General features: G+C 47.2%; 54 protein-coding genes and 2 pseudogenes. 28 read left to right on the forward strand and 28 right to left on the reverse strand.

The features are described 5' to 3' along the window. Positions 1-293 precede the first annotated feature (293 nt). Both ACEW9I_RS17935 and ACEW9I_RS17940 read right to left on the reverse strand, forming a co-directional pair. Positions 294-599 (reverse strand): WGxxGxxG family protein, encoded by a 306-nt coding sequence (locus ACEW9I_RS17935; RefSeq protein WP_373541696.1) that lies wholly within the window; start codon positions 597-599, stop codon positions 294-296. Positions 600-824: 225 nt separating this feature from the next. Continuing rightward, on the reverse strand, positions 825-1,133 hold the full coding sequence (locus tag ACEW9I_RS17940; RefSeq protein WP_373541697.1) for a DUF6439 family protein: 309 nt from the start codon (positions 1,131-1,133) through the stop codon (positions 825-827). 63 nt (positions 1,134-1,196) lie between these two features. On the opposite strand from ACEW9I_RS17940, the gene ACEW9I_RS17945 reads away from it, so the two are divergent. Continuing rightward, on the forward strand, positions 1,197-1,550 hold the full coding sequence (locus ACEW9I_RS17945) for a hypothetical protein (RefSeq protein WP_373541698.1): 354 nt from the start codon (positions 1,197-1,199) through the stop codon (positions 1,548-1,550). A 44-nt stretch (positions 1,551-1,594) separates the two neighbouring features. Here ACEW9I_RS17945 and lepB (ACEW9I_RS17950) read toward each other — a convergent pair whose 3' ends face one another. Continuing rightward, positions 1,595-2,389, reverse strand: coding sequence for a signal peptidase I (gene lepB / locus ACEW9I_RS17950; RefSeq protein ID WP_373541699.1), 795 nt, complete (start codon positions 2,387-2,389; stop codon positions 1,595-1,597). A gap of 73 nt (positions 2,390-2,462) precedes the next feature. Between lepB (ACEW9I_RS17950) and carA the strand changes: the two genes are divergently transcribed. The 6 genes from carA to ACEW9I_RS17980 all read left to right on the forward strand — a co-directional run bounded on the left by carA (position 2,463) and on the right by ACEW9I_RS17980 (position 7,147). Then, positions 2,463-3,644, forward strand: a complete 1,182-nt coding sequence (gene carA / locus ACEW9I_RS17955; RefSeq protein WP_373541700.1) for a glutamine-hydrolyzing carbamoyl-phosphate synthase small subunit — start codon at positions 2,463-2,465, stop codon at positions 3,642-3,644. 216 nt (positions 3,645-3,860) lie between these two features. Next, on the forward strand, positions 3,861-4,211 hold the full coding sequence (locus ACEW9I_RS17960) for an STAS domain-containing protein (RefSeq protein ID WP_373541701.1): 351 nt from the start codon (positions 3,861-3,863) through the stop codon (positions 4,209-4,211). Between the two features lie 219 nt (positions 4,212-4,430). Beyond that, positions 4,431-4,862 carry a Mini-ribonuclease 3 gene (locus tag ACEW9I_RS17965; protein ID WP_373541702.1) on the forward strand — a complete coding sequence of 144 codons (432 nt, stop codon included), beginning with the start codon at positions 4,431-4,433 and terminating at the stop codon, positions 4,860-4,862. A gap of 420 nt (positions 4,863-5,282) precedes the next feature. Then, positions 5,283-6,305, forward strand: a complete 1,023-nt coding sequence (gene rlmB, locus ACEW9I_RS17970) for a 23S rRNA (guanosine(2251)-2'-O)-methyltransferase RlmB (protein ID WP_373541748.1) — start codon at positions 5,283-5,285, stop codon at positions 6,303-6,305. 93 nt (positions 6,306-6,398) lie between these two features. After that, positions 6,399-6,695, forward strand: a complete 297-nt coding sequence (locus tag ACEW9I_RS17975; protein WP_373541703.1) for a DUF1816 domain-containing protein — start codon at positions 6,399-6,401, stop codon at positions 6,693-6,695. A 140-nt stretch (positions 6,696-6,835) separates the two neighbouring features. Then, positions 6,836-7,147: a hypothetical protein gene (locus tag ACEW9I_RS17980; RefSeq protein WP_373541704.1), complete on the forward strand. Its 312-nt coding sequence runs from the start codon at positions 6,836-6,838 to the stop codon at positions 7,145-7,147. Here the strand turns inward: ACEW9I_RS17980 and ACEW9I_RS17985 are convergent. Next, on the reverse strand, positions 7,135-7,563 hold the full coding sequence (locus ACEW9I_RS17985) for a Fur family transcriptional regulator (protein ID WP_373541705.1): 429 nt from the start codon (positions 7,561-7,563) through the stop codon (positions 7,135-7,137). The two genes, ACEW9I_RS17980 and ACEW9I_RS17985, sit on opposite strands and share 13 nt — an antisense overlap. Positions 7,564-7,803: 240 nt before the next feature. On the opposite strand from ACEW9I_RS17985, the gene ACEW9I_RS17990 reads away from it, so the two are divergent. The 3 genes from ACEW9I_RS17990 (at position 7,804) to uvrA (ending at position 13,014) form a co-directional block, all read left to right on the forward strand. Beyond that, positions 7,804-8,343: a peroxiredoxin gene (locus ACEW9I_RS17990; RefSeq protein ID WP_373541706.1), complete on the forward strand. Its 540-nt coding sequence runs from the start codon at positions 7,804-7,806 to the stop codon at positions 8,341-8,343. A gap of 313 nt (positions 8,344-8,656) precedes the next feature. Then, positions 8,657-10,006: a glutathione-disulfide reductase gene (gene gorA, locus ACEW9I_RS17995; RefSeq protein WP_373541707.1), complete on the forward strand. Its 1,350-nt coding sequence runs from the start codon at positions 8,657-8,659 to the stop codon at positions 10,004-10,006. Between the two features lie 155 nt (positions 10,007-10,161). Then, positions 10,162-13,014: an excinuclease ABC subunit UvrA gene (uvrA, locus tag ACEW9I_RS18000; RefSeq protein WP_373541708.1), complete on the forward strand. Its 2,853-nt coding sequence runs from the start codon at positions 10,162-10,164 to the stop codon at positions 13,012-13,014. A gap of 206 nt (positions 13,015-13,220) precedes the next feature. On the opposite strand, the pseudogene ACEW9I_RS18005 reads toward uvrA, so the two are convergent. The 5 genes and pseudogenes from ACEW9I_RS18005 to ACEW9I_RS18025 all read right to left on the reverse strand — a co-directional run. Then, positions 13,221-13,650: pseudogene (locus tag ACEW9I_RS18005) on the reverse strand (transposase); the annotation flags it as partial. 159 nt (positions 13,651-13,809) lie between these two features. Continuing rightward, entirely contained in the window at positions 13,810-15,006 is a 1,197-nt protein-coding gene (locus ACEW9I_RS18010; protein ID WP_373541709.1) for a hypothetical protein, read from the reverse strand. Positions 15,007-15,458: 452 nt separating this feature from the next. Then, entirely contained in the window at positions 15,459-15,959 is a 501-nt protein-coding gene (locus ACEW9I_RS18015; RefSeq protein WP_373541710.1) for a hypothetical protein, read from the reverse strand. Between the two features lie 77 nt (positions 15,960-16,036). Continuing rightward, positions 16,037-17,284: a PLAT/LH2 domain-containing protein gene (locus ACEW9I_RS18020; RefSeq protein ID WP_373541711.1), complete on the reverse strand. Its 1,248-nt coding sequence runs from the start codon at positions 17,282-17,284 to the stop codon at positions 16,037-16,039. A gap of 25 nt (positions 17,285-17,309) precedes the next feature. Beyond that, entirely contained in the window at positions 17,310-18,200 is an 891-nt protein-coding gene (locus ACEW9I_RS18025; protein ID WP_373541712.1) for a hypothetical protein, read from the reverse strand. A gap of 269 nt (positions 18,201-18,469) precedes the next feature. On the opposite strand from ACEW9I_RS18025, the gene ACEW9I_RS18030 reads away from it, so the two are divergent. The 3 genes from ACEW9I_RS18030 to ACEW9I_RS18040 all read left to right on the forward strand — a co-directional run bounded on the left by ACEW9I_RS18030 (position 18,470) and on the right by ACEW9I_RS18040 (position 20,442). Beyond that, positions 18,470-18,967 carry a hypothetical protein gene (locus ACEW9I_RS18030; RefSeq protein ID WP_373541713.1) on the forward strand — a complete coding sequence of 166 codons (498 nt, stop codon included), beginning with the start codon at positions 18,470-18,472 and terminating at the stop codon, positions 18,965-18,967. A gap of 114 nt (positions 18,968-19,081) precedes the next feature. Beyond that, positions 19,082-19,648, forward strand: a complete 567-nt coding sequence (locus tag ACEW9I_RS18035; RefSeq protein WP_373541714.1) for a sigma-70 family RNA polymerase sigma factor — start codon at positions 19,082-19,084, stop codon at positions 19,646-19,648. 11 nt (positions 19,649-19,659) lie between these two features. Then, on the forward strand, positions 19,660-20,442 hold the full coding sequence (locus ACEW9I_RS18040) for an anti-sigma factor domain-containing protein (RefSeq protein ID WP_373541715.1): 783 nt from the start codon (positions 19,660-19,662) through the stop codon (positions 20,440-20,442). Positions 20,443-20,636: 194 nt separating this feature from the next. Here ACEW9I_RS18040 and ACEW9I_RS18045 read toward each other — a convergent pair whose 3' ends face one another. From ACEW9I_RS18045 to mutS, 8 genes and pseudogenes are all read right to left on the reverse strand, one after another. Next, a complete protein-coding gene (locus ACEW9I_RS18045; protein WP_373541716.1) occupies positions 20,637-20,957 on the reverse strand; it encodes a hypothetical protein in 321 nt (106 codons plus the stop codon). Further along, positions 20,945-21,202: a hypothetical protein gene (locus tag ACEW9I_RS18050; RefSeq protein WP_373541717.1), complete on the reverse strand. Its 258-nt coding sequence runs from the start codon at positions 21,200-21,202 to the stop codon at positions 20,945-20,947. The genes ACEW9I_RS18045 and ACEW9I_RS18050 overlap by 13 nt, the downstream gene beginning before the upstream one ends. Then, the gene (locus ACEW9I_RS18055; protein WP_373541718.1) at positions 21,156-21,404 is read right to left on the reverse strand and encodes a hypothetical protein; all 249 of its coding nucleotides are present in this window, start codon (positions 21,402-21,404) and stop codon (positions 21,156-21,158) included. The genes ACEW9I_RS18050 and ACEW9I_RS18055 overlap by 47 nt, the downstream gene beginning before the upstream one ends. Positions 21,405-21,481: 77 nt before the next feature. Next, positions 21,482-22,201, reverse strand: a pseudogene (locus tag ACEW9I_RS18060) (IS110 family transposase); the annotation flags it as partial. Positions 22,202-22,652: 451 nt separating this feature from the next. Then, on the reverse strand, positions 22,653-22,994 hold the full coding sequence (locus tag ACEW9I_RS18065) for a hypothetical protein (RefSeq protein ID WP_373541719.1): 342 nt from the start codon (positions 22,992-22,994) through the stop codon (positions 22,653-22,655). Further along, complete coding sequence (locus ACEW9I_RS18070) at positions 22,967-23,146, reverse strand: hypothetical protein (RefSeq protein WP_373541720.1); 180 nt, start codon at positions 23,144-23,146, stop codon at positions 22,967-22,969. Before ACEW9I_RS18070 ends, ACEW9I_RS18065 begins: the two co-directional genes overlap by 28 nt. Then, positions 23,143-23,592, reverse strand: a complete 450-nt coding sequence (locus ACEW9I_RS18075; RefSeq protein WP_373541721.1) for a serine hydrolase domain-containing protein — start codon at positions 23,590-23,592, stop codon at positions 23,143-23,145. The genes ACEW9I_RS18070 and ACEW9I_RS18075 overlap by 4 nt, the downstream gene beginning before the upstream one ends. Positions 23,593-23,613: 21 nt before the next feature. Next, a complete protein-coding gene (gene mutS, locus ACEW9I_RS18080) occupies positions 23,614-26,211 on the reverse strand; it encodes a DNA mismatch repair protein MutS (RefSeq protein ID WP_373541722.1) in 2,598 nt (865 codons plus the stop codon). Positions 26,212-26,613: 402 nt separating this feature from the next. Here mutS and ACEW9I_RS18085 point away from each other — a divergent pair, with 402 nt between their 5' ends. The 3 genes from ACEW9I_RS18085 to ACEW9I_RS18095 all read left to right on the forward strand — a co-directional run bounded on the left by ACEW9I_RS18085 (position 26,614) and on the right by ACEW9I_RS18095 (position 30,942). Beyond that, positions 26,614-27,357, forward strand: coding sequence for a sterol desaturase family protein (locus ACEW9I_RS18085; RefSeq protein ID WP_373541723.1), 744 nt, complete (start codon positions 26,614-26,616; stop codon positions 27,355-27,357). Between the two features lie 73 nt (positions 27,358-27,430). Further along, positions 27,431-29,038, forward strand: a complete 1,608-nt coding sequence (locus tag ACEW9I_RS18090) for a trypsin-like peptidase domain-containing protein (protein ID WP_373541724.1) — start codon at positions 27,431-27,433, stop codon at positions 29,036-29,038. A gap of 74 nt (positions 29,039-29,112) precedes the next feature. Further along, a complete protein-coding gene (locus ACEW9I_RS18095) occupies positions 29,113-30,942 on the forward strand; it encodes a phosphodiester glycosidase family protein (RefSeq protein WP_373541725.1) in 1,830 nt (609 codons plus the stop codon). A gap of 379 nt (positions 30,943-31,321) precedes the next feature. On the opposite strand, the gene ACEW9I_RS18100 is transcribed toward ACEW9I_RS18095, so the two are convergent. After that, positions 31,322-32,593: an MFS transporter gene (locus tag ACEW9I_RS18100; protein WP_373541726.1), complete on the reverse strand. Its 1,272-nt coding sequence runs from the start codon at positions 32,591-32,593 to the stop codon at positions 31,322-31,324. Between the two features lie 169 nt (positions 32,594-32,762). Between ACEW9I_RS18100 and argS the strand changes: the two genes are divergently transcribed. Together argS and ACEW9I_RS18110 are read left to right on the forward strand one after the other, a co-directional pair. Then, positions 32,763-34,520: an arginine--tRNA ligase gene (gene argS / locus ACEW9I_RS18105; RefSeq protein WP_373541727.1), complete on the forward strand. Its 1,758-nt coding sequence runs from the start codon at positions 32,763-32,765 to the stop codon at positions 34,518-34,520. A 187-nt stretch (positions 34,521-34,707) separates the two neighbouring features. Next, the gene (locus ACEW9I_RS18110; RefSeq protein ID WP_373541728.1) at positions 34,708-35,277 is read left to right on the forward strand and encodes a Uma2 family endonuclease; all 570 of its coding nucleotides are present in this window, start codon (positions 34,708-34,710) and stop codon (positions 35,275-35,277) included. On the opposite strand, the gene ACEW9I_RS18115 is transcribed toward ACEW9I_RS18110, so the two are convergent. Then, a complete protein-coding gene (locus ACEW9I_RS18115; RefSeq protein WP_373541729.1) occupies positions 35,263-35,811 on the reverse strand; it encodes a PadR family transcriptional regulator in 549 nt (182 codons plus the stop codon). The two genes, ACEW9I_RS18110 and ACEW9I_RS18115, sit on opposite strands and share 15 nt — an antisense overlap. 124 nt (positions 35,812-35,935) lie before the next feature. On the opposite strand from ACEW9I_RS18115, the gene ACEW9I_RS18120 reads away from it, so the two are divergent. Further along, a complete protein-coding gene (locus ACEW9I_RS18120; protein ID WP_373541730.1) occupies positions 35,936-36,439 on the forward strand; it encodes a DUF4188 domain-containing protein in 504 nt (167 codons plus the stop codon). A 64-nt stretch (positions 36,440-36,503) separates the two neighbouring features. Further along, on the forward strand, positions 36,504-36,713 hold the full coding sequence (locus tag ACEW9I_RS18125; RefSeq protein ID WP_373541731.1) for a hypothetical protein: 210 nt from the start codon (positions 36,504-36,506) through the stop codon (positions 36,711-36,713). 10 nt (positions 36,714-36,723) lie between these two features. Here ACEW9I_RS18125 and ACEW9I_RS18130 read toward each other — a convergent pair whose 3' ends face one another. After that, positions 36,724-37,734 (reverse strand): Gfo/Idh/MocA family protein, encoded by a 1,011-nt coding sequence (locus ACEW9I_RS18130; protein WP_373541732.1) that lies wholly within the window; start codon positions 37,732-37,734, stop codon positions 36,724-36,726. A 387-nt stretch (positions 37,735-38,121) separates the two neighbouring features. Between ACEW9I_RS18130 and ACEW9I_RS18135 the strand changes: the two genes are divergently transcribed. Next, positions 38,122-38,421: a ferredoxin gene (locus ACEW9I_RS18135; protein ID WP_373541733.1), complete on the forward strand. Its 300-nt coding sequence runs from the start codon at positions 38,122-38,124 to the stop codon at positions 38,419-38,421. 421 nt (positions 38,422-38,842) lie between these two features. Here the strand turns inward: ACEW9I_RS18135 and ACEW9I_RS18140 are convergent, their stop codons facing one another. From ACEW9I_RS18140 to ACEW9I_RS18150, 3 genes are all read right to left on the reverse strand, one after another. Next, the gene (locus ACEW9I_RS18140) at positions 38,843-39,394 is read right to left on the reverse strand and encodes a hypothetical protein (RefSeq protein WP_373541734.1); all 552 of its coding nucleotides are present in this window, start codon (positions 39,392-39,394) and stop codon (positions 38,843-38,845) included. Beyond that, positions 39,391-39,990: a phycobiliprotein lyase gene (locus ACEW9I_RS18145; RefSeq protein ID WP_373541749.1), complete on the reverse strand. Its 600-nt coding sequence runs from the start codon at positions 39,988-39,990 to the stop codon at positions 39,391-39,393. Before ACEW9I_RS18145 ends, ACEW9I_RS18140 begins: the two co-directional genes overlap by 4 nt. A 150-nt stretch (positions 39,991-40,140) precedes the next feature. Then, positions 40,141-41,130, reverse strand: a complete 990-nt coding sequence (locus ACEW9I_RS18150) for an aldo/keto reductase (RefSeq protein WP_373541735.1) — start codon at positions 41,128-41,130, stop codon at positions 40,141-40,143. Positions 41,131-41,332: 202 nt separating this feature from the next. On the opposite strand from ACEW9I_RS18150, the gene ACEW9I_RS18155 reads away from it, so the two are divergent. Continuing rightward, positions 41,333-41,914: a Uma2 family endonuclease gene (locus ACEW9I_RS18155; RefSeq protein ID WP_373541736.1), complete on the forward strand. Its 582-nt coding sequence runs from the start codon at positions 41,333-41,335 to the stop codon at positions 41,912-41,914. Between the two features lie 25 nt (positions 41,915-41,939). Here ACEW9I_RS18155 and ACEW9I_RS18160 read toward each other — a convergent pair whose 3' ends face one another. The 4 genes from ACEW9I_RS18160 to ACEW9I_RS18175 form a co-directional block, all read right to left on the reverse strand. Then, positions 41,940-42,089, reverse strand: a complete 150-nt coding sequence (locus tag ACEW9I_RS18160) for a hypothetical protein (RefSeq protein WP_373541737.1) — start codon at positions 42,087-42,089, stop codon at positions 41,940-41,942. A gap of 61 nt (positions 42,090-42,150) precedes the next feature. After that, complete coding sequence (locus ACEW9I_RS18165; RefSeq protein ID WP_373541738.1) at positions 42,151-42,405, reverse strand: hypothetical protein; 255 nt, start codon at positions 42,403-42,405, stop codon at positions 42,151-42,153. A 130-nt stretch (positions 42,406-42,535) separates the two neighbouring features. Beyond that, positions 42,536-44,848 carry a 1,4-alpha-glucan branching enzyme gene (glgB, locus tag ACEW9I_RS18170; RefSeq protein WP_373541739.1) on the reverse strand — a complete coding sequence of 771 codons (2,313 nt, stop codon included), beginning with the start codon at positions 44,846-44,848 and terminating at the stop codon, positions 42,536-42,538. Positions 44,849-45,144: 296 nt separating this feature from the next. Beyond that, positions 45,145-45,738 carry an Npun_F5749 family FMN-dependent PPOX-type flavoprotein gene (locus ACEW9I_RS18175; RefSeq protein WP_373541740.1) on the reverse strand — a complete coding sequence of 198 codons (594 nt, stop codon included), beginning with the start codon at positions 45,736-45,738 and terminating at the stop codon, positions 45,145-45,147. A 262-nt stretch (positions 45,739-46,000) separates the two neighbouring features. Between ACEW9I_RS18175 and nrdJ the strand changes: the two genes are divergently transcribed. The 5 genes from nrdJ to lepB (ACEW9I_RS18200) all read left to right on the forward strand — a co-directional run bounded on the left by nrdJ (position 46,001) and on the right by lepB (ACEW9I_RS18200) (position 53,787). Beyond that, entirely contained in the window at positions 46,001-48,343 is a 2,343-nt protein-coding gene (nrdJ, locus tag ACEW9I_RS18180; protein WP_373541741.1) for a ribonucleoside-triphosphate reductase, adenosylcobalamin-dependent, read from the forward strand. A 297-nt stretch (positions 48,344-48,640) separates the two neighbouring features. Then, a complete protein-coding gene (locus ACEW9I_RS18185; RefSeq protein WP_373541742.1) occupies positions 48,641-48,862 on the forward strand; it encodes a hypothetical protein in 222 nt (73 codons plus the stop codon). Between the two features lie 230 nt (positions 48,863-49,092). Next, a complete protein-coding gene (locus ACEW9I_RS18190) occupies positions 49,093-49,575 on the forward strand; it encodes a DUF1499 domain-containing protein (protein ID WP_373541743.1) in 483 nt (160 codons plus the stop codon). A 57-nt stretch (positions 49,576-49,632) separates the two neighbouring features. Further along, positions 49,633-52,446: a M16 family metallopeptidase gene (locus ACEW9I_RS18195; protein ID WP_373541744.1), complete on the forward strand. Its 2,814-nt coding sequence runs from the start codon at positions 49,633-49,635 to the stop codon at positions 52,444-52,446. Positions 52,447-52,689: 243 nt separating this feature from the next. Further along, the gene (lepB, locus tag ACEW9I_RS18200; RefSeq protein ID WP_373541745.1) at positions 52,690-53,787 is read left to right on the forward strand and encodes a signal peptidase I; all 1,098 of its coding nucleotides are present in this window, start codon (positions 52,690-52,692) and stop codon (positions 53,785-53,787) included. A gap of 111 nt (positions 53,788-53,898) precedes the next feature. Here the strand turns inward: lepB (ACEW9I_RS18200) and ACEW9I_RS18205 are convergent, their stop codons facing one another. Then, positions 53,899-55,116 (reverse strand): protein-L-isoaspartate O-methyltransferase, encoded by a 1,218-nt coding sequence (locus ACEW9I_RS18205; protein ID WP_373541746.1) that lies wholly within the window; start codon positions 55,114-55,116, stop codon positions 53,899-53,901. 101 nt (positions 55,117-55,217) lie between these two features. On the opposite strand from ACEW9I_RS18205, the gene ACEW9I_RS18210 reads away from it, so the two are divergent. Then, positions 55,218-55,604, forward strand: coding sequence for an AAA family ATPase (locus ACEW9I_RS18210; RefSeq protein WP_373541747.1), 387 nt, complete (start codon positions 55,218-55,220; stop codon positions 55,602-55,604). Positions 55,605-55,733 lie beyond the last annotated feature (129 nt).

A 55,733-nucleotide genomic window follows, 5' to 3' on the forward strand; every position in this document is an offset into this window, starting at 1 on the left:
GATGCGCTGTCTTGACCCAAACACATGCGGAGGGAACCTCCGCGTGATTTGGGTCGCTAAACCCTCGGCAAAGCCTACGTATCGCGCATCGCTACGCGGACTGAGATCTAGAGTGTCTTAACCGATGTGGCGACTGCTATAGCATCTCAGCAATTAAAGATCGCCAAAGAGTGAGTACACATTTACACTCACTCGATCGATCGGATGGTTTCTTGCTGTGATATTCATCAGACAGAGATGGCTTTGCGCCAAGTTAATACAGATCCTGTCTTGACATGAATGAGTAGCTAGAATTAGCGGATGCTAGGATCGCGGTAGACAGGCGTGTCATCACGACGGGTAGTGCGGTCTTCTTCTTTCCGACGTCCTAAGAGTCCAAATAGACCCACTAAGCCACTGAGTCCCCATAGACCTGAATTGTCATCGTTAGTGCGTTCGGAAGTAGTTGTGGTACCTGTTGTATCTGTTGTACCTGTTGTACCTGTTGTACCTGTCCCAGGAGAAGTTACTTGAGCAGTAGCGGGTGTCATCGGCACAACTGAAACGATGGTAGCAAGAAGACCAGCACTGATGAGGGCGATCGAAGATGATTTTTTCACGGGTTTGAACTCCATTGATTACTAGGTATGGGATTTTTCGCTGACATCTGCGAAAAACTGAGTGAGACTGATTCAAATCACTCGCTTGATTGCTTACCAATTTACCCGAGCTAGTTGTTGAAGAACTCTGTCGTAAGTACTATGTTTGAAAAATTGAGGTATTCCTAAAGGTGGGGGGCAGCGATCCCATCGTCCCCGTCAATGGTGTCATCCCTCGCTCAGAACCTAAGTTTGAGCTATATCAAGGCTGGGGTGAGGAGCGGCGGTGGTGTTAATGTTGGCGCGATCGCCATGTGATGGGCAAGGTGGTGCCGAAATCGATTTGTCCAACCAGCCGACAGCCTGGGAAAATCGCGCCAATGCCTCATCGGAATTATGCTTGAGCAAAAATACCAGTGCAGCAGCCGCCTGTTCCTGGGCGCGGGCGGGACGATTGGACTTGAGCCTGTGCCAGTCCGTTTCGGCAATTCGCAGCCGCTCGGCGAGGGCTTGGGCTAGTTCGAGGGTGGTAAGATCGTCGAGAGTGGGAGACATGGGATTTATGACCTGAATTTAGGCATATTAATCATAACGCTATCCAAATTGTATCTTGCGACCATGACTCAGAATCCGACCCCAGTTGATGAGAAGATTGAATTCGATCGCGAAGTTGCCGAGTTAGAACAAACGCTGTCGGATCTCAAGCAACGTCAAGCCGAGATCGAGTTGGCTCAGCAGGAACAGATCGTCTTGGAGCGTCAGCGCAATGAATTGAAACATAAAGGTAGCAAGCGTCCCGAAGTCCGGCAGGAACTCGCCCAAATTCGATCGCGATTGGAGCAATTGGAACTGACGCTAGAATCTCGACTCCTGAACGAGTGGAAGTTGATGTGGGAGCCATTTTGGCAAGCTGTCCGATTTGGAGGATTGGGGATCGCGATCGGCTGGTTTATCTCGACCTGGGGACGGTAACAGTTGATAGCTTGCACCGAGCGTAGCGTAAATGTTGACATCGATTATTTAAGATCGATTTTCCCAATCATTTTGCCAACAATTAGAACGCGATTCACGAAGCCCCAATAGTGACTATCATAAGAATTATTGCGATTATCGCCTAGGACGAAATAGCTATTAGCAGGAACCATAATTAAGTCATGAGTATATCGAGGCGGTTCGAGCAGATATTTTTCTTTTAAGGGCTTGCCATTGATGTATACCTTGCCACTTTGAATCTTCACTGTTTCGCCAGGTAATCCAATAATTCTTTTGAGAAATTTGTCTTGGAATTTTTCGCGTCTGAGTCGATCTGTGGGACTGAAAATAATAACGTCACCACGGCTTGGCAAACGGACTTTATAAGCTGTTTTATCGATGATAATCCGATCGTTAATTTTCAGGGTCGGTAACATCGAACCTGATGACATATTGTAAGAAATTACAATTTCGTTACATCTAGCAAGTGGTGCCATCTGTGCTGCTGGAAAATCAGTTTTATTTAGCCGCTCTAAACTTTCTTCCAATATTTTTTTGTAAAAAGAAGTACATTGGGCTGCTGTTGGTAAAGCAGTATGAGGACTGGTTGGATAAAATTTGTCACGACACTGCTTTATCAGCCGTGAATTTTGTGCTGAAACTTGCCAATTTCCACCTCTTGCTCTCACAATCGATTCTGAAACTAATTCTTGGCATAGAGACTCCGATAGCATGGGGTTATCTGCTGGTACATCACTCCATGCAGGTCGCTCGATTATCGTGCCCAGCATCGCAAGTACGATCGCCCAGATTTGCAGGTATTTTTGAATAGGTAGCATTGGTGCTGAAAAAATTGGTTCAGGAGTGGTATAATGGCATCCGCTATAATAACCCGATTGTAAATACTATACTATGCCCATTTCTGCGGTATTGCCAGCATTATTGGTGTTAGCCGATGGCACAACTTATGAAGGTTGGTCATTTGGAGCGATGGGTACGACCATTGGTGAAGTTGTCTTCAATACGGGGATGACTGGCTATCAGGAAGTGCTGACCGATCCTAGCTATAGCGGTCAGATCGTAGCGTTCACCTATCCCGAATTGGGAAATACAGGTGTCAACCCCGACGATGAAGAATCCCACGCGCCGCACGTTCGGGGCGCGATCGCCCGCAATGTCTGCTATCGTCCGAGTAACTGGCGATCGACAGCATCTTTACCCAAATATCTCGAACACCACAATATCCCTGGGATCTACGGGATCGATACCCGCGCATTGACTCGCAGATTGCGATCGGTTGGAGCCATCAATGGTGGGATCTCTACGGAGATTCTCGATCCAGCGGAACTACTCAATTTGGTTAAATCTGCGCCCAGTATGAGCGGATTGAACCTCGTCAACAATGTCACCACCAAGGCAGTCTACGAGTGGTCGTCGCCGAGCGAACCGATGTGGGAATTTAAGCCTGCATCGAGCGACGACGGCGAGACATTGACTGTCGTTGCCCTCGATTTTGGGGTGAAGCGAAATATTCTCAAACGGTTGGCTAGCTATGGTTGTCGGGTAATTGTGGTTCCTGCCGATACTTCCGCTGCTGCCATCCTCCAGTACGAGCCTGACGGGATCTTCCTCTCCAATGGCCCAGGAGACCCCGCCGCCGTCACCGAAGGGATTGCGACAACGACAGAGTTATTGGGTGCTGACAAGCCGATTTTCGGCATCTGTATGGGTCATCAGATTCTGGGATTGTCCTTGGGCGCGGAAACCTTCAAACTCAAATTCGGACATCGGGGACTCAATCAACCAGCCGGACTCACCCAAACGGTAGAGATCACCAGCCAAAATCATGGCTTTGCGCTCGCGGCTGAGTCGCTGAGTGCAGAGATCGAAATCACTCATCTCAACCTGAACGATCGCACCATCGCCGGACTACAGCACAAGACCCTACCATGTTTCTCAGTGCAATATCACCCCGAAGCGAGTCCTGGCCCTCACGATGCCGACTATCTATTTGCCAAATTTGTCAAGCAGATGCGGGAAGTTAAACAGTTGACAGTTGCGGTACGGAAGCTCCCGCCCGATTTAAACCCTTGATTTTTGTTACGTCAGGAGATAGAGGGTAGAACCGGAGCAGAGTTGCTAAAATAGTGTCTTAAATCTGTAGTGTGCGCTGCACATCGCGATCGATCGTCAATAACTCACCGTAATTTGTCATGAATCCAGAGTATTGTTGAGAATCGATCGCCGATTAATCATTTACTTGAGTAAAAATATCAGGAGGCTATTATCGCTGAACCACTAAGTCTGACCGTGAGTCTTCGAGGCACTCGCGAAGTTAAAGATAACTATCAACTATTCCGCCTCACGGGATTGCTCGACGCATTCTCCGAACCGACTTTTAGAAAGGTGATGGACAAATGTATTGAAGAAGGTCCCAAAAATCTGATCTTGGATCTATCCAAAATCGATTTTGTCGATAGCTCTGGACTAGGTGCGCTAGTCCAACTGGTCAAAAAGTCTACTAGCGTCGAAGGCACCGTTCAACTCGTCACGAATGCACGGGTCACCCAAACTGTCAAACTCGTGAGGTTAGAGCAGTTCCTATCGCTCCAGACATCTGTCGATGCCGCACTCGCAAAGATTGCCGTCGGCGAAAAGTAGCTACTCCCCTAGTGTCAAATTTAGATATTGGGGTAGGGGTGAATGGTGGATGGCTGCCAGTGAGCGTATCCACCCACCATCCACCATCTAATTTGTCAAGATCGAGGTAGTAACCGCTGCTAAGTTTGATGTCAAAATGCCCAGATTTGCACCAGTTTTCGGAAACCTTGATAAAATAAGAAACGCAAGTCAAAATTTTCTAGCTGTCTAAAGATCGCTGTGGGTGAAACTGAGCTACCACCAAGCTGGCAACAGCTCAATACTGCCATCCACCCCAACCAAGTGCCGCAACTGTCACCAGCAGCTCTAGCATATTTGGGCGATGCTGTGTACGAACTCCACGTTCGCACTAGATTTTTGTTTCCACCCAAGCGTTCGCACGCTTATCATCAACAAGTTGTCGCGCAAGTACGTGCTGAAGCGCAGTCTAGTCATCTGCAACTGCTTCTACCTCATCTGACATCCGTGGAATTGGATGCAATCCGGCGCGGGCGGAATGCGGCGAATGGTCGTCCGCGTCGCCTCGATCCCGAAGTTTATCAGCAAGCTACCAGTTTTGAGACTTTAATCGGTTATCTTTACATCACAGATCCTCAACGGCTCTCGGAGTTACTTGGCTTGCTCCAGTTTGATTCGACTCCAGCCCTCTAGTTTTTAAGCTAACATCACATGGTATTTAAACCTCGTCGCTCCACTGGCGGCAAACCTTCCCTCCGTCAGGGAGATCGCGACGGTTCGGGAAGTGGGGATCGCGATTTTCGCCCCAGCCGTAGTTCGGATAGTAGACCCAATAGTGCCGACAGATATCGTCCCAATGGTGACGCACGTCGTAGCGAAGGCACCGACTCCGGTTATCGGAGCAAAAATGACGGTACAGATCGACGTCCTCGCAAGACTGACGGCGCAAATAACTTCGATCGCGATCGCAGCTACCGTCCCCGCCCTACTGAAGGCGGATCGAGTTTCGACAGGCCCAAGCCCAGCGGCTTCAATCGCCAGGACAAACCCCGCGAGGAGCGCAAGGATTGGGGCGTACCGCGTCCGAGCCAGTCGCGAGATTTTACCCCCCGTCTGGAAGGTTTTAAGCCCCGTCGGGATGACTCCACAGGCGATCGACGCAGTAGCAATAATGTAGAGCGCGGACGCAGCGATCGTCCTAGCTACAATCGGGACGATCGTCAGCCCAGCTCTGGAGATCGCCGCTTTGGCGACAATCGCAACGATTCATTTAGCAAACCCAAAGAGTGGCGCGATCGTCCAGCCAACAATCGCCACAATCGCGGTGGCTGGCAAGATCCCCCCGCCCCAGAGATCGCCGAAGAAGAGGTCACCGACTATCTGTACGGCAAGCACTCCGTCTTCACCGCGATCGAAAAAGAACGCCAAATCAATCGGATCTGGGTACTATCCAAACTCCGCCACCATCCCGCCTTCTTTACCCTCATCGACCAAGCCAAAGCCAATGGTACCGTCGTTGATGAAGTAGATGTGCAGCGATTGGGATACCTTGCCAATGGCGGCAACCATCAGGGGATCGTCGCTCAAGTGGCACCCCATGACTACCTGGAAATCGAAGAGTTGATTAGCCGTGCGCTAGCAACTTCCGACCATCCGATTATCGTCGTCGCTGATGGGATCGTCGATCCCCAAAATCTCGGCTCGATCCTGCGGACGGCTGAAGCAATGGGCGTTCAGGGTGTCATCATCCCCCAACGCCGCGCCGTGGGCATCACTTCCACCGTCTTGAAAGTAGCGGCGGGAGCCTTGGAGCATATCCCCGTCGCCCGCGTGGTCAATCTCAGCCGCGCCTTGGGTCAACTCAAGGAAGCTGGATTTTGGATCTATGGCACCACTGCTGATGCCGAGCAAGCCATCTATACCGTTGATTTTACCGATCGACGCCCTGTAGTACTCGCGATCGGTGGGGAAGGCGACGGACTGAGTTTGCTCACTCAAAAGGGTTGCGACCATCTGGTGTCAATTCCACTGACGGGCAAAACTCCCAGCTTGAATGCCGCCAATGCCGCAGCGATGTGCTTGTATGAAATATCCCGTCAGCGTTTGTCAAATATGTTACGGCTTTCTGAGCGTTAAGCAGGTATTTTGGGATTATTTAAGATCGAAGCCCTAACATTCTTCAAGTCCAGCAACTTATTCACCTCCTTTGAATCAGCGGAATCTAAGCCAATGAGTATTCAAGATATCTGGAGCAGTGCGCTCCATCTGATCGGGCAAGCTTGGTGGGTTGAAATCAACACAGAGCGACCGCATTGTACCTATTATTTTGGACCATTTGCGACCGCAGTAGAAGCTGATGGGGCTAAGGCTGGTTATATTGAAGACTTAGAAGGTGAATCCGCTCAAGGTATTCAGGTGGTTATCAAACGCTGTAAACCAGCACAAATGACGATCGATTATGAAGAAGCCGCTGAAGAGGATTATCGCCCGATCGTCAAAACGCCAATGAGCGGTCAGTTTGGCTAGATCGATGACGATCCGACGAAATTACTAATAACTTAGATTTAGGGTACTCACGCCGGAAAATCCTACTCGCCCAGCCGATCGGACAATCTGCATGGGTACCCGATTTTGTCCGATCGAGTGTGTGCAATTAGCGATCCCAGATGCTAAGGGAGTTGTTAGCTCAGATTGTCAGATCGGAGATCGGCGCATTTAGCGGATCGATCGGGTGTGGTATTTTCGATCGTGATGACAACGGCAAACCATTTAAACGCGATGACTCTGCTAAATCGATCGAGTCTAACATCAAAGCTTTAGGTGAATTAAAGTCTCAAGATCGACTCAAAATATTTACGATCCTCTTCCCCCAATTTGCGCCTAGAGTTGAAGCAACTTGGCAAAGCTTCAAGTACTCTACTGGCTCAAACAAGAGAAGGCAACGATCGACTTTAAAAATCACAAACTACTCTGCTTGACTACATCGATCGCAATAACCGCGCACGGTGGTTTCATAGGTGACTGCTTGTAAACCCGATCTCAATCGATCGAATTCTACTATCGGTAGCTCATCCCAGCCGATATCCTCGATCGCGCCGCATTGTTGACAATGGAAGTGATGGTGGGGTAAGACTACTGCATCGTAGCGCGATACTCCGGCTTCGAGCAGCACCTCACGGATCAATCCCGCCGTGCGAAGAGCTTGCAAGGAGCTATAAATCGTCGCTTGGGAGGAGACGGGACAAGATTGATTCAAATCCACTAGGAGCTGTTCGACCGTGGGATGATCGTTGCGTGAGAGTAAATTGGCATACACGGCGAATCGTTGCGGCGTCACCCGCAAGCCTTTGGCTTTGAGTGTTTGGACGATCGCGTCTGTTGATGTCTGGCTCATTGCGAGGGATGACTAGGCACTATCAGCTAGTTACTAGTAGAGAGATACTGTAATCTCCAATTATAATGCCCAAATTTCCAGAATGAGCATTAAAATTTAAATATTCTTAACTAAGTTTACTTATTGGACTTGACTTATTCCTAAATTAGAATTATTCTGAGATGTGTGCGATGCGATCGCTAGCCAATTGTCGCGATCGACTGTGTGCTGACCACAATTAATTAAATTTAGGAGTAAATCATGGCTGTAGTCAACCAACAAGTGCCCGACGTCGTATTTAAGACTCGCGTTCGCGACGAATCGGTCGAAGGTCCAAACCCATTCAAATGGCAGGATACGACTACACAAGACATCTTCGCTGGTAAAAGAGTAGTTGTCTTCTCCTTACCTGGTGCCTTTACACCTACGTGCTCCACTAGTCACCTTCCTGGCTACGATGCTGCATATGATGAAATCAAATCACTGGGTATTGACGAAATATACTGCGTCTCCGTCAATGATGCGTTCGTGATGTTCCAATGGGGCAAAAACATGGAAGTCAAAAACGTCAAGCTCTTACCCGATGGTAATGGTGAGTTCAGTCGTAAAATCGGGATGTTGGTCGAAAAAACCAACCTCGGCTTTGGAATGCGGTCTTGGCGGTATTCGATGGTTGTCAATGATGGCAAAGTCGAGCAAGCATTCATCGAAGATGGTTATAGCGATAACTGTGAAACCGATCCTTTTGAAGTTTCTGATGTTAATACGATGTTGACTTATTTGAAGGGTGCCAAAGGTTAAATACTTAGGTTGGGTAGTGGATGCGCTCCGGTCGGGTTCCCCGACCATGAAGCGCACCAGCAACGCGCGATACGTAGGGTTCCCCGAGGGTTTAGCGCGTCAAGACAAGCAGAGCAGAGCGAAACCCAACTTTTGGGGTGAGCGCGGAGATCTTTACCCCAACCCAGCCCTCCCCTCGATCGGGGGAGGGGGCAAAGAAGCTCCCCCCGATCGAGGGGGTTTGGGGGGGTAACACTATCTCAGCCGAAGTCATTAAACTTGTATGTAAGCAACGTCTCCAAATTTTGGGCAAGTTAAGGAAATACAGAAAAACATGAGCTATGATTTTGACCTATTCGTCATTGGTGGCGGTTCCGGTGGGATTGCCACAGCCCGACGCGCCGCAGAATATGGTGCGAGGGTCGGTGTTGCTGAATATAGTAGACTCGGCGGTACCTGCGTCAATCGCGGCTGCATACCCAAGAAATTGATGGTGTATGCGTCCCACTTTCCCGAACTATTCACCGATGCGGAAGGTTATGGGTGGAGTGCGGTTGAGAGTCAGTTGGACTGGTCGAAAATGGTGGCGGGGATCGATAATGAATTAACTCGGCTCAATGGGATTTATCAGACGATGCTGGATAAATCCAAAGTAGAAGTCATCACAGAACGTGCCAAATTTATCGACCATCATACGCTGCAAGTGGGCGAGCGCACCATTACTGCGGACAAAATCTTGATTGCAGTGGGGGGACATCCCGTGCGTCCAGATATTCCCGGGATCGAACATGCGATCGTTTCTGACAATATGTTTGACTTACCCACCCAACCCAAGAAGATGGTAATTTTGGGTGCTGGTTATATCGGGTGTGAGTTTGCTTGTATTATGAATGGCTTGGGGACAGAAGTAATCCAGATTATTCGTCCCGATCTGATTTTACGGAGTTTCGATCGCGACTTGCGATCGGCGGTACAAGAAGGGATGATGCATCATGGGGTGAAGATAATCAATAATGCTTGCGACATCTCGATCGAGAAGACCGATAATGGCGTCAGTGTAACCGTTACTACCAAAGATGGACAGCAGACGATCCTCGCTGATGCCGTCAGTTTAGCTGCATTGGGACGCAAACCAAATACAGCCGATTTGGGATTAGAAAATGTCAATGTCAAAACTCGCGAAGGTGCCATCTTAGTAGATGCAAATAGCCAGACGAATGTAGAAAATATTTACGCCGTTGGCGACTGTACGGATGAGATCCAGCTCACGCCTGTCGCTGTCAATGAAGGGCGCGCATTTGCGGATACGGTGTTCGGGAATAAACCCCGCATTATGAACTACGCAGACATCCCCACTGCGATCTTTACTACTCCCGAAGCTGCAACCGTCGGTTTAACCGAAGAAGAAGCCCGCGAAATGCACGGCGATGATATCAAAGTCTATCGCAGCAATTTCCGACCGATGTACTATGTCTTACCCAATAAACAGGATCGTACCCTGATGAAACTAGTGGTAAATGCTAAAACCGATCGAGTTTTGGGTGCCCACATGGTCGGAGATCACGCGGCGGAAATCATTCAAGGCGTGGCGATTGCGGTGAAGATGGGCGCGACCAAAGCAGATTTCGATGCTACTGTCGGGATTCATCCTAGTTCTGCTGAAGAATTTGTGACGATGCGATAGGTAGGTGAACTACCCATACCTGTGACTTCTTGATTACGCACTCGTTCACGAGGTATGGGCTTCCGACTGCAAGGGCGAGTTAAAAGTTATTTATGGGCTGTCTCGATGTGTTAAAACTGAGGTTTGCCCTATTGTGAACTACCAGCTCGATTCTTATGGCTTCAAACGACCGAGACACGATCCGCATCCGTGGTGCCAAACAGCACAACCTCAAAAATGTCAGTTTGGAACTACCACGCGATCGCTTGATTGTGTTTACAGGTGTATCCGGTTCGGGCAAATCTTCCCTGGCATTCGATACGATCTTTGCCGAGGGACAACGGCGGTATGTGGAGTCACTCAGTGCCTACGCGCGGCAATTCCTGGGACAACTAGATAAGCCAGATGTAGATGCGATCGAAGGTCTGAGTCCGGCGATCTCGATCGATCAAAAGTCTACTTCTAATAATCCCCGATCGACTGTCGGCACAGTTACCGAAATTTACGACTATTTTCGATTATTGTATGGTCGCGCGGGGACGCCGCACTGTCCACAGTGCGATCGATCGATTGCCCCCCAAACAATCGATGAAATGAGCGACAGGATTCGCGATCTGCCGGAACGAACTAAGTTTCAGATCTTAGCACCGATCGTCAGGGGCAAAAAAGGAACACACCAGAAAATATTATCCAGTCTGGCATCTGAAGGCTTTGTCCGAGTCCGAGTAAATGGCGAAATTCGCGAATTGGCCGATCGCATTGTCCTCGATAAAAATCAAAGTCATACAATCGAAATAGTAGTCGATCGCTTGGTAAATAAAGCCGGAATCGAATCGCGGTTATCTGATTCTTTGACTACTTGTCTTCGGCATGGCGAAGGGATTGCAATCATTTCCCTCCTTGCCGATGAAGGTGCCGAAATCAGTCCCGATGTACCCACAGAATTAGTCTTTTCTGAGAAATTTGCCTGTCCCGAACATGGCGCAGTTATGGAAGAATTATCGCCGCGATTGTTCTCATTTAATTCGCCCTATGGTGCCTGTCCGGCTTGTCATGGCATCGGTAGCTCCCGCACCTTCGATCCCGAACTGATTATTCCCGATCCATCGGCGGCTGTTTACCACGCGATCGCGCCGTGGTCCGACAAAGACAATTCCTATTATTTATCACTATTATATAGCTTGGGTCAAGCTGCTGGATTTGCCCTCGATACACCGTGGAATCAACTCACACCCGCTCAACAATCATTAATTTTGGAGGGTAGAATCGAGCCGATTTGGATGGAAGATCTCGACGACCATCGGCGGTTCAAAGGAGTATTAAAAACACTCGACAGGCAATATAATGATGCCTCAGAACTGCAAAAGCAAAAACTCGAACAATACCTCACCAATCGCCCCTGTGAAGCTTGCGGCGGCAATCGGCTTAAAGCCGAAGCTCAATCGGTAAAATTGGGACAGTACGGTATTCTTGATTTTACTAGTGCGGCGATCGATGAATGTCTGGCGCGACTCGATCGGTTAGAATTAACCGAAAAGCAACTTAAAATCGGCGAATTAGTCCTCAAAGAAATTACCGCCCGACTGCAATTTTTACTCAACGTTGGGTTAGATTATCTCACACTCGATCGCGCGGCGATGACTCTCTCCGGTGGCGAAGCGCAACGAATCAGACTCGCTACCCAAATCGGTTCCGGCTTGACAGGCGTATTATACGTTCTCGACGAACCGAGTATCGGTTTGCATCAACGAGACAATGGACGACTACTCGACACCCTCACCAAACTCCGCGACTTGGGGAATACTCTCATCGTCGTCGAACACGACGAAGATACCATTCGCGCCGCCGATCATCTCGTCGATATCGGCCCAGGTGCGGGCGTACATGGTGGTAATATCGTCGTCGAAGGCGATCTCAATGCCCTCCTCACTTCCAAAGATTCGATTACAGGTGCGTACTTATCGGGACGCGTAGGCATTGAAACACCAGTAGCCAGAAGAGAAGGAAATGGACGTAGTTTGGTACTTAAAAACGCCAACCGCAATAACCTCAAACATCTCGACGTCGAATTCCCACTGGGCAAACTTGTCGCCATCACAGGCGTATCTGGCTCAGGCAAATCCACCTTAATTAACGAACTCCTCCACCCCGCCCTCCAGCACCATCTCACCAAACGGGTACCATTCCCCAAAGATGTAGATGAACTCAAAGGAATCAATGCGATCGATAAAGTTATTATCATCGATCAATCCCCGATCGGTCGCACCCCGCGATCGAATCCCGTCACTTACACAGGCGTATTCGACACCATCCGCGAAGTCTTCACCCACACCATCGAAGCCAAAACACGCGGCTATAAAGCTGGACAATTTTCCTTCAACGTCAAAGGTGGACGCTGTGAAGCCTGTAGCGGACAAGGCGTAAATATCATCGAGATGAATTTCCTCCCCGATGTCTACGTCCAATGTGATGTCTGTAAGGGCGAACGTTACAATCGCGAAACCCTCCAAGTCAAATATAAAGGTAAATCGATCGCTGATATCCTCAATATGACCGTCGAAGAAGGTTTAGGCTTCTTTGAAAATATCCCCCGCGCCGCCACCCGCCTCCAAACCCTCGTCGATGTCGGCTTGGGCTACGTCAAACTCGGACAAACCGCTCCCACCCTCTCCGGCGGCGAAGCCCAACGCGTCAAGCTCGCCACCGAACTCTCCAAACGCGCCACTGGCAAAACCCTGTATCTAATTGACGAACCTACCACCGGACTGTCATTCTACGATGTCCACAAGCTCCTAGACGTGCTGCAAAGACTAGTAGACAAGGGGAACTCCATCATCGTCATCGAACACAACCTCGACGTGATTCGCTGCTCCGACTGGACGATCGATCTGGGGCCAGAAGGTGGGAATAAGGGTGGAGAATTAGTCGCTGTCGGGACACCAGAACAGGTGGCGAAAAATCCTAAGTCGCATACGGGGAAATATCTCAAGCAAGTATTGAAGCAACATTCAGCAGCGGCAAAGGTTTAAATTATGCCCGAACAACAGTAATGTTATCATTTCTAATAGCCAGCAGCATATTGTTGAGTCTAATTAAGTTACTGTGTGAAAATACCTGCAAATGCCATCATTCCTGAGCCTAAGTTAACGCAGTATTTACTAGTGCTTAGACCACGTGATGATAAATCAAAATTCCTTGCTCAAGGAGGATTTACTTTAAATAACGTGAGTTCGGGTTAAGCAGAACGGAGCAAATTGCGTTCCATCGCGATTCCTGGCTTCTTGGGTTGATGGCAATAAGCAATCAACCCACAGAGAATGTTAACAAAGCAGTTAACGGGAGAGCGATGTCGGGAGTGCACACCTACGGTAGGCTTCGCCAACAATCTGAGAAATATTCTTCAACTGGTCAATGACTGTCTCAACAACAGCGCGTTTGCGCAATAGTAAGCGATCGCTTAAAGACATCAAACGTTGTTTCATGTTGCGTTTGAGTTTAGTAACCACTCGGACACCAACGCTATCCATCAATTCCTCAAACATTTTTTGGGAGATATAACCCTTGTCTGCAAACACTTGACCAAAAAGATGTTGGAGCAAATCAGGGACAGGTTTGCGGTCGTCCGTATTACCAGGTGTAACCTGAAAGTTAAGTAACTCGCCTTGGAGGGTGACAGCGTAGCTGTCACCCTCCAAGCTCATATCTCTTTCAGGGTTGCTGTGACTAAGTATCTTCAGCTTATCCCCTGAAAGCTTTTCTACCTCATACCCCCCTTTTCAAACGCCCTCTTAGATTCAAAGCGATCAAAGATGGATAAAGTCGAGCTAAGGATTTGGGATGAGTGTATCTTGTTTGACGACCATCGATCGACCGATCCATAATGCCACCATCGCGATCGCCAGTGAGACTAAACCCACCGCCCAGCCAGGGAATAAGGGTAATTGACGGGCCACAGAAATAAATACATTAAATAACGCTCCAGCCAGAGAAGCACCCCCAAAATAGAATCCGATGCCCAAACCGCCTCTAGACAGAGGCACCATACTCAAAGCAAAGGGAATCGTCCCCACACCGACGCAGCTCATCCCTACACCCAACAACAGCACGGCTACGGCCTGAAGACCAGGTAATATCAGCATCGAGAACCCGATCGCTAACATGATTAAGCCACCGAGCATAGTTTGTAAATTGCCCCAACGCTTTGCCGCCAAACCAATCGGCAGTACGGTTACTAGTTGAACGGCTAGAAACAAGGTCATTAACATTGGCGTTTGCGCTTTTCCCACCAAACCAATCAACTGTTGAGTTAAAATAACGCCCATAGTAATGGTGCAGCCAGTTAGCGCGACCAAGAGCAGGTTTCGGGTAGCGGGTTGTTGCTCATCTGCTGTAACTGCTGGCAATCGCACTTGGGTAGTTTGAGAACGGTTGAGCAAGGTGGCTGAGAGTAGCAAAATAATTGAACTAATCGCAAATGCTGGCCCTGCTCCTAGTCCTTTGACGATTTGCTTGGAAGCAGGCAAAGCTAGGGTGCCAGCCAGTGTACCGACTAATGTCAAGACGCTCGCAGCATAGGGCCAGTCGCGCTGACAGGCAAATTCGCCCAGGCGAGCTAACATCGGCGATCGAAACATCGCCATCGCCATCGCCCACAGAATTACCAGAGCCACAAATAACCACCGGATAAAGCTATCAGGATTACCCAAAAACACGATCGATGGCAATATTACCAACAATCCGGCGGAGAGCAACACCCCGATCGTCACAAATGGTCCTTTTAACCCCCATAATGTCTTTTGACGATCGGACAAGCTGCCAAACATCGGTTCGATTAAGACTGCCAAAAAACCTTCGATCGCCAAAATTACAACTGACGAATCTTTCGGAAAACCATACTGTCCCAACAAATCAGGAATGTACATCCGATACACAATCCAACAGAGTACGATTGCGCCTTGCATCAGTGCCATTGCGAGTACTGGTTGCCAATCAGTTTTAGAGGTTGCTGAGAAAGTTTGCATAAGGTGTAGAGCTAATAAAACATTGGAAACGATACTATTAATGCGGGCACAGAATGCACTTGGATTGAAATTTCGCTGGTAGTGGCAAAGACGGGCAGATTATAACCAGAACGCATCCAATTTAAACTGCGTTAAACAAGTCGCAGGGATGGCATGTACTAGCTAGATAATTATTAACAGTACATCGAACCATTAGGGAGGGAAAGAAGCCGCTTAGGTTATCCAATCTCTGGCCCGATCGCTAGATTTATGGGCATTGCTGAATTGATGTATGAAACCCTCGGTAGGGGTAATTCATGAATTACCCCTACCGAGGGTTTCATGGGTTGCATAATCGGTTAATCATACATGGAATCAGCAACGCCGATTTATGGTTAGCAGATTAGAGATGTAGCAGAATTTTGCTCGGAGTGATAATGTTAATTGAGTGACAATCAATAAAAATATTATGGCTAAGGGCACATAACTTCGCCCCATTTAATCGGCGTTTCATTATTACAAGTAAACTGTTTCATCCGCCTGTTAATCAGCCCATAGACAACCCCATTATCGGTTTGATCGATATAAAATTGAACCATGCCCACATTCGCACAGTTTTTAGCAATTTTTTGACTAGCGGCTAATAGCTTGGAAGAAGAGTTAATCAGTTGTTCCGATCGAGGATTGTTATTAACAATCGTCAAGTCAGCTACCATGGATCGACCACGCGGGTATTTACCAGAAGCAGCAGTAATTCGGTTGATTTTAACCGATTTGACCAGACCCAATTGGGATCTAATCATCCCCAAGGTATTTTGACAAGTAGATTTATTGGCAACTAGTGCAATCTGAATATCCCGATTAGGAACATCTCTAAAATTTTGCTGAGCCATTACCAATGGTGAATAGCCCAGACTAATAATATCGATCGATACCAATACAATACTTGTTACCTGGGAAGTGTATTTTTGCATACATAAATTTGGGAGAGATGAGCCAATCTTAACCCTCTGCTCCCATGATTGGGATGCGAGGGTTGCGGGACGAGCGATTAGTTCATTGGTGCTGATACTTCCAATTTACCAGACTCAATCCATCGATCGAATCGTGCTGTCTTCCCGTTAATCGTGATACTCTCTAAATACCATGCAGCTCCGGCAAACTTGCCATCGCTGCGAATTTTTATAGACCTAGGGAACTCGCCGATGGTCTTAATGTTTTTCAATGTAAATCGATCGGTTTGATTTCTCTCGAAGGCATTTCCCGAAATGAATTGATTGATTTGGATTTCTCTTGTTCTGCCGAGTACTCCATCTAAGGTCAGGTAGATGTTTGAGTCAGTTCCAGCTCCTGTTTTGTCGCCAGTTTTAATAGTAACATCGTAACTCATTCTGTTATCTGATACTGTTGCGCCACTACCTGTTGTGATGCCAAACGCATTGCTGCGCGTGCCGTATTCTGCGTTAGTTAGCTTCTTAGCACTTGCCACATGCACATCAGCATCGGAACCAGTACCAGCAAGTCCAAAACACTGGCTGGAGTTGACCAAAATTCCATCGACACCTTGTTCGAGCCAGTAATTTACGGTGCTCTTATTTTCAAAAGTCCAAATCACTACTTTCGGACCTAGACCAGCATCACGCGCCTTGATGGCTTCTCTAGTCCAGTCCTGTTCTGTTTTGCTCCAGACAAGTCCAGCCGCAACGCCAATTTCATACCAATATTTATTCAATGGGTAGCCTGCGTTCTGGAAAAAATTATTCACATCTGTTGGCGAATCGTCAAAACCCATGGCTGCAACAGCTCGGGGGTCATTAAGAATTCTGCTTTTAATCGGTGTCAGATATTTCCCATCTTTGACTAGTCCAATATCGAAGATCAGATTGACGGATGGAAGCTTCGCTCGAATTTTATCGAACAATTCATCTAACGGAGCATCGGGAGTTTTAATATCGACGTGCAAAAGGGCAAGCGGTGCTTGACTTACAGCATTCAACCAGGCATCCAGTGTCTCGCGGTTCCCACTTAAGTCATCGTGAGCGAGAAACCAACCTGTAACGCCATTCTTTGTGCCGTACATGAAATCTGCTTCGATCGCATTGACTCCCTGTTTTTGCACAACATTCTTTACCCAGCTACCTGCGTTACAACGGTGAGCTATAACGTAGACAGGCCGCTTACTCTGAGAGTTGCTGGGCAATACGAACGCAGAGAACGGCACGACAACAGCGGTGACAAATCCGATCGAGAGATTCAGGAGCCATCGATTAGATAATAAATCCGATGTGATGTTTTTCATGATATTTAGCCTAAATGTAGTGATATTAATTCAGACTGGTTGTATATTTTGGAAAGAGTGTGGTGCCTGATACTGTAAAAGTATGCACCTTATCCGCCCTGAGTGACTGCTTAAAAATCTGCCTCCCGGCAACTGCCCGACATTCAACTACGATATCTGTCGCTCCAACTGAAAGGGGGATAGCTACAGGTCGATCGAATGTAGTGCCAGTTCGTTTAACTTCTATCTCTTTTCGAGCACCTTGAGGGCTTCTCCAGCTAACCTTCAACCTCATGACATAAGCACCCTTGTTCCTAACTACGATCGCGCCACCACGCTGAGAGATTACCGCATTTCCACGATCGTCTCGATAACCATTGTCATATAGAACTGCTGTATAGAAAGATTCAGCCGCCGTTTTGTCGATGCTGCCCGTTCCTAATCGCAGCATATCCTTGAGAAACAAGTAATCTGCCAGATCTTTGCCACTGTCTGTTACCTCTAATTTTCTGGTCTTAATTGAATTCCAGCGATATTGTGGAAAGCCCATCTGCCGCAATGGTGCGTCCCAGTTATGATCGTGAGCAAAGCAGGCCTCGAAGAACTTTTTTTTGTGCTCCGGTAATCCGCCACTACAACCATCTGAATTGCCAAAAGAAGTCGGTTTATACTGTAGAAATATACCGCCATCCAGTGGATTATAAATCGTGCGGGTGTCTCCACCTGTCCACTGATAGTTATTACCGACTGTTTGATACTGTGGGGGATCGTAGCTGGGAACTAGTCCATCTTCATTTGCCAATAAGCTGATGTAGTTGTTGGCAGCAGAGACTTTGGGAGGGAGATTTCCTTGCGCTCTAGCTGTGTTTGTAATGAGAGCCATTACGGTAGAACTTAATAATAATCCGGTCAAACATCTTGATGCGATTTTCTTCATGTTATTTCTATTGACGTTTGGCGATCTGGCGATCTCGAATCTAGCGGAAAGCTGTTCGCTGATGTGTTGCTATTAGTACGGAGCAACAAGCTGTTTGGATTTAAATTTGGCAAAATTCTTTCTAAAGCACAAAATCTAGCTGTTTGGGGAATCTGGCGATGCCTCGATCGGGCACCTGATTGAGTCATCGATTTTAATCTGCTGTTGTTACATCCAATCTGCTTGCACTTGCGTACTAATAACAACAGCAAACAATGATGATGACAATTATGTTGCGTAAATTATTTGGTTTTAGTGGGATCGCGCTCCTATCTACCGCGATCGTCCAATTAGCCACTCCAATTGTCTCCGGCACAATTTCGATCGGCATCCAACCAGCCTCTGCTAGCACACAAACCGATCGACAATGGCAGCAATATTTAGGTGGGCGCAAAATTGTCGAATTTTCTAATTATTCTTCCAGTTTTGGTGGCGGTGGCATGAGCAGTCAAAAAGAATTGCATATATGTGGCAACGGACAATTTGCCTATGCTGCTCAAAGCGCAGTGTCAATGGATGTATCCGGAGCTAGTGGTGGCAGTAGCGGTCAAAACAGAACTACAGGCACCTGGAAGATCGTCGAATCAAATCAATCTGTGGTGGCGGTCGAATTTACCAGTTCCACTGGTGAAAAAGAACAAGGTGTCTTAGGCTTTGGTCAAGATGGACGATTGTATGACGGCAACGGTAAAAAGTTATTAACTGCGCCAAGTGAAGCTTGTCAATAAATAGCAGTAGTCATACCGTAATGAAATCGTAACTAAAGTTATTATTAATACATAGAGATATTTTCTAATAAAGCTATAATTTACCCAGTTTATTATTTGGCCAAGACTGGTTAGATGAGTCAAATTCCTGCTGACACTACCGATACGAACTTAATCATTAGTTTGCGACAAGGTAATCAAACTGCTTTGAGTATTCTTTACGATCGCTATGGTGGATTGGTATATACTTTAGCCTTGAAGTTGCTCAATCGTAGTGATGAAGCCGAAGATATTACCCAAGATATATTTTTGAGCTTTTGGAAACAGGATAAATTCGATCCAAATCGTGCTAATTTAAGCAGCTATCTATGTTTACTGACTAGATCGAGATCGATCGATCGATTGCGACGTCGACAGAGCGAACAAAAATCCTTGCAAAGATTACAACAAAACATTACTCCTGAAGCTGAATTACCTACTCCCTTAGACTCATTAACATTAGCAGAAGAACAAATCATCGTGCGCCAGTCTTTATCCACATTGAGCGAACAACAAAGACAAGTGCTCGAATTAAGTTACTATCAAAATCTGAGCCAATCAGCGATCGCCGCGCAAATTAACTTACCATTAGGTACTGTTAAAACGCACATGCGGCAGGGATTAATCAAATTACGGCAACTGTTGCAATCGCAGATTGGCTAAGGGAGTGAATTATGGTTAGATCCATTTCAGAAGAGGAGAAAATGTTAGCTGCTGGTTATGTATTAGGTGATTTAGATCCGCTAGAAAGCAAGGAATTTGAACTTGCTCTGACTACCGATCCCGATCTTCGGGCAGAAGTATTTGCTCTTCAAGTTGCTTTCAATAAAATTCCCCAGGGATTAACCCAAATCAATCCCCCCCCCGGCTTAAAATCTAAACTCATCGAATCTTTTGTTGCTTCAGAATCAACCTCAAGTTCGACGATCGCTCTGCCGCAAACAACTGTTAATGAAACAACTTCAGCCCCTCCAAAAAGATTTAATTGGAGCAGGCTATTAGCGGGGATTGGACTATTAACAGGTGGGTTGTTAGCATTCGATAATTTTAATCTCCGTCATCAGCTACAATTTGCTCAACAGGTTAATCAACAAGAATTAGCCAGTATTTTAACTCAACCCAAAAGTCGGTTACTGGCTTTAAGCGATCGCCAAGATCGCGTGCTGGGCAAAGTTTTGTTTACACCGGGAAACTGGCAACAGGTAATTGTATCGGCAAAAGATTTGCCGCCATTACCTGTCGATAAAGTCTATCGAATGTGGCTAGAATTAGCTAATGGTCAAATTATTCCCTGTGGTGAATTCAAAACCACAGATGGTGGTAGCATATTTATCAAGCTAAATGCCAAACAAAATCCACCAGCCGGGGTTAAAGCTAAGGGCGTATTTATCACCATCGATCGACCTAACGATCCACTCGAACCAACGGGACAAAAAGTAATTACAGGCACTATCTAATTAATAATTGATAATTAATAATTGGGGTTTTTGGATTAAGCCCCGAAAAGGGGGAATCAGCTTGGAGGGTGACAGCTACGCTGTCACGAAGAAGCCACAAACTGGAGTTTAGACTAATCAAAATATTTCAACAAAAAAGTTCAGGCAGCAGAAAAGATGACTGAACAAGAACGCGAAGTGAAAAAAAACAGTGATTAGGCTGTTTGCTGTTGCTTTTTAGGCCGAGAATAAGTTTTTTTAGCCACAGGATAACGAGTTCGAGGAGTACATTTAAACCCAATAGCTCGACCATTCGACTTTCCACGCTGTTTAGGAGAAGAAGCAGGAGTGCCAATCTGGATCAAAAGTGAAAATATAGACTGAGCAACACGTCCAGGGGATAGAGCGATCGTAACAGATTGCCAAGGTAAGCGATACTGTGTGACTAAATCTCTGGCTAACCAGAGTTGCCAAGTCATCAAAGGCATCAAATCGCTCCAGCGATCGGATTGTTCGGGCGTTTTTAAACTAGGCATCGTCCAGTGCAATCTTTGCGGTGAGCAAAACGATACCAATGTTCGAGACTAAACCGTCGTAAGTATTGATGCCAGATTTCTTCAAGTGGCATCGTGCGCTCACCCGTCCACACCAACCATAACGCTGGCATAATTCGACCAGCAGCGGTCGGCTCCAGCCGTTCTACCAAAATTAGATTGACTTGATGCTCCGCAGCGTTAGAAAAGTGTAAATCTTTCCATATTCTGACTCTGACAAGGGCCATGACTTGATGTGTCTAGTTCTAAAATTGCTTCATATGTACTTGGATATTGGCGACGAAACATCGGACTGAATGACAATTCTGCTAGTGATGAAGCTTGTCTGGTTGTCATCACTGCATCCATCAGCTCGAATGTTGCATCTTTTGCTTTGGTTGATAGTTTATGTACTTCTTGACGAAATGTCTGTAATGCTTCACAGTTCATGTTGGGGAAGTTGATGAGTTTTCTTTCACCCTTATTTTCTTCCCTCCGGTAGCAAAGGTCTATCTTTTGCTGCCGTTCTCTTTCTTCTTTGCCAACACAAATAAATGCTCCGTACGATAATCGCCACTTAATGCCGCCGCAATCTCTGCTTCGCTTTTGCGCACCCGCTCGTGTTTGAGTGCTGCGAGTTTAAGTGGGTCGCGCTCTCCAGCGACAATTGCCTTCAGAATTCTCATTCCGCTCAATCCGGTTAAGTCACTGAGTACTTGATGCAAATGTAAATTCATCTGAGTCAGTGCTTTCTGCATCCGCTGGATATGTCGGGCAGCATCGGCAATCAGTGTGTCTCGCTGCCGAATGTAACTCCGCAAGACACAAATCGAGTCGGTGGGACGAAAGGAACCAGACAATAACCCATAACTATGTAGTTGTCTGAGCCATTGACAATCCAACACATCACTTTTGCGTCCTGGCACACTTTTAACGTGATGGGCATTGACTAAGATGACTTCAAATCCTGCGGCTTCGAGCATCTGGAAGACTGGAATCCAATATACTCCTGTCGATTCCATCGCTACTGTCTCAATCCGACATTCCTTGAGCCATGTCACCAGTGCTGCTAAGTCTGGTGTATAACAACCAAATTCTCTTACTGGTTGGGCATCTTGTGCTGGTGGCACGCTCACCCAATGACTTCTGGCTCCGATATCGATGCCACAGGCATTTCGCTTGATAATATCTAACGACTCTAATTCTGCCTGTGAAGATTGCTGTGGTTGCCCTGACTGCTTTACCATAGAATTACTTTTAATTAGAATTGAGGCTAATTCCTTGACCCAGAATCAGCAAACGTTTGATTCTCCTAAACGGGATAAAGGGATTTCCCCTTTTCACCAATGTCTTACGCTTTATATTCTGGCACCAGACTCACGACGGGCGCGTTCGCACCACTGTTCTTTCGGTGTTAGCTGTCAATCGATTACCCTTATTCTTAGATTACTCTCTTATTCCTCCCTTTGTTTCTTGCGTCCTTCCTGCGGCGCGCCCCATTGGAGACTCACGTTAAATATGGTAAAGTCGATCGTGAGAACATCCCAAAGTTGCTGATCCGCACAGGGTTTGTTCGTGGCCAGTGCCCACCCTACTGGCTCGACACGACTAAAACTGTGGGCATTCAAAACTCCGAAAAATACAATCAGTAATATTGTAAGAGATCGCGCTACCCACAGTTTTAGTCGTGTCGTCCCACTACTGGAACGAAAAGAAGCCAAGACCAGCAAATCTACTACCACCTACTTTTTGGCTTTCCAATTGCTGACAAAGCATTGATGCCACCGTATCCTTGGTCAAGAAATTGCGGGTACTGCAATTGTTTAAAATCTGCATTAACTCTATCCCAACTTTTGCTAGATCGGTAGCTGTTGTCCACAGCCCTGCTGCTGCCATTTCAGGGTAAGTATGAAATCCACCTACGATGGGAATTCCTTGCCACGGATAACCCGTCGCGGCTTCTGTTTTCAAATGCTGTGGTAGTGGCTGTTCGTATGTGCTATCGGTCAATTCTAATGGATCGATCGCAAGTTCACGCATGATTTGTGGGAACGGTTTTTGAGGAGATCGATTATGGCTTGTTGCGCCACCGTCGTACCACCGCCAGAATAGCAAAATTGCATTCCTGGCAAAGTGTTCACCTCCACTTTTTCTGTGTTTGCGGGTGGTTCACCATTCAATATTTGGGTCACACTTGGTACGATTCTGAAGCCAAATATCCAGGAAATCCATGTACTGTAAATCCAGCAATATGGCTAAGAATCTGACGTAATGTTATTTTTGGCTGCCCGTTTTCATCGGTGGGGATGCGCCATGTAGTTAGATAGCGATTAACATCCTCATCAAGGCTCAATCGTCCCTCTTGCACCAGCCGCATCAGACCCAAAGCAAATACGGCTTTGCTAATTGAACCTGATTGAAAAATAGTTTTCGCTGTCGCTGGGTATTGGGAGCGCGAATAACTAAAGCCAAACCCATGCGCCCACTCGATTTCAAAATTATTGATGACTGCAATACTCACACCAGGAGTATGGTAGTATCTCATTCGATCTTTAAGTTTTGCAGGAGCAGCAAATTTACCTTTTATAATCGTACCAGCTCGTAAATTAGCAATAATCCGATCGATCCGATTTTCCATACTAGTTTGTAAGTAAAGTTCTCAAGACATCGATTCTCGTAATCCCAGTGCGATTTTACTATGTTCTTCGATTTGCGACATCACCTGACGAGCGCGACTGATGACTGTCGGGGGTAAACCTGCTAGTCGTCCCGCTTCGATGCCGTAGGATTTACTTGCGCCGCCGGGTTGGACTTGGTGGAGGAAGATGATTTGGTCGGGGAGTTCTTTGACGGTGACTTGGTAATTTGCCACGTTGGGGAGGATGGATGCAAGTTCGTTGAGTTCGTGATAATGGGTGGCAAAAATCGTGCGGGAACCGATTTCGGTGGCGAGATATTCGGCAACTGCCCAAGCGATCGAAAGTCCATCAAATGTAGCGGTGCCGCGTCCGATTTCGTCTAGTAAAACGAGGGAATTGGGGGTGGCATGATTGAGAATATTGGCGGTTTCATTCATTTCTACCATGAAGGTTGATTGTCCGGTGGCGAGATCGTCTACAGCACCGACGCGGGTAAAGATCCGATCGCAAATGCCCAATGTAGCGGCGGTGGCGGGGATAAAACTACCGATTTGCGCCATGATTTGGATCAAGCCTAATTGGCGTAAATAACAACTTTTACCGCTGGCATTTGGCCCCGTAAGGATAATCAGATCGGGAGATTCGATACTGGGGGTAATGTGTTCGGCTTGTCCTAATTGCGTCGAATTGGGGACGAAAAATCCGGCGAGTAAGGCTTTTTCAACGACGGGGTGGCGACCATCCGTAATGTGGATTTCCCGACTCGGCACCAGTTGGGGGCGACAATAGCCCTGAGTCACTGCAATTTCGGCTAAACTGCACAGGACATCAATCGCCGAGATACTACGGGCGACGGTGCGGATTTGCTCGGTGTGGGTGGCGACGATTGTGCGGAGTTCGACGAAGATTTCGTGTTCGATCCGGTTGAGATCTTCTTGGGCGGTGAGGACGCGGACTTCCCGTTCTTTGAGTTCGGGGGTGATGTAGCGTTCTTCGTTGGTGAGGGTTTGTTTGCGGATGTAGTCGCTGGGTACTTGGTCGGCTTTGAGGCGGGAGATGCTGATATAGTAGCCGAAGGTTTTGTTGAAGCCGACTTTGAGATTGGCGATACCCGTGCGTTCCCGTTCGATCGCTTCGAGGTTGGCGATCCACTGGAGATCGCCAGCGGCGGCGGCGCGCATGTCATCGAGCTGGGTGTTGATGCCCGATCGAATAATCCCGCCGTCTTTGAGGTGGAGTGGTGGGTGTTCGACGAGGTGGGCGGTGATGTCGCGTCCCAAGGCTTCGAGTTCGGGGGGGACGGTGTGGAGGATTTTGAGGAAGGGGGATTTGCCCTGACGGGCGATGGCACAGAGTTCGGGGAGTTTGAGAAAGGAGTCGGCGAGGGCGACGAGATCGCGTGCGCTGGCGCGTCCCGATCCGGCTTTGCCTGTGAGGCGTTCGATGTCGTAGATTTGTTTGAGTAGCTGCTGTAAGTCCTGGCGGAGAAAGGTGTTTTCGACAAGTTCTTGGATCGTATCTTGGCGTTTGGAGATCGAGTTGAGATCGAGCAGGGGTTGCAGTATCCAGCGACGCAAAGCGCGTCCGCCCATGGCGGTACAGGTGCGATCGAGTGCCCACAGCAGGGAGCCTTGAAAGTTACCATCCCGCACGGTTTGGGTGATTTCGAGGTTGCGACGTGACTGGTGATCCAAGACGAGATAGTCGCCGAGGGCATAAGTACGCAGGGGTTGGAGCGTGACGGGGTTACTTTTTTGGGTGGCTTCGAGATATTCCAATAAGCCGCCAGCCGCCCGCACAGCGAGGGGAAATGGCGTACACCCCAAAGATTCTAGCGATCGCATTTTGAAGGTGTCTAGGAGCCGCTGCTTGGCTTCTGCGAGGGTAAATGGTGCCAGGGGGCGCATGGCATAGCAGAAGCAGTTGGGGAGATTGGTGGGGAGTAAGTCGGAGGTTTCGCCAGGGCGCAATAGGCGGTTGAGATCGGGGGCGGCGATGGGGATGAGGATTTCCGGCGGTTGGAGCCGCATTAGTTCTTGAGTGAGGACTTCGAGATCGGTGCTTTGGGTGGTGAGAAATTCGCCTGTGGAAATATCCGTGTAGGCGAGTCCCCAGTTTTCGCCCACGAGGACGATCGCCGCGAGGAAGTTATTCCGTCGTGAGGGGAGCATTTCTTCTTCCTGAATCGTGCCTGGAGTCAGGACGCGGACGACTTCGCGCCGCACTAAACCCGCCCCCGATTCGGCCGCTTCGGCGGCGGTTTCCATCTGGTCGCACATGGCGATCGCGTACCCTTTTTCGACTAAGATGGCACAATAGCGATCGACTGCATGGTGCGGTACGCCCGTCATCGGGACGCGCCCGACTTCTTTACCGCCTTCTTTGCTCGTCAGCACTAGTTCGAGTTCGCGGGCGATCGTAATCGCATCCTGAAAAAATGTCTCAAAGAAATCCCCGCAACGGTACAACAGCAGTGCGTGGGGATATTGCTCCTTCACCTCGACATAGTGTTGGTACATCGGTGAGAGCTGGGTACGATCGAGCAGGCGATAATCAGCGTTGCGGATTTGACTCTGACTAGTACGAATACCTGTCAAGTCGGCGGTGTTGTCAGACATGGATCGGGAGAAATGTGAGGTGCTGGGTAAACAGTTGACAGTTGAGAGTTGACAGTTGACAGCGAATCGCTCGCTGACGGGCAAGTTCGGCGTTTGCGTCTATCTTAGAGATGGGGGGTTTGTTAACTAATCTTATTTTACCGAAAGACGAACGGAAAGCCCCTTCATTCAAACACAATCGGCGATCGAGCGTAGGTACCGAGCGGTAGAGCGGTAGTCGATCGATGGTAGCCGAGTGCGATCTATGGCAATCCATTCACCATCCACCATTCACCATCCACCATCCACCATCCACCATTCACCATCCACCATCCACCATTCACCATTTAATATATCCCTAGTTTTCCGGCTCTAAGAGGTAACCTGGCATTGGTACACCACCACTCATTTTTATATTATTTTTTGTCCTTTATCGCTATTATTTTAGGTAGATATCTCGCCATCGCTGGGGGCACGCATTATCTGATCCATACTTTGTGCAAACAAGTATTAATCGATCGTGGGATTCGGATTCAACCGCCTGTGTGGGAGTCAATTCATCACGATATTAAATTATCAGTTTATTCGACAGCGATCTTTGCTGTTGCTGCCGCCGCGATCGTCATGGCTTTCGATCGCGGGGGGACATGTTTATATGCCAATTGGGATAAATATGAACTATGGTATTTTGGCTGGAGCTTTTGGTTAGTACTCGCCCTTCAGGATACGTATTTTTATTTCATTCATCGCCTCTTTCATCATCCTTTCCTATTTGAATTGTTTCATCGCGGGCATCACTTGTCCAGACAGACTACCGCTTGGACATCTTTTGCCTTCGATCCAGTTGAGGCGATTTTTCAAGCCTTATTTATCGTCGCAGTTGTATTTACAATTCCGCTACATCTGGCGACTGTAATTGCGATTATTATGACGATGACAATTTGGTCGGTATTCAATCATCTCGGGTTTCCCTTATTTCCCAATTTTGGTTATTTTCGGTGGTGTTCGCAGTGGGCTGTCGGCCCCTTGCATCATGCCGTTCACCATCATAAGTATTCCAAACATTATGGATTGTACTTTACCTTCTGGGACAAGCTACTCGGCACTCAAGACCTCAATTACAATCGAGCTAAGATCCCAGATCGGTCTATAAATTATTTAAGTTGAAAATCATCAGCAGCGATCTAGATCGTGCCTACTAGGCTGTCGTAGTACGACGGCGACAAGACAGCCGACCATTTTGAGTGTAAACTATTGGCGATCGCTAATTTGGGTACTTGAAGATATGTCTAAAACTGGCTCGATCGTCCGATATCATCACGCTACCTGGATGCGAACATGGCTGGCGATCGGTACTGGTACGATCGGGATGACGTGGTTGTCCGCCACCGCAGTGATGGCTCTGTCAGCGGTAGAAGTCGGTAAAATAGCCAAATCGGTGACAGTCGCGATCGATAGTGCCAATACTGTCGGTTCTGGGGTAGTCATCGACAAACAAGGTAGCACATATACAGTACTTACCGCCGCGCATGTCGTCCGCGATCGTCAAGCACCGTTCAGCCTCACGACTCCCGATGGCAAAAATCATCCCTTAATTGCCACTAATATTACAACCACAACTGATGCGGATTTGGCGATCGTCAAATTCCAGAGTACTACTAACTATCCGATCGCCAAACTGGGCAATGTCGAGACAGCCAGTGAAGGATCGATCGTTTACGTCTCGGGATTTCCGATGGCAACAACCGCCATTACCGCATCGATTTACAATTTTACTGAAGGTAAAGTTACTGCCAACGCTAGTCGTCCATTAGCTGGGGGATATGCTTTGGTTTATAGCAATAATACCTTACCAGGCATGAGCGGTGGGCCAGTATTTAATCAAGCTGGTGAAACGATCGCCATCCACGGCAAAGGTGATATCCAAGCGGCGAATCAAGCTTCGGATATTAATGACAATATTCGGATTAAAACTGGCTTTAATTTAGGGATTCCGACGAATACTTTTATCCGGTTGGCAGGTAAATTGGGTGTAAATTTTGGCGGAAAACCACCGCTGGCGATCGCCACCAATATTTCCAAACCACCTCAAGCTGTGGACTTATTTTTGATCGGCGTCGATCGGTTCAATCGGGGTAATATTGGTGGATCGATCGACGCGATGAATGCAGCAATTGTGCTCGATCCCCGCTATACCAAGGCTTATCTGGCGAGAGCTTCAGCCAATTTCATGTACAAACGGCTCGGTGCGGCTTTAGCAGATGCCGATCTGGCAATTGCCAGCGATCCAAAATTGGCGATCGCCCATACAGGTAAATGTTTCTTGCTCAGTGAGTTTGGCAAACAGGGCGAAGCTCTAGGCGTATGCGATCGCGCCGTGTCATTGGCTCCCAACAATGCGATGGCGCAGACAATTCGGGGTTTAGTCGCTACCCGACTGGGCAACTATAGCGTCGCCGCCGCCGCTCTCGAACGCGCGATCGCGCTCGATCCCAATCTTTATTATGCTTATACCAATTTGGCACTGACGCGCAAAGCCCAGAATAACTTGCTTCAAGCACTGAACCTCGCCCGAAGAGCGGTACAAATTGCCCCTCAATCTCCAGGCGCACAATCGATATTAGGTCAATTATTGGTAGCCAATAGAGACTACCCCCAAGGATTGTCCGTACTCAATCGCGCGCTTGGTTTGAATCCCCGGATCGCCGCCGCTTATCGCGCGCGATCGCAGGCACATCAAGCCTTGGGGCAGACAGTGCAAGCCAAACTAGACAATACCTTAGCCCGACAATATGCACTCAGCAATCCTGACGGATTAATTGATGACATTAGTTTCCTGAATCAGTGATTTTCGATTAACGAAGCACAGGAATTTGAAACTTTATCTAACAACCCAATTATCAATTATCAATTAATCTAACTATGAATTATCAGAGATTTTATCTCGTCACGATTGCGATCGTCACCAACTTGACTGCCACCTTTTGTCCGGCAATTGCTCGGGCAGATCCGCAACCAAATTCACCTCAAAATACATCCGCCCAAAATTTTGTCAGTCAAGGTACCGAAATATTCTTAAATGGTAAAACTCTAAGTATTCCGTGGGGACAATGGCAAGTTGGAAATAGTTTGCGATTGGGAATTAGTGATACTGCACTCGATCGCCAGCTCGGTGTTGAGTTGTTCAATAATCCTAATTACCAAACTCAACCGCTCGATTGGTATGCGACTACGCGATCGACACCAGTCAGTGTCACCGCCAAGCTCAGCCGTCAATATCGCTATCTCGACATCACCGATCTTGCCAAACGGAGCGGTTGGCAATGGCAGATCGTCGGGACGAAACTCCAACTCAATACCCCAGCTACTAGAGTAACTAACGTACGTCGCGAAAATATCCCTAAAAATGGCAAAATTACCGTCACTCTAGATCGAGCTACGCCCTGGAAACTCAGCCAAACACCCACCGAAGGATACTTAACGATCGAAGCAATTGCCGACTCTAATTTACTCGCTCAATTTAACGCACCACCGCCAATATTTGACCCCAATCTCGACCCCGATGACGATCCGACTGCTCAGAAACTAGAATATAAAGTCACCAGTAGTAAGAATCAAACAATCATTCAATTTCCGATCGTCAAAGGACAACGCGCCAAGGCAAAATTATTGTCACCAACCAATCTCGAAGTTAGTATTAGCTCCAATCTTGCCGCAATTCCCGAACGTGAAATTAAGTGGGCACCTGGACTCAAATGGCGGCAAAAGTGGGTAAAATTGGGCGCGACTAATTTCCCCGTTAGCTATCTCGAAATCGATCCGCGTCAACCAGGAATTAAATTTCGAGCGATGCTAGCACTCGAACCAAACTTAGTTGGTACCAATCATCTCATCAAATTTGCCCCCACTACTCAAGTCGTCGCCGCCATCAATGGGGGCTACTTCAATCGCAACAATCGGATGCCCCTCGGTGCCCTCAAACGGGACGGGAAATGGTTGTCCAGTCCGATCTTAAATCGCGGTGCGATCGGTTGGAATGACAAAGGGCAAATGCGCATCGCGCGCCTGAAAATGCAAGAAACCCTCACTACCGCCACTGGCGCACAGCTACCGATCCTCGCGCTCAATAGTGCCTACGTCCAAGCGGGCATCGGTCGTTATACCAGTGATTGGGGGAGTACTTACACGCCGCTACAAGCCAACGAACTGATTATCACAGTTCAACTAAATAAAGTCACCCAAATTACCCCTGGCAACGCGCTTGGCAGCATCAGTATCCAAATCCCTACCAATGGCTATTTACTCGCCTTGAGAGGGCAACCAGAGCTGTCTGGGAGCATCCCGATCGGTACGAGCTTGACACTGCAACGTCAACTTACCCCACCCGAATTTGAAATTTATACTCAGATTATCGCCGCTGGCCCCTGGCTAGTACAATCGGGAAAAGTAGTTCTCGATGCCAAAGGTGAAAACTTCGGCGTGAATTTTGCCAAAGAATCAGCGGTACGCAGTGCGATCGGTACCACGGCAACGGGTAACATTACGATCGCTGCCGTCCACAATCGGGCTGGTGGCAAAGGGCCAACTTTGGCAGAAATGGCTCAAATCCTTCAACAGATGGGCACAGTAGACGCCCTCAACCTCGACGGTGGCAGCTCTACCAGCCTCTACCTCGGCGGACAACTGATCGATCGCGCCTCTGCCACTGCCGCCCGCGTCCACAATGCCCTGGGCATCTCGATCGAACCTTAGGCTTTAGGCTTTAGGTTTTAGGCTTTAGGTTTTAGGCTTTAGGCTTTAGGTTTTAGGTTTTAGTAAATCTGTAGGTTGGGTTTCGAGGGCTTCAACCCAACCTACAAAAAAAAGGCGATCGCTAGCTTATAGCGATCGCCTTGAAATTTAAAACCCCGATTTCCTTTCGCGATCGGATGCAAATGAGAGCAACAGACACTAAAAAAAATATTCGTGAGAATTAGTTGCTGACTTAATTAGCTTCAACCAACCTCATGTCACTAATATAACCCGATTTGAGTCACATCACCATCCGCCATTTTACGGTGAATTCAGATCGCAAATTTTACACTCACCACTGCCATCGCCCCTACAGTAGTGGATGATTAAGCCATGAAAACTATTCGCTTTCATTTTGGATCGCTTCCTCCAACACATACCTAGTGCTACTCCACGCCAAGATTCCCGCCACCGCAACGATGATACTCATCCCCCATAATACTGGTTGCAGCCCAAACATCTCAGTCAAAGGGCCAGCGACAACCAGCGGCACCGCTACCGCAATATTTACCGCATTATTCTGAAAGCCAAACACCTTGCCCCGCATTGATTCTGGTGTTCTTTCTTGAATCAATGTCTGCATCGGCACCGCGATCAAAGAAGCTCCCAGCCCCAAGATCCCAGCACAGAATACACCTAGCAATAAATTATTTATAAATGTAAATATTGCTAGCACGATCCCCATACCGATAAATCCAATCAGGGGTAGAGATTTTTGGTTGAGACGATTGCCAAAATGTCCCAATATGCCAGCTCCCAGCACCAATCCGATACCCAACGGAGCGACTAAAAATCCAAATTGTTCGGGCTTGAGACCGACTTCAGCAGTGAGTTTGATCGATAATACTGGCAATGCCGCGATCGTCGAAAATAATACCGCCAGTTGCAGCATCGCATTTAATACGATCTTGTTACTACGGAGATAATCAAATCCAACTTTTAACTCATGCCACGGATTGATGCGGTGCGGATGTTGGTTCGGATCGATTTTTTCTTGGACTTTTACCAACTGTCCCAATCCAGCCGCCACAAAATAAAGTAAGGCTACCAATACCTCGCGCGATCCATTTTTGCTAATATTGGTCACTGCTGTCAAAATTGGTTCGCCGATCGCAAATCCGACAATAATCGAACCCATTGTACTGCTAGTAAATAGAGCATTGGCTGTCAATAAATTTTCGGGCTTCACTACCAGGGGTATCGCTGACTGTTCCGCAGGGGCAAATGCTTGAGTTACTGTCGAAATTGCAAAGGTAATTAATATTAAAAAGATGAATTCTTTTGGTAAGATTGCTAATAATAAAATTAGCGAACCTCGGGTGACATCCGCAATCACCATAATCTTCTTTTTGGGATAGCGATCGACAAATATGCCCGCCGCAGCTCCAAATAAAATTGCCGGAATCGTCGAAGCGACCATTAAATAGGAACTAGAAGAAGCGGTATATCTCTCTGGGATATTGTAGGTAGTTAGCAAAGCGATCGACATTACTAGCAATACTTTATCGGCAATCTGAGATAGCACTTGCCCCGTCCACAAAAATAAAAATGGACGATTGCTGAGTAGAGCCTTAAATCCACTCGCCTCTAGAGGTGTTTTTGCAGGCAACATAGGCTGAATAGGGGAAAGGGGGAAAGGATAATGGGTAAAGGCTTTAGCAAAGTCTGTAGCGATTGTACAGACTAATGGGTCGGAAAGTTTGCTAGTGTGTGACAGTCGATCGAGTGGACGGTAGATAATGGATAATAAATAGTAGCTATTAATTCATCCCGTTCCTGCAATGAACTCCACTATCGCCTATCTGACTACTCAACTCGATCGCGCGATCGTTGCCGCATTGGGGGATGATTATGCTGGGACAGATCCGCTGTTAGTATTATCGAGCAATCCCAAATTTGGGGACTATCAGGCGAATGTGGCGATGGGACTCAGCAAAAAATTGGGACAACAGCCGCGCGCGATCGCGCAATCGATCGTCGATAATCTAGATGTAGCCGAACTGTGCGAAGTTCCACAAATTGCTGGTCCTGGCTTTATCAATTTTACTGTCAAACCTAGCTATCTCGCCACCCAGCTCCAAGCGATGCAATCAGATAGCCGCTTGGGTGTGCCTGTAGCTGACAAGCCTCAACGCGTCATCGTCGATTTTTCCAGTCCGAATATCGCCAAAGAAATGCACGTCGGACACTTGCGATCGACTATTCTAGGAGATTGTATCGCACGGGTATTAGAATTTCGCGGTCACGATGTGCTCAGACTCAATCACGTTGGCGATTGGGGGACTCAATTCGGGATGTTGATCCTCTACCTGCGGGAAGCCTATCCCGAAGCTCTGACGACTGCTGACGCGCTCGATTTAGGCGATTTGGTAGTCTTATACAAGAAAGCCAAACAACGCTTTGATGAAGATCCCGAATTTCAAGCAGCAGCTAGAAAAGAGGTAGTCAAATTACAGGCAAAAGATCCCGATACGATGAAAGCCTGGAACCTATTATGCGACCAATCCCGACGCGAATTTCAGGTAATCTACGACAGGTTGAATGTCACACTCACCGAACGTGGCGAATCATTTTACAACCCCTATTTAGCCACCGTAGTTGATGACTTACGCACGACAGGATTATTAGTCGAAAGCGATGGCGCACAGTGCGTATTTCTAGATGGATATACCAATAGAGACGGCGATCCATTACCGCTCATCGTCCAAAAAACCGACGGTGGCTATAACTACGCGACTACCGATTTAGCCGCAGTCAGATATCGGATTGGAACCGATCGAGCAGATCGCATTATTTATATCACCGATGCCGGACAATCGGATCACTTTGCCCAAGTATTTCAAGTAGCCAAACTAGCTAATTGGATACCTGAAGATGTCGAAATCATTCACGTTCCCTTCGGCTTAGTATTAGGTGAAGATGGTAAGAAAATCAAGACGCGATCGGGTGAAGCGATTAAACTAAAAGATCTACTCGATGAAGCGATCGACCGATTTAGTAATCTGCTCAAGACACGGTTGATAGATGACGAACGCCAAGAAACTGAAGAATTTATCGCCAATAGTTCGCAAGTTATCGGATTGAGTGCGGTTAAATATGCCGACTTGAGCCAAAATAGAACGAGTAATTATGTCTTTAGTTTTGACAAGATGCTCTTAGATAAAGGCAATACAGCACCTTATATGATGTATGCCTATGCTAGACCGCAGAGCATCGCTCGTAAAGGTGGTATCGATTTCAATAATCTTGGAGATAATGCTCAAATTATCCTCAATGAAGAAGCAGAACTGACTCTTGCTAAACACCTCTTACAATTAGGCTCTATTATTACTGAAGTCGAAAGAGATTTATTACCAAATCGGTTGTGTCAATACTTATTTGAACTCAGTCAAAAATTCAATCAATTCTATGATAAGCATTCAGTTTTACAAGCAGAAGAACCTCTGCGGACTTCACGGTTGCTATTATGCGATCTAACTGCTCAAACGTTGAAGCTAGGGTTGGATTTACTCGGCATTCAGGTATTAGAGAGAATGTAATTGATATCGATTCCGATTGCCGCGCGATTGAAATCGCCGCTCATGATGCAAAGTCCGCCTACGCGGACTAGGAGATTAGTCCGCGTAGGCGGACTTTGTATCACTAGCAACGACTTCTAGTCGTTGACAATTTTGAGATCGATCGAAATGTTAAGATGGTAAATATACTCTTGCAGGAGGTATCAGGATGACAGTTGCGCTCCAGAAAATGACGCTAAAGGAATTCCTTGCTTATGATGATGGTACGGATAACTTATACGAACTAGAAAATGGAGAACTCATTAAGATGCCTGCTGAAAGCGATCTTAATCAAAGAATTGCATCCTTTTTGTTTGCTTTCTTGCTAGGTTTGGGTATCCCTAGCTATCGGCTCAGAATTGGGATCGAAGTAGCTGTTAGTGGAGCGCGGGTATCTGTGCGGATACCAGATTTGTTGGTATTGTCTGAAGAATTAGCCACGGAAATGGAGGGCGCGAGTCGATCGATCGTGTTAATGGATATGCCACCACCATTATTAGTTGTAGAAGTTGTCAGCCCCAACCAAGAGAAGCGAGATTATCGGTACAAGCGGAGTGAATACGCTGCTAGGGGCATTGCTGAATATTGGATCGTCGATCCAATCGCCCGACAAGTGACGATCTTAGAATGGGTGGAAGGTTTGTATGAGGAGAAAGTCTATCAGGGAAATAATCAGATCGAGTCTAGTGTATTAGGAAGTCTAGATCTGAATGTCGATCGCGTATTACAGGCGCGTTAGCTCAGATTCGAGCAGATCGATCGATTCTTGACACCAAGCCAGCCATTCTGTCTCGATTCTGATGCCTTGACGGAGGGTAATGTATTGATAACGCCCAACATGACTCAGTTGCGATCGCTCTGGAAAATATTGAGATGCGATCGCTTGATATGTATGCAAGGTTTCTAGATGTTGAATCCGGTGATGCTTTAATTCTGACACGATCGCCTCAGGTGAAACGATCGATCCGGCAAATATTTTCACTAACAAGTCATCTTTGAGTGGACTAACAGTACTTGGCGTTTCGATCCACGCTCTCAGATACTCCTCACCTTTACTAGTCAGGGTATAAATCTTTTTGTCTGGACGATGCTCCTGATGGATGAGCTGAGCATCGATTTGGCTTTGCTCTTCTAGCTTGGTAAGTTCTCGATAGATCTGTTGGTGGGTAGCATTCCAAAAAAAGCCGACCGATCCATCGAACTTTTTGGCTAGATCGTAGCCGCTGCAAGCACTGTCATTCAGTGCTGCCAATATTGCATGAGATAGAGCCATGTGGATTTGGAGTAAGACGCTAGTCAATTACTTGCATATTCAAATAAGTTGATATACTATATTTGGATATGCAACTAGTTTAATACAATAGCGGCTAGATCGCCATACCTTGGAGGATTGAGACATGTCAAAAGTAGTCCCTGGCAGATTTAGTGCCCAGATTGATGAATCCTTTGTCGTCTTTTTGATTGGCATGAGAGTGAATAACATTTGGGCAGTCAATAAGTGGCTACCCACAGCTCAGGCGATGAGTCCGATGTTAAATGCCCTACACCTTTATCCAGACAAAGGCTTTTTGGGACAGGAATCATTTTTCCGCCTCTTCCCACTCTGTACCATCATGACAACGTACTGGAAATCCTTCGAGCAGCTAGAATATTTTGCCCGCAATACTGACGATCCGCATCTAGAACCGTGGCGCGCCTTCAATCGATCGATTGGTAACGATGGCAGCGTGGGCATTTGGCATGAAACCTATTTAGTCCAAGCCGGACAATCCGAATCGATCTATGTCAACATGCCCGTCTTCGGTTTGGCTGCTGCCACCAATCATGTTCCGATTGTCAGCCGCAAAGAAACTGCCCGTCAGCGGTTAGGTGGCGATAATACACCTGCTGTTTCTGACTAAGCACCGATTCAATTTGGTTAATTATTTTCAATCCACCCCAGCAAACGATCGGGAGCTAAAGATAATGATAACTTTTCGCAGTCAAAGTTTACAAGATCTGCTCAATCTATTTGTATTATCCTGGACACCGTGGTTTGCATTAGGTAACTGGAAATCGATTCCCCAATTACTCACCAATCTCGCCCGTGGCTTTAGTGGCGGTTGGCGCGCTCGTGGGTTTGTCGCTTATCCTTACGAAGGCAATTGGCACAAATCGATCGATGAAGTTCGCTAGGAATTGCGGATTACAAACTATCGATAGTCACCGTGCGCCGAATTTGAGCTGAAATTCTTGCCGCGTCAGCGACGCGCAGAGTTGCCAGACTTGCCGCAGGAGTGACATAATTTGGCTTGCCATCAATCAGATGGTCGAGCACGAATTCCAGATCTTTAGCAAATAAACCTTTGCGCGCGCCGAGATCGAGTGGGGTAGAAGTTCCATCTTGAATAAATACCCCTTCATCACCATCAAAGATAAGTGCGCCCTTGTCCCCATGTACTTCAAACTTGCGGGAATTTTGCCATAAGCCTTCCCCTTTACCATAGACGACTTCGCCGATCGCGTTACTATTTTTGAATCGCAATTGTGCCGTACACAGACAAGTTTTGTAATAGTCACCTACCCCGCCCCAATATTGATTGTTGCAATTGACACTCTCGATCGCGCCAAACAAGTCAGTGAAGCGATGGAGTCGAGATAGAGCCGCCATCAGCGGAAATCCGAACTCAGAGCGATGAAAAGTCCATTTTTCAGGAATCGGGCGTTGACAGACGATCGTGCTGTAGCGGGCATAATGTACCTCACCTAGATGACCCAACCATTCGCGCATCGTTTGGTGAAGTCCGCCCAAGAGTTCGATATGTTCCACATGGAGTAATACTTTTTTTGCCGCCGCCAGTTGGACGATTTCGGTAGCTGCTTGAAGATCGAGGGCGAGGGGATACTCGACAATTGTATGCTTGCCCGCTGCGATCGCCGCACGGACGATCGCGCCGTGATTGCTATTGATCGTGCCCACAATTACTAGATCGATGTCTGGCATCTGCACCAAGGTTTGCCAGTCAGCTACCGCTAGTAGATCGCAGCTTTGAGCAAACTCGGCAGTGCGTTCGGGATTGCGCCCTGCGACAGCGACTAATTGAGTACGACTTTCGGTGATGAGACTTTGGGCGCGGATCTTGGCTGCAAATCCTGTGCCTACGATTCCAACTCGAAGTGGGAGATTAATTTCTCCGTAATTAGCGATTTTAGACATAAGATTTTTTAATATGAGAATTCGATCGAACCAACACCCAAACCGATCGCACCAAAATATGATAAGTGCTGTCCTAGTCTACTATTCAATCCTCTCATCAGCAAATTTCATGGCTGTTAAATGCTGGTAACGATCGATTGCAGTCTCTTTTCCAGCTCTTGGCGGCCATCGAGATATAAGTAATTAGGATGAATCACCGCGATCTGATTACGAATACCATTCGACTTTGACAAGACCGATCGATACAGATGGTGAGGTTTTCCCTTAGTATTCAGATAGAGATGAAAACGACTGCGACTAGCTCGGCAATCCGATCGATCGCCTGACTAGAGATACATCTGTCCGCATCCGCCATTTTTAAGCGAAATAGAGAGGAATCAATCTAACATGGCAACCTATAAAGTTACTTTAATCAACGAAGCTGAAAATCTCAATAAAGTTATTGAGGTAGCTGATGACACCTACATTTTAGATGCAGCCGAAGAGCAAGGGATCGACCTTCCTTATTCTTGCCGCGCGGGTGCTTGTTCGACTTGTGCTGGTAAAATCACTGCTGGAGAAATCGATCAATCCGATCAGTCTTTCTTGGATGATGACCAAATCGAAGCAGGCTATGTCCTGACTTGTGTGGCTTATCCCAAGTCTGATTGTACGATCGTCACTCACCAAGAAGAACAACTCTACTAAACTCCCGATCTCAATCGAGAAGTCATAGTTTAGGAGCGGGGAATTAATTTAATTCCTCGCTCCGATTTTTTATGGCACTCGATCTCCAAGTCGGCAGCAACTCAGCCCAATGATATAATCAAAGTGACATAACCCAACTCCCGCCACCGCTTGGAGGTTTTATGACAATTGCCAACGTAGAGATCTATCGATCGGGAAGAGAACTAGAGATACTAGAATCACCTGAATCGATCGATTGTAGTGAGGTCATGCCAGGTTTCGTACTAAGTATGGATCGAGTTTGGTAAGCATCATCTCAGTAAAACTCCTAAACAACAATCATAAATTAGAACTTATTTTCTGACGTGTATTTTTTTTGGCAGTAAGATCATTTTTAGTTGCTGCTGGTCTATTTATACTTTTCAGTTAGGCGCAGTGGTACCTACTGCAAACCTTCACCACGCCACCAAGCTAGCGGATCGATAGTCGCTGGATATGGCGGCCAACAATAGATACTGCGGTCGTCAGGCTGAAATGATGGCTGTGCAAAACCCAAGCCCAAGCACAAATGACTCAGCACCTCAGCGTAGGCGCGATCGTGTCCAGGATAGCCCAAATGTGCGTGAGCGTATTCATGAGCGACTAGAGCCAGCCAATCAGCAGGTGCGACGCGCCCCACATCTACTAAAATCGTCGTTGGGGTGGTATTGATATTGCAAAAGCCATCCAGTTGCGCGGATGAAGCAAAGGGCACTGCCAAGATCTGGAGCGATCGCCGATCGCTCGGATCGAAACATTCATCACAGGCAGTAACATGGACTTGGAGCGATCGATTGACAGTTTCGATCTGATTGCCAATCCAGCTACAAATTAAGACACGATCGCGCAAATTGCTCATCACATCTACCATCTGTGGATCTGGCAAAACAGATCGAATTTTGGCTAAGTATACCAATCCCATCTGCTCGGCTGCGGTTTGTGCGTTAGATATCACCAACCGAGCGGGGAAACAAGTACCTTGGGATCGATAGTTGCGGGCGAACTAGCATCCCCCTCACTGGCGGCATCCGCCAGTACGCGAGTCTCAGTGCAGAATGTCGCCGTACTAAATCCACCCATCCGTTTGACAGTGCTACTGCGGACGCGAACATTGGGACTAGGGAACCAGAACCGCTCGACCGAACTCATGATGTCATACTCGGTGATCAGTACCAAACCACCATCGTTGTCCATGTGATAGTGTCCTGCTACCGAGACAATCTCAGCATAGCCGCGATCGCGTAGCAACCGACCGCTGTGAGGCTTGTCTAGATCGGGAATCAGTGCAAATACAGTCTTCCCTTCATGGTTTTCGCCTTCTTGGTCCCAACCCATCGAAGCCGCCCATGTCACACAACAGCCACCCACCGCGAGACTAGGATCGACTTGATGTGATTCGCACAGGGCGATGATTTCCGGATCTGTAGCGGCTAGTGCCTTTACCTCAATCTCTGACTCCCCCATCTCCGATCTTCTAAATGCTAAGTGATGGGTAGTCCGTTTCGATCGCCATCTACCAGCACTATGCTCAAAAAACTCCATTACGTCCATCATGGGCGGATTTATCTTAATAACTCATTCTCAATTTTAGCAATTAAATCAGGGATTAGGCTCGATGCGATGCATGGCAGCAATGCTATTAGCTACCCAGTCATCTACCTGAATAATCCCCTCCGAGAAGCGACTTTTTGATGAGGAGTGCTATAAGTTGACCATTTGCATCATTGCTGCGGGATAACGATCGCCTGCGGCGGCACCTTGCGGTAAGATGGCATCGATCCGATCGAGTTCTGCGGTTGTCAGCTTCACATCCATCGCGCCGAGATTGTCGAGCAGGTAGGAAACGCGCTTGGTACCTGGAATTGGCACGATATCGTCGCCTCGTTGGAGTAGCCACGCGATCGCGAGTTGAGCGGGCGTACAATTTTTGTCATGCGCCATTTGCTGCACCTGGGCAACTAAATCCAAATTGCGCTCAAAGTTATCGCCCTGAAATCGCGGTGAGACACGTCGCCAGTCATTTGGTTCTAAATCTTCAAAAGTTTTAATTTGTCCAGTCAGAAAGCCGCGTCCGAGGGGACTCCATGGCACAAACCCGATCTCCAGTTCGCGACAAGTAGGTAAGATTTCAGCTTCTACATCGCGGCTCCAGAGCGAATACTCGCTTTGCAGTGCAGCGATCGGATGTACGGCATGAGCGCGGCGAATTGTCGCGGAAGATGCCTCTGACAAGCCTAGGAACCGCACCTTTCCGGCTGTTACCAGTTCTGCCATTGCGCCAATGGTGTCTTCGATCGGGATGGTCGGATCGACACGATGTTGATAGTATAAGTCGATCGTCTCTACTCCTAGCCGTTGCAGACTAGCCTCACATGCCGATCGCACGTACTCTGGACGACCGTTGACGGGGATCGTATATCCGCCTGTGCTGACATCGCTGAGTCCAAATTTGGTGGCAATAACGACCTGCTCGCGTCGAGCGCGGATTGCTTTGCCGATGAGCGTTTCATTGTGTCCCTTCCCATAAGCGTCCGCCGTATCGAGGAAACTGACACCCAAATCGATCGCTTGATGAATAGTCGCGAACGCCATTTCTTCATCAGCAGCACCATAAACCCCCGACATCCCCATACAGCCCAGTCCCAGGGCTGAAACTACCAGTCCGCGATTACCAAGTTTGCGAGTTTGCACGATCCGGATCTCCCATAGGTCATTTATTTAATACTAACTATTCAGAAGCAATCGGGAAAAAGTTAATGCCCTAGCCGATCGATTATCATTAACAAAGTAGTCACCCTTACAAATATTAATTTTCCCTTCAGCCAACTAAAGTTCGGCACCTCAGCTATCGCAATCTTCAATCAAATCTCTTGAGATCGACAAGTGGCTTTATATGGTTTGGGCAACAGAAAACTTTCCACAGTTCACTCCACTAGCATATCTGGAGTGGGAGGCACAGCAAGATTGTCGCTACGAGTTCGTGGATAGTAAAGTCCGCCCTATTCCTGATGAAACTTGCGATCGGGCGATAATTGCCATGACAAATTTTAGGAATATGCTCCAAGAGCATCTGCACTGTACGATCTGTCGAGTATTCGGTGATGATATCAAAGTTCAAACATTGGAATCTGATTCTTTCTTGTATCCAGATCTTAGCGTCAGCGGCGATGTTCACGATCGCAGTGCCAATAATTTTATCAGCCATCCTTGCCTGATTATCGAAGTTTTATCGCCCAATACGGAAACTTACGATCGGGGTGAAAAGTTTGAACTGTATCGCCAGTCCCCGCGTTTACAAGAATATGTGGTGGTTAGTAGCGATACGATCTACTTAGATGTATATCGACAGCCAACGGCAGGGCTATGGGAATTCAGTGTTTATAGCTCTGGCGATATGGTTGAATTAACCAGTGTTAATTTTACGTTTGAAATCGATCGAGTTTACAATAATATTATCTTTGAGATTGGGACGTAATCATTTCAGCAAATTGAAACATACGCTAGCAAAATAATCGTAAGCTGTCGAGCGAAACATCGGGAAATGCTAATGGTGAAATATTACCATCATTCAAACAAATTTCAGAGCGGTATTGATTGGTACTACGATCGATCTCACCCTCCCAATTAGTCCCGCGATCGCCAAATATCATGTTGAGAGTTGAAGCGATTAAGCTTTGCTTACGCTACGCGAACGAGTCTTCGAGCTTGAGCTTATCTAGGTGCCTTCTTCCAGCCATTAGCAATCGCTTCTGACTCCGTACAAAACCATCTTTCTCCTTTTTCGGGGGAGATTTCCGTTATTTCATAATCTTTCATTCCTGGAAGATGATACAGTTTTTTGTTGTTGTTCCAAGATATATTGCCTTTAATATCGCAACCTGGCTTAGGGATTATATTTTGGGAAAGCAGACGATTGGAAAATAGGGCAATGCCACCTACAACTATAATCTTGATGAATGTATTCATACCGTAGTTCGATTATTTGTAGATCTAGTATGCCCAAATCGCGATCGAAACAAACATATTTTCTGGTCACAATGCAGGGTAGGGGTAATTCATGAATTACCCCTACCCTGCATTGTTATTAATATCGATTCTATGTACCCTCGATCGAGGGGTTATCTCGCCACTCATAGGCAGCGGCGGTGCGCTCGCGATCGAGTTTGAAGATCGATACACCGAGCGGGGGAATGCAGATATCTAGCGAGAATTTGCGGTTGTGACTCGACCATTCATCTGCCCATTTGCCGCCGAGGTTGCCCATATTACTACCGCCATATTTGCGCGCATCACTATTGAATGATTCGTGATAGAAGCCATGTTCGGGTACGCCAATTCGATAGTGAGAATGCGGTTGTGGCGTGAAATTGCAGACGACAATTACACAATCGTTGCTATTTTTATCGCGGCGGATAAAAGACACCACACTATGACGACTATCAGTACAGTCAATCCACTCAAACCCAGGCTCTTCAAAGTCTTGAGTATAGAGCGCAGGTTCGTGACGGTAGACATAATTGAGATCCGTCAGAAACTGACTCATCTGTTGGTGCGGTGGATATTGTAACAATTGCCACTCTAGATCCGACCAGACATTCCACTCACTCCGCTGCGCGAATTCCATCCCCATAAATAGGGTTTTCTTGCCGGGATGGGTAAACATATACGCATATAGACAGCGCATATTTGCGAGTTTTTGCCATTCGTCACCGGGCATCTTGCCGATGATATTGCTCTTGCCGTGGACGACCTCATCATGAGATAGAGCCAGCATGAAGTTTTCACTATGGTTGTACCACATGCTAAAGGTAATGTTATTTTGGTGGAACTGACGGAACCAAGGGTCCATCTCAAAATAATCGAGCATGTCGTGCATCCAACCCATGTTCCACTTGAGGTTGAAACCCAAGCCACCGACATAGGTAGGCGCAGATACCATCGGCCAAGAAGTTGACTCTTCCGCGATCGATAATGCTCCTGGAAAATAGCTGAAAATCAGATGATTGGTTTGCCGCAAAAAATCAGCGGCTTCGATATTCTCCCGCCCGCCGTACTCATTTGTGACCCATTCGCCTTCTTCCCGACAATAATCTAGATACAGCATCGAACTGACTGCATCGACTCGAATCCCATCAATATGGTATTTATCGAACCAAAATAGTGCATTGGCGTAAAGGAAATTTTTGACCTCTTTGCGCCCGTAATTAAAGATCAGCGTCCCCCATTCCTTGTGTTCGCCCCGACGCGGATCTTCATGCTCGTAGAGATGAGTGCCATCAAAAAACGGCAAACCATGCCCATCCTTGGGAAAATGTCCAGGTACCCAGTCGAGTAAGACACCGATATTGGCTTGGTGACAGCGATCGACAAAATACATAAAATCTTCAGGGGCACCATGTCGCGATGTCGGCGCATAGTAGCCCGTTACCTGATAACCCCAGGAGCCATCAAATGGATGCTCGGAGATGGGCAATAGTTCGATATGGGTAAATCCCAAATCCTGGACATACGGAATCAGTTTGTCAGCCAATTCGCGATAAGTGAGAAACCGCGCCCCAGGATTGTAGTCTGAAACCGCGACTACTGGCGAGGTGGTACCGTCGGGTAGTGGGGCTGGTTGGCTAGCTGCTGCATGTAGCCACGAACCCAGATGACACTCGTAGACAGAGATCGGCTGACTCAGTGTATCTGTATGACGACGTTTGTCGATCCATTCATCATCTCGCCACTGATGGATGCTCAGGTCGGCGACGATCGATGCCGTTTTGGGACGCGATTCTTGATAGAATCCATAAGGGTCGGTCTTTTCGTACGGATCGCCATTTTGATTTTTGATTTCGTACTTATATGAGGTGCCGACGGTGAGTTCGGGGATAAATAACTCCCAAATCCCATTATTGCGTCTCGCCATTTGGTGCTTGCGCCCATCCCAGTTGTTGAAATCGCCGATTGTCGAAACATTTCGCGCATTTGGTGCCCAAACTGCAAAATAGATCCCCTTAATCCCTTCGATTTCGATCGGGTGTGCGCCCAACTTTTCATAAATGCGATGATGATTGCCTTCGGCGAATAAATGAATATCGAAGTCACTCATCAACGGTGAAGTAAAAGCATAAGGATCGTAAATGACCCGCTCGTGTCCACCTTCGGTAATCTTGAGCTGATAGTTGTTCAGTTCTGGTAAATCGATCGTGCAACTAAAGAAGTGCGGATGATGCACAGATTGCATTGGATAATCTCGACGTGCTGTTGGCAGCGTAACCGAAATAGCCTCTGCATTTGGGACATAGCTACGTACCGCCCAAACTTTTCGCCCATTTTCCTCAACTTGATGAGGGCCTAAAATCTCAAAGGGATTGGGATGTTGATTTCCCACAATCTGGTCGATCTGTTCTGAGGCAAGAGTCATGAATATTAACCTAGGTTAAGGCAAAAAGCTAATTAAATTATTGATAGTTAAACGGACTGAATACTACTACCAAATGATAGATTTTTATCTCGTTATTTTGCGAATTTAAGTACTGAAGTATTGTCTGCTTACTGACTCTGCCGCCAATAAACTGACATCATTGTAGCCCATTGGGGTAAGGGGATTAGGCTTTAGGCTTTAGGCTTTAGGCTTTAGGCTTTAGGGGTTAGAGGGTTTAGGCTTGAGGTTTTAGTAGGGTGGGCACTGCCCACCATCTATGTCTCAGCCATTATCTGTTAGGGATTAATCGATCGCATCTGCCATTCACTGTCTATTAGCTCGTATGAGTAGCAATTCTGTGGTTCGCCCCGCAGCTCCAGATGTACGACCGCTACTATTGCTAGCAGCAATAAACAAAAATTTGGCGATGGCTGCTGGGGGTCGGGCTGGGGCGGATGGAATGCGGCTGGATCTGCGCTTCGATCGGCTCCAGGCGTTCCCCAATCAAACTGAATGCGCCCAGAGTCGGACATCTGCTGCCATACCTGTTGACGAGCCTTTGAGTGGCTAGTATCGTCACCTGCTGCTGTGACGAGGGAGAGGGTGCCGCTCAGTCGAAACTGCTCTCGGGTGGTGGGGAAATACCAGCACACTTCCGCCCAAGGTGAGGCACCTGCCAGTAAATTTAGGGCTTTGGTCGAGCGAATATCGGCGACAAACTGCATCTGGCTACTGGGTTCTAGCCAGCCCCGAAATACTAGCGTGCGATTGTGTGGGCGGTGACTCGCATCAACTGTCGCCAGTTGAGCATAACGCGCATAGGGGAGGCTGCGATTGCGATGGAGCGCGCGAGCGATCGGCGACCGCCACGGTGGTAGACTATTATCCAAAATGGAATTAGCAATAAGGATTGGTATACGTTAAATTTTAGACAATCTCGGCTCTGGCTGAAATCCGCGATCGCCACTGCTTGCAAATTAGTAGTAAATAAGTAGTGAAAAAGTTTGCAAATTTATTTAACTCGTAGTTCCGCCAGTGTAGCTCGATTGAATCGCTGAAACTAGCGCAAATCCTCAGTTTTGACAAGATTGATTTATCTTGTGCCGATGCCTTATATTACTAATTCTGTTCAGAAATTAACATAGCTCACTCATGGTTAGAGAACTTGACCGAGTTCGTTCCAGATCGGGATCGAGCGCGGAGATTGCGTCCCCAGCTCAACAACAGTTGGATTTTCCCACTACTGCACCTACAGCAAATCCAGTCTTTTTTAGAACTTACAGCCGCTTCACCGCTACCGGACGCGAAACCTGGCAAGAAGTCTGCACTCGCACCCTCCAAGGCTTGGTCAAGTTAGGCAAATTAACCGATGCTGAGGCTGAGATCGTCGATCGGATGCAGCGTCAGGTCAAGGCGATGCCGTCAGGGCGGTGGTTGTGGGTTGGTGGTAGTCAGTGGCTAGAGCAACCGCAGAATTTTTCCGGTGCCTACAATTGCACGAGTACCAATGTCTGCGATTGGTCGGCTTTTGCCCTGATGATGGATTTGGCGATGATGGGTTGTGGTACGGGGGCGATTTTAGAGCCAGATTTGATTGGCAAATTACCCGTCATCAAAAATCAGCTCAATGTCACCAGCATCAGCGAAATCGGTAAAATTCCGCAGATCGATCGCCAGGAATTAACAACTGTTGAATTCACTGATAATAGCGCAACGATTAAAGTCGGCGACAGTCGTCAAGGTTGGGTTCAATCTTATAAATCATTATTAGAATTAGCCAGTGACGATCGCTTTGACGGGAGCGTAAATATCGCGATCGATCTGAGCAATGTCCGTCCCGCTGGCGAACAGCTTAAAGGTTTTGGCGGGATGGCAAATCCCGTCAGGTTGCCAGAACTCTACGGTCGGTGTGCGGGGATTATTAATAAAGCTAATGGCAGACAATTAACATCAGTTGAATGTTGTCTGTTGATCGATGAAGCAGCGGTAACAATTGTTGCTGGCAACATCCGTCGCTCAGCGGGAATGCGGCAATTTAATGCTAATGATAAATTGGGCGCAACTGCCAAAGATAATCTCTGGCAACAAGACGAACATGGTAACTGGAGAATCGACCCAGAACGCGATGCTCTACGCATGAGCAACCATACCCGCGTTTTCCACCACAAACCCACCCTAGAGGAGTGTGTTGCTGCAGTTCAGAAGCAATACTATTCTGGTGAGGGCGCAATTCAATGGGCTGGTGAAGCCGTCGCTCGATCGAATGCCGATCTATTAACAACACCAGAATTAAAAACTGATTTCCTGAAAGTTTATGAACTAGGAACAGTAAAAGAATGGTTTAAAAAAAACCATCCTAACATCAATGAAAATGAGATAGATCATCGCTTGTCGAGGTTTGGTTTGAATCCCTGCGGAGAGATTCTCGGTACTAACTTTCACTGCAATCTTTCTGAAATACATTTGAATCAACTCGATCCAAATAACCATCAAGAACAGAAAGATGCTTTCACTGCTAGTGCTTTATCGGTAGCCGCATTACTCAACCATCAATTCCAAGAACCGCGCTATCAATACAGTCGGGAACTCGATCCGATCGTCGGCGTGTCATTTACGGGTTTGTTTGACTTCTTTGTTCATGCCTTTGGTGCCGAATGGTTGCAGTGGTGGGCCGAAGGTCGCCCAGCGACTGAGGCTGGCATTGCTTACAAGCAATCAGAACATGAGTATCTGAATATTTGGCGCGAAATCGTCGAGCAGACAGTGTGGGAATACTGCGACAGGCATAATATCAAACGCCCCAATCGGTGTACCACCGTCCAACCTAGTGGTACCAAATCACTGCTCACAGGTGCCTCCCCAGGCTGGCACGCCCCCAAAGCGCAACGTTTCATCCGCCGGATCACTTTCCGCAAAGATGACCCCGTAGCCCTCGCTTGTATCGACTACGGATATAGTGTGATTCCGTCCCAATCTGACAAAGATGAGAATGGCAATCTACTAGACGACGCTTTCGATCCGCGCTGTACGGAATGGTTGATCGAGATCCCCGTAGCGGTTTCTTGGGCGGATATTCCTGGTGCCGACTCGATCGAAATCGCTCAATTTAGTGCCCTCTCCCAGATGGATTTCTATATGGGAGTTCAGCAGCATTATGTCCGCCACAATACCAGTGCAACGATCGAATTGCGCGAACATGAAGTCGATGCCCTCGGTCAGCGGATTTATGAGGCGATTCGGGACGATGAGGGCTATATCTCTGCGGCTCTATTAGCGCGATTTGACGACCACCAAACCTTCCCACGGTTGCCTTTTGAACCTATCGACAAGGCTACTTTTGATGACATGATGGTTGGAGTCCTACAGCGACGCCAAACCGCCGAATTCCACACGGCTTTGAGTCGTTATGACTTGGGCAACAAGTCGGAAGAATCTGGCCCTGCGGGTTGTGATTCGGATAAGTGTCTGTTGCCAGATGTGAAGCCAAATACTTAGATTGAGTCGATAAATAAGTTTTGATTAATCCCCCTCTTCTAGCAGTCTAGAAGAGGGGGATTTTAGATCGAATCTCGATCGATCGCACTGAATCTAGTTTTATTAGACCAATTTAAAGAATTAACATGACAGATGTTTACCCCACCCAACCTAATACTTCTCGGTTAATCTAAAAACTAGTTAGTCCGCGTAGGCGGACTTTGCATCACTAGCGGCGACTTCAGTCGCTAGCAGTTCTTAAACGAGAAGTATTGCCAGCAAACCTTTGCAGATATTGCCACTAAAGTTGGTTCGACAGTGCCTACCTTGTCTGCGCCAACTGGAGCCGACCAAGCAGAAAAGAACCATAATATCCTGTTGCAAAATCGATCGATTGTGGTAGGAATCCTGAAGAAGCTCAGTATTACCCCTGCTGCACCAGCAGAACTCAAGGGTACCTTTGTGGAAAAGAATCACACACTGTTGATTGGCAATGGTAAAGCACTCGCCAAAATTGCCGCAAAGCTAGGCGTGAAATAACTCCTAGTTTGTCAACCGACCACAGCCTCAGCTCCTACAGTGTCTACGGCACTGAAAGATTCATTGGCTGATAGTGTTTGCTCCAGAGGATTAGAGCCAGTTTAAAACCTGCCTTGTGCCAACTGTTTGCTAGCTGCTAGCTCCAAGATCGCCCCAACTCAGCTCTCCCTTGTAGAGTAGAGTTAGGGCGATTTTCGATTTAGTATAGATAGAGTAGAGTAGGGATAAAGATGAATATAGCAATCTCGAAACAAATTGGTAGCTTTGCCGTCGTAGCCATAGTCTTAGCGATCGCTTTTATCCTGTGGAGCAACAATATCTTTGCAGGTAGTCCACCAACCAATCTGGGGGTAAACAATGGTAAGTTAGCCACTTGTCCGACTACTCCTAATTGTGTCAGCTCTCAAGCACCGAGTAGCGACACCCAACATGCAATCGCACCGCTAGCGATGAGTGGCGATGTGCCGACGACAATGGCGACATTAAAGACTGTAATTCAAGCGATGCCTCGGACTAATATTGTTAAAGAAACCACTAACTATTTATATGTAGAATTTGCGAGTAAGTTAATGAGATTTGTCGATGATGTCGAGTTCTATCTCGATGACGATCCCAAAATGATTCAGGTACGATCGGCATCAAGACTGGGTGAATCCGACTTGGGCGTCAATCGTCAACGGATTGAAGAGATTAGATCGAAATTAGCTGGTTAATTAGTTTTGAGACGACGATCGGTAGCTAGTGCATCAATTAATAGATATTCAGAACAGATGTTGAAAATTAGAGACTTTTGGGTGACTTGGCGACGGTATCGGTTGGGGATGTTATTATTTAGCGTCTGCTTGAGTGCGGTGTTGGCATCACCACAGGTAGCGATGTCTACCCAGCCAGCAACCATCACCGCATTGACCGCAAGCACTGAGCTTGCTCAACAAGCTGCCCAGCCCAGCAATCCCACGACCTTAACGGCAAATGTGAAGAAGACCGTTTTAGCAAATGGTCTGACCATTTTGACTAAAGAAGTCCGCAGCGCACCAGTTGTGACAGTTCAGGTGTGGTACAAGATCGGCTCTCGCGATGAAGCCCCAGGTGTGAATGGGATCGCGCACCAGTTGGAGCATATGTTATTTAAAGGAACCACAGATCGACCGATCCAATTTGGACGATTATTTGCGGCATTGGGTAGTAGTTTCAATGCTTTTACTAGTTACGATCAGACTGCTTATTTCGGGACGGTTGAGAAGAATAAACTGACAAGTTTATTGACACTGGAAGCCGATCGGATGCAGAATTCGACGATCGATACTGAGAAACTCACTGGTGAAAAACGAGTAGTAATTTCCGAATTGCAGGGTTATGAAAATAGCCCGAATTATCGACTCGATCGCGCTGTCAAACGGGTAGCTTTTCCCAATACTCCCTATGGTTTAACTGTCGGCGGTACCAAGGCAGATGTCGAGAAATTTACGGTCGAACAAGTGCGATCGTATTATGACTCGTACTATGCACCAAATAACGCCACATTAGTAGTCGTCGGTGACTTCGATACCGCCGAGCTGATGACCAAAGTTCAACAGACATTTGGCAAAGTACCACGTCGCGAACTCAAAATTGCTCAACCTACAATCAGTCCAGTCACAACTACACCCAATCAGCGGTTGACGCTCAAAGAACCTGGTAGCACCCAAATCACCAGTGAGGTGTATCCCTTGCCCGCAGCGATCGACCCTGACGTACCCGCCATCGACGTGATGAATTATATCCTCACCGAAGGACGCAGCTCACGGATGTATCAATCGATCGTCGAAACTGGCATCGCGACTAGCCTCGATGGCGGTGCCATCAATCTCGCCGCAGGTGGTTGGTATGAAATATCCTCGATCGTCGAAGTCGGCAAATCGCTCCCCAAACTAGAAGCTGCCGTCGCTCAAGAAATCAAACTCATCCAAACGAAAGCACCCACCCCAGCCGAAGTTTCCCGCGCCAAAGCCCAACTCAAAGCGGGCTATCTCCTCACCAATCGCGATATCAACTCTCAAGCCAGACAACTCGGTAACGACTACACCACCACTGGCGATTATCAATTTACCGACAAATATCTAGCCGGAGTCGAACGCGTCACCGCTGCCGATGTCCAACGAGCTGCCAAAAAATATCTCCAACCAAATCTCAAAACCATCGGCTTCTTTCAACCTACTCAAATTACGGCAGCAACTCCAGCCGCAGGTAGTGCAGGCAAAACAACCGCCGACAATTACGCGCCAGGTGCCCCTTTAGACCCCAGCGAACTAGCTAAATACCTACCCCCACTCGATCCTGATACCAGCAGCCAAACTCAATCCTTGCCCCAAGAGGTAAAGCTCAAGAATGGTTTACGAGTATTCTTACTCCCCGATGCGAGTACGCCGACAGTAACCATCAGTGGCAGTATCCAAGCTGGATCGGAGTATGACAGTGCCAACAAAGCTGGATTGGCTAGCTTGACGGCGGCAAATCTGATGAGCGGTACCAAAACTCAATCGGCTCTAAAGATCGCTACCACATTGGAAAATCGCGGTGCTGGACTCGGTTTTGGAGCGAGTCGGGAAGGGGTCAGCCTCGGCGGCAATGCCCTATCCAAAGATTTGCCGATCCTCCTCCAAACTCTGGGTGATGTCGTCCAAAATGCCAACTTCCCTCAACAAAAATTTGAACTCAGCCGTCGGCGTGCGCTCACTAGTCTCAAACTGGAGCTAGATAGCCCCAATAGCGTTGCGCGCAAGAAGTTTCAGCAGACGATTTATCCCCAGGATCACCCCTTTACGATTTTCCCCACTGCCGAAACTTTATCAAATTTGAAACCTGGGGATCTGCAAGTATTTTATCGTCAGCACTATCTACCGAGCAACACGATCCTGGCGATCGTCGGTGACTTCCAGGTTGCAGATGTCCAACGCTTACTAGAAGACAGCTTGGGCAAATGGTCGGGTACAGCCACAGCAGTCAAGCTCAACTATCCCGTCCCCGAACTACCCGCCAAACAGGTGCTAGTCAGCTCCTCTCTCCCAGGCAAAACTCAATCGATTACTTTGCTGGGAAATAAGGCGATCGATCGCAAAGATCCCCGCTACTATGCCGCTTTGGTGCTCAATCAAATCCTCGGTGGCGATACCCTCTCCAGCCGCCTAGGTACCGAAATTCGCGATCGTCAGGGCTTAACCTACGGGATTTACAGTAGTTTTGCTGCTGGCAAACGTCAGGGGACATTCCTGATCTCGATGCAAACCTCACCAGAAGACGCTCAAAAAGCTACTCAAAGCACGATCGCCCTCTTGAAAGATCTCCAAACAAAAGGTGCTACCGCCGCCGAAGTAGCCAACGCTAAAGGCAGTATCGCTAGCAACTACACTGTCGAACTCGCCTCCCCCGATGAAATCGCTGGAGCCACACTCGGCAATGCTGTCTATGATTTGAACCCCAACGAAATCAGTGAATTTCCCAAGAAAATTCAAGCGGTAACATTGGAACAAGTCAACCAGGTTGCCAAGGAATTGATCCAACCCGATCGGTTGGTAGTCATCACCGCTGGGCCACCAAAGAAGTAACTCTACATCTTTAACGTAAAATGGAGCGGCAATTTTAAAATTGTCGCTCCATTTTTTTGTGACGATAACCGAGAGTGGGTTAAGTCATAAATACAATAACTTGCACCAATACTCAGCACTAGAGCCGGAATTGTATTGAGATGGGGTGAGCCAACATAATATTCACAACCGCATCATAGTATAGTATCTAGTTGTGCTGAGTTATTGAACTTTCAGCATCTTCAGCAAATTATTAACACCAACATGAATCGACCCGATCGAAATTTAGCAGCACAAACAAATAATAAAGAACCTTGGTTGGCGGTTAACCTATCTTGGCTTTTACCTGGAATGGGTCAAATGTATGCTGGTAGATATCGTAAAGGATGGACAATTCTCCTCGGTTATTATCTGTTAGGTGCAGTTAGCCTCTGGTTCTTCATCGATCCTCTGGGCAATGCACTAGTCGGTATGGGAATTTTGATTTTCACGATCTCGATCTTACTAGTCGCCAATTTGTTTGATGCTTATCGGACAGCTATAACTAATAACTCGATCGAGTTTGAATCTCACCGCAAAGAGACTAAAGATGCTTGGGTTGCTGTATTTTTATCTGGATTTCTTCCTGGATTAGGACACATTTATCTCAAACGATGGCTACTTAGTATCGTTTTTATGCTGACTGCGCTCGTCACTTTCTACGGCACACGCTCGGCACAAGGAGCGATCGCAATCTCTTTTACAATCTTGAGGTTCATCTTCGGCTTGCTAACTGTATATTTTGCATACACTTCGACACCTGTGCGCCGTGATGTCTCACGTGCATGGATTGGGATACTGATTGCCGGATTATTTGGTATCCCTAGTATCGTTGTGGCATTTGCAGTGCGAACCTTTGTAGCTGAGGCAAGATACATTCCTGCTGGCTCGATGCAGCCTACTTTGGCAATTGACGATCGATTGATAATCAATAAATTAATATACCATTATCATGCGCCAGAACGGGGAGATATCATCGTCTTCAACCCCACAGCTCAACTGGAAAAAGAAAACTTCAAAGATGCCTTTATCAAACGGATAATTGGAATACCTGGCGATCGGATCGATGTCAAAGATGGTAAGGTTTACGTCAATGGCAATGTTTTGGATGAGAATTATCTCAATGAAGCTCCCGCGTACAACTGGAGTAGTACAGCATTGACTCCCGACAGCATTATACCTGAAGGTAATTATTTAGTATTGGGCGACAATCGCAACAATAGCTATGATAGTCACTATTGGGGCTTTGTCCCCAAGAACAAAATTATTGGCAAGGCAACTCAGCGGTTTTGGCCATTTAATCGGATTGGAGCAGTTAAGTGAAAATTGTAGAAACAGTAGATCGCGTAGGGTGGGCACTGCCTACCAACTAGGGTTTAGGCAATCTCTATCTAATCGATATTTGTACCTAACTACTCATAGCAGTAACCACCGCTAGGACTTCAGACTCCACAGAAATTGCGAATCCTGACGGTTGACAATCCATTCATGACGATCGGCTGTCAACGTAAAATCGATCGGATACACTTTGAGCGTAAAACTCGCCGCACTGGGCATTCCCAAATCTACCCATTCTTTCACTTTTTGTAGCAATCGATCGAGTGCAGCTTCATTGCCGTAAGCAATCAGTAGATCGTCATGCGCGATTACCAAAGAATGCTCTGCCGCTAGCCACAATCCAAAATACCGATCTTCGCGCGATCGGGCGTTAGTCTTTGCAGTTTTGAGAGCTAGAAAAGATGGCTCAGAAATGCTCAGAAATGCCTGAATGCCGATCGTGTTACCTAGAAAAGAATACTTACCTTTTCCACCCCACCAAAATGGCATTCGCGCAACTTCTTGATGTTGTAAATAATCTCCCCATTCAGGCAATGCCTCAATCCTAGTTGGCTCTAAACTATCGAATTGATATTTCCCCTTGAGTTGCACGAAGCCACAACCCATCGAATCCAGCGACTCGAAGCAATCGGCTTGTTTCCGTAATAGAAAGAGATTGTCACCACCGCCTTGATTTTTGAGCACAACCAACAATAAACCACCTACTCGCATCTGGCGGTGGAAATGGGACGGCAAATCGTAAGCACCAGCCGTAAAGATCGCACGATCGTATAAAGTATCTACTGCATAGCCCTCACCTCCATCAGCCGTAATCACACTCACATTCTCGATTTCCAGCGTTGCGAGGTTTTCTCTCGCCATTTGAGCTACTTCAGGGATGATTTCGAGGCTATAGATATGTCCATGTTCGCCAACTAAATATCCCATCAAGGCGGCATTCCAACCACTCCCCGCACCGAGTTCAAAAATCGTTTGCCCTGGTGCGATTTGCAACATGTCGAGCATCCGCAGCACAAATGATGGTTGCGAAATTGTCGAAGGAATATCATCATCATCTTCCCCAAACAAAATCAGCGGTCGATCGGTGTAGAGTTTTACCAAGTGTGCTGCCAAATTATCGCGATCGACTGCTTGCCATTCACCAATCCCCCACTCGCGATAGCGGTTGATAAATAGATGACGTGGGGTAGCTAAATAGGCTTGCTGTGTTGCCTGACTGATGGGTGTTTCATGATAAATGTATTGGGCTGTTTCTAAGAGTTGCTGTTGATATTTAGCGGCGATACTCATGCTCGATCCTGAAGCTGATGACATTATCTTAACTCGATCGAGCTGATGACTTGTTAGCTGAATTTACCAACTTGTTGATAGGGATAGCTACTACGGAGTATTGACAGTCACTGGACACATCAGCCATGATATGTGTAACGGGAGTCTATTTACGCTTGAGTCGATCGATCCAATCTCACCACCCAATAATGCAAGCGATCGTCTTTATCGGGATTCAAGCCTGTGGTAAATCAACATTTTATCAGCACAAATTTGGACTGACTCACGTCCGCATCAATCTCGATATGCTCAAAACCAGACATCGCGAACAGCGAATGCTGGAGACGTGCTTGGAAATCAACCAATCCTTCGTCATCGATAATACCAATCCGACCAAACTCGATCGATCTCGCTATATCGAGCCAGCTAAACAACACAAATTTCAGGTTATCGGTTATTATTTCCAATCGCGGGTGCGGGAGGCAATCGATCGCAATCAGCAGCGTCCCTTGGCTCAACAGATCCATTCGTGACAAGTTAAGAAGTGATCGCAGTTGTCAAGCGGGTTTGAGAAGATGGCTTAAAGAAGAATTGGTCGCCACTTCGTACATGTTCAGGAAAAGGGGCAATAATCAATTTGACGTTGGGTTTACGAATAGATT

The organism is Chamaesiphon sp. (assembly GCF_041738855.1).
In the GTDB taxonomy this organism is placed as follows: domain Bacteria; phylum Cyanobacteriota; class Cyanobacteriia; order Cyanobacteriales; family Chamaesiphonaceae; genus Chamaesiphon.

Bases quoted from the DNA above. Each gene is read 5' to 3' on its own strand.
- ACEW9I_RS18025 (WP_373541712.1), bottom strand. From the start codon at position 18,200: ATGAAGAAAATCGCATCAAGATGTTTGACCGGATTATTATTAAGTTCT.
- carA (WP_373541700.1), top strand. From the start codon at position 2,463: ATGCCCATTTCTGCGGTATTGCCAGCATTATTGGTGTTAGCCGATGGC.
- ACEW9I_RS18195 (WP_373541744.1), top strand. From the start codon at position 49,633: ATGTTGAAAATTAGAGACTTTTGGGTGACTTGGCGACGGTATCGGTTG.
- mutS (WP_373541722.1), bottom strand. From the start codon at position 26,211: ATGTCTGACAACACCGCCGACTTGACAGGTATTCGTACTAGTCAGAGT.
- ACEW9I_RS18010 (WP_373541709.1), bottom strand. From the start codon at position 15,006: ATGCAAACTTTCTCAGCAACCTCTAAAACTGATTGGCAACCAGTACTC.
- ACEW9I_RS18205 (WP_373541746.1), bottom strand. From the start codon at position 55,116: ATGTCATCAGCTTCAGGATCGAGCATGAGTATCGCCGCTAAATATCAA.
- ACEW9I_RS18035 (WP_373541714.1), top strand. From the start codon at position 19,082: ATGAGTCAAATTCCTGCTGACACTACCGATACGAACTTAATCATTAGT.
- ACEW9I_RS18135 (WP_373541733.1), top strand. From the start codon at position 38,122: ATGGCAACCTATAAAGTTACTTTAATCAACGAAGCTGAAAATCTCAAT.
- ACEW9I_RS18145 (WP_373541749.1), bottom strand. From the start codon at position 39,990: ATGGACGTAATGGAGTTTTTTGAGCATAGTGCTGGTAGATGGCGATCG.
- ACEW9I_RS17940 (WP_373541697.1), bottom strand. From the start codon at position 1,133: ATGTCTCCCACTCTCGACGATCTTACCACCCTCGAACTAGCCCAAGCC.
- ACEW9I_RS18190 (WP_373541743.1), top strand. From the start codon at position 49,093: ATGAATATAGCAATCTCGAAACAAATTGGTAGCTTTGCCGTCGTAGCC.
- gorA (WP_373541707.1), top strand. From the start codon at position 8,657: ATGAGCTATGATTTTGACCTATTCGTCATTGGTGGCGGTTCCGGTGGG.
- ACEW9I_RS18115 (WP_373541729.1), bottom strand. From the start codon at position 35,811: ATGGCTCTATCTCATGCAATATTGGCAGCACTGAATGACAGTGCTTGC.
- ACEW9I_RS17990 (WP_373541706.1), top strand. From the start codon at position 7,804: ATGGCTGTAGTCAACCAACAAGTGCCCGACGTCGTATTTAAGACTCGC.
- ACEW9I_RS18120 (WP_373541730.1), top strand. From the start codon at position 35,936: ATGTCAAAAGTAGTCCCTGGCAGATTTAGTGCCCAGATTGATGAATCC.
- ACEW9I_RS17980 (WP_373541704.1), top strand. From the start codon at position 6,836: ATGCTAAGGGAGTTGTTAGCTCAGATTGTCAGATCGGAGATCGGCGCA.
- ACEW9I_RS18165 (WP_373541738.1), bottom strand. From the start codon at position 42,405: ATGAATACATTCATCAAGATTATAGTTGTAGGTGGCATTGCCCTATTT.
- nrdJ (WP_373541741.1), top strand. From the start codon at position 46,001: ATGGTTAGAGAACTTGACCGAGTTCGTTCCAGATCGGGATCGAGCGCG.
- ACEW9I_RS18055 (WP_373541718.1), bottom strand. From the start codon at position 21,404: ATGAACTGTGAAGCATTACAGACATTTCGTCAAGAAGTACATAAACTA.
- ACEW9I_RS18065 (WP_373541719.1), bottom strand. From the start codon at position 22,994: ATGCGTGAACTTGCGATCGATCCATTAGAATTGACCGATAGCACATAC.
- ACEW9I_RS18020 (WP_373541711.1), bottom strand. From the start codon at position 17,284: ATGAAAAACATCACATCGGATTTATTATCTAATCGATGGCTCCTGAAT.
- ACEW9I_RS18125 (WP_373541731.1), top strand. From the start codon at position 36,504: ATGATAACTTTTCGCAGTCAAAGTTTACAAGATCTGCTCAATCTATTT.
- ACEW9I_RS18045 (WP_373541716.1), bottom strand. From the start codon at position 20,957: ATGCCTAGTTTAAAAACGCCCGAACAATCCGATCGCTGGAGCGATTTG.
- ACEW9I_RS17975 (WP_373541703.1), top strand. From the start codon at position 6,399: ATGAGTATTCAAGATATCTGGAGCAGTGCGCTCCATCTGATCGGGCAA.
- uvrA (WP_373541708.1), top strand. From the start codon at position 10,162: ATGGCTTCAAACGACCGAGACACGATCCGCATCCGTGGTGCCAAACAG.
- ACEW9I_RS18030 (WP_373541713.1), top strand. From the start codon at position 18,470: ATGTTGCGTAAATTATTTGGTTTTAGTGGGATCGCGCTCCTATCTACC.
- lepB (WP_373541745.1), top strand. From the start codon at position 52,690: ATGAATCGACCCGATCGAAATTTAGCAGCACAAACAAATAATAAAGAA.
- ACEW9I_RS18160 (WP_373541737.1), bottom strand. From the start codon at position 42,089: ATGATATTTGGCGATCGCGGGACTAATTGGGAGGGTGAGATCGATCGT.
- ACEW9I_RS18210 (WP_373541747.1), top strand. From the start codon at position 55,218: ATGATATGTGTAACGGGAGTCTATTTACGCTTGAGTCGATCGATCCAA.
- ACEW9I_RS17985 (WP_373541705.1), bottom strand. From the start codon at position 7,563: ATGAGCCAGACATCAACAGACGCGATCGTCCAAACACTCAAAGCCAAA.
- argS (WP_373541727.1), top strand. From the start codon at position 32,763: ATGAACTCCACTATCGCCTATCTGACTACTCAACTCGATCGCGCGATC.
- ACEW9I_RS18130 (WP_373541732.1), bottom strand. From the start codon at position 37,734: ATGTCTAAAATCGCTAATTACGGAGAAATTAATCTCCCACTTCGAGTT.
- ACEW9I_RS18015 (WP_373541710.1), bottom strand. From the start codon at position 15,959: ATGCAAAAATACACTTCCCAGGTAACAAGTATTGTATTGGTATCGATC.
- ACEW9I_RS18110 (WP_373541728.1), top strand. From the start codon at position 34,708: ATGACAGTTGCGCTCCAGAAAATGACGCTAAAGGAATTCCTTGCTTAT.
- ACEW9I_RS18050 (WP_373541717.1), bottom strand. From the start codon at position 21,202: ATGGCCCTTGTCAGAGTCAGAATATGGAAAGATTTACACTTTTCTAAC.
- ACEW9I_RS18095 (WP_373541725.1), top strand. From the start codon at position 29,113: ATGAATTATCAGAGATTTTATCTCGTCACGATTGCGATCGTCACCAAC.
- ACEW9I_RS18155 (WP_373541736.1), top strand. From the start codon at position 41,333: ATGGTTTGGGCAACAGAAAACTTTCCACAGTTCACTCCACTAGCATAT.
- ACEW9I_RS18100 (WP_373541726.1), bottom strand. From the start codon at position 32,593: ATGTTGCCTGCAAAAACACCTCTAGAGGCGAGTGGATTTAAGGCTCTA.
- ACEW9I_RS17945 (WP_373541698.1), top strand. From the start codon at position 1,197: ATGACTCAGAATCCGACCCCAGTTGATGAGAAGATTGAATTCGATCGC.
- ACEW9I_RS18075 (WP_373541721.1), bottom strand. From the start codon at position 23,592: ATGGAAAATCGGATCGATCGGATTATTGCTAATTTACGAGCTGGTACG.
- lepB (WP_373541699.1), bottom strand. From the start codon at position 2,389: ATGCTACCTATTCAAAAATACCTGCAAATCTGGGCGATCGTACTTGCG.
- ACEW9I_RS18040 (WP_373541715.1), top strand. From the start codon at position 19,660: ATGGTTAGATCCATTTCAGAAGAGGAGAAAATGTTAGCTGCTGGTTAT.
- glgB (WP_373541739.1), bottom strand. From the start codon at position 44,848: ATGACTCTTGCCTCAGAACAGATCGACCAGATTGTGGGAAATCAACAT.